The organism is Rhodococcus sp. 114MFTsu3.1, from assembly GCF_000383555.1.
In the GTDB taxonomy this organism is placed as follows: Bacteria; Actinomycetota; Actinomycetes; order Mycobacteriales; family Mycobacteriaceae; genus Rhodococcoides; species Rhodococcoides fascians_E.
In genome coordinates this window covers 1-57178 of the sequence record NZ_KB911548.1, presented here as the reverse complement: position 1 = coordinate 57178, position 57178 = coordinate 1, and the positions used below count along the sequence as shown (strand labels likewise).

55 protein-coding genes, 2 tRNA genes and 1 pseudogene (1 of these 58 cut by a window edge) are annotated in these 57178 nt (G+C 64.3%); 31 read left to right on the top strand and 27 right to left on the bottom strand.

The genetic code is table 11. From position 1 onward, the window contains the following. The 3 genes from H292_RS0110475 to rsmA all read left to right on the top strand — a co-directional run. Positions 1-487, top strand: partial view of a TatD family hydrolase gene (locus H292_RS0110475; protein ID WP_027498739.1) — the 3' portion only. It extends 344 nt beyond the left edge of the window; 487 of the gene's 831 nt are visible here — the last part of the coding sequence; its start codon lies off the left edge, out of view; the stop codon is at positions 485-487. 201 nt (positions 488-688) lie between these two features. Continuing rightward, positions 689-1816: a resuscitation-promoting factor gene (locus H292_RS0110470; protein ID WP_020111394.1), complete on the top strand. Its 1128-nt coding sequence runs from the start codon at positions 689-691 to the stop codon at positions 1814-1816. A 36-nt stretch (positions 1817-1852) separates the two neighbouring features. Continuing rightward, entirely contained in the window at positions 1853-2728 is an 876-nt protein-coding gene (gene rsmA, locus H292_RS0110465; protein WP_019664538.1) for a 16S rRNA (adenine(1518)-N(6)/adenine(1519)-N(6))-dimethyltransferase RsmA, read from the top strand. Between the two features lie 11 nt (positions 2729-2739). On the opposite strand, the gene H292_RS0110460 is transcribed toward rsmA, so the two are convergent. Beyond that, the gene (locus H292_RS0110460) at positions 2740-3726 is read right to left on the bottom strand and encodes a helix-turn-helix transcriptional regulator (protein ID WP_020111393.1); all 987 of its coding nucleotides are present in this window, start codon (positions 3724-3726) and stop codon (positions 2740-2742) included. 70 nt (positions 3727-3796) lie between these two features. Here H292_RS0110460 and H292_RS0110455 point away from each other — a divergent pair, with 70 nt between their 5' ends. The 4 genes from H292_RS0110455 (at position 3797) to H292_RS0110440 (ending at position 7758) form a co-directional block, all read left to right on the top strand. Then, positions 3797-4732, top strand: coding sequence for a 4-(cytidine 5'-diphospho)-2-C-methyl-D-erythritol kinase (locus H292_RS0110455; RefSeq protein WP_027498738.1), 936 nt, complete (start codon positions 3797-3799; stop codon positions 4730-4732). Beyond that, complete coding sequence (locus H292_RS0110450; RefSeq protein ID WP_020111391.1) at positions 4732-6528, top strand: ABC-F family ATP-binding cassette domain-containing protein; 1797 nt, start codon at positions 4732-4734, stop codon at positions 6526-6528. Before H292_RS0110455 ends, H292_RS0110450 begins: the two co-directional genes overlap by 1 nt. Positions 6529-6619: 91 nt before the next feature. Continuing rightward, the gene (locus tag H292_RS0110445) at positions 6620-7084 is read left to right on the top strand and encodes a GNAT family N-acetyltransferase (RefSeq protein WP_020111390.1); all 465 of its coding nucleotides are present in this window, start codon (positions 6620-6622) and stop codon (positions 7082-7084) included. After that, positions 7081-7758, top strand: a complete 678-nt coding sequence (locus H292_RS0110440) for a DUF4166 domain-containing protein (protein ID WP_020111389.1) — start codon at positions 7081-7083, stop codon at positions 7756-7758. The genes H292_RS0110445 and H292_RS0110440 overlap by 4 nt, the downstream gene beginning before the upstream one ends. 9 nt (positions 7759-7767) lie before the next feature. Here H292_RS0110440 and H292_RS0110435 read toward each other — a convergent pair whose 3' ends face one another. The 3 genes from H292_RS0110435 to H292_RS0110425 form a co-directional block, all read right to left on the bottom strand. Beyond that, positions 7768-8379 (bottom strand): hypothetical protein, encoded by a 612-nt coding sequence (locus H292_RS0110435; protein WP_020111388.1) that lies wholly within the window; start codon positions 8377-8379, stop codon positions 7768-7770. A 92-nt stretch (positions 8380-8471) separates the two neighbouring features. Beyond that, the gene (gene pnuC, locus H292_RS0110430) at positions 8472-9125 is read right to left on the bottom strand and encodes a nicotinamide riboside transporter PnuC (RefSeq protein ID WP_020111387.1); all 654 of its coding nucleotides are present in this window, start codon (positions 9123-9125) and stop codon (positions 8472-8474) included. Further along, entirely contained in the window at positions 9125-10786 is a 1662-nt protein-coding gene (locus H292_RS0110425; protein ID WP_020111386.1) for a peptide chain release factor 3, read from the bottom strand. The genes pnuC and H292_RS0110425 overlap by 1 nt, the downstream gene beginning before the upstream one ends. A 145-nt stretch (positions 10787-10931) precedes the next feature. Between H292_RS0110425 and H292_RS0110420 the strand changes: the two genes are divergently transcribed. Further along, entirely contained in the window at positions 10932-12566 is a 1635-nt protein-coding gene (locus H292_RS0110420) for a fatty acyl-AMP ligase (RefSeq protein ID WP_019664547.1), read from the top strand. An 87-nt stretch (positions 12567-12653) separates the two neighbouring features. Here the strand turns inward: H292_RS0110420 and pth are convergent, their stop codons facing one another. From pth to H292_RS27075, 3 genes are all read right to left on the bottom strand, one after another. Beyond that, positions 12654-13232 (bottom strand): aminoacyl-tRNA hydrolase, encoded by a 579-nt coding sequence (pth, locus tag H292_RS0110415; RefSeq protein ID WP_020111385.1) that lies wholly within the window; start codon positions 13230-13232, stop codon positions 12654-12656. Between the two features lie 89 nt (positions 13233-13321). Continuing rightward, positions 13322-13963, bottom strand: a complete 642-nt coding sequence (locus H292_RS0110410) for a 50S ribosomal protein L25/general stress protein Ctc (RefSeq protein ID WP_170945143.1) — start codon at positions 13961-13963, stop codon at positions 13322-13324. A 154-nt stretch (positions 13964-14117) separates the two neighbouring features. Then, positions 14118-14750 carry a TetR/AcrR family transcriptional regulator gene (locus tag H292_RS27075; RefSeq protein ID WP_020111384.1) on the bottom strand — a complete coding sequence of 211 codons (633 nt, stop codon included), beginning with the start codon at positions 14748-14750 and terminating at the stop codon, positions 14118-14120. A 60-nt stretch (positions 14751-14810) separates the two neighbouring features. Between H292_RS27075 and H292_RS27870 the strand changes: the two are divergent. Continuing rightward, positions 14811-15575: pseudogene (locus H292_RS27870) on the top strand (DMT family transporter); the annotation flags it as partial. Positions 15576-15618: 43 nt separating this feature from the next. Here H292_RS27870 and H292_RS0110395 read toward each other — a convergent pair. Next, positions 15619-16797, bottom strand: coding sequence for an aminotransferase class V-fold PLP-dependent enzyme (locus H292_RS0110395; RefSeq protein WP_027498737.1), 1179 nt, complete (start codon positions 16795-16797; stop codon positions 15619-15621). 171 nt (positions 16798-16968) lie between these two features. Here H292_RS0110395 and egtA point away from each other — a divergent pair, with 171 nt between their 5' ends. The 4 genes from egtA to egtD are packed head-to-tail and all read left to right on the top strand — an operon-like array spanning position 16969 to position 21227. After that, positions 16969-18198, top strand: coding sequence for an ergothioneine biosynthesis glutamate--cysteine ligase EgtA (egtA, locus tag H292_RS0110390; protein WP_019664553.1), 1230 nt, complete (start codon positions 16969-16971; stop codon positions 18196-18198). Continuing rightward, a complete protein-coding gene (gene egtB, locus H292_RS0110385) occupies positions 18195-19493 on the top strand; it encodes an ergothioneine biosynthesis protein EgtB (RefSeq protein ID WP_027498736.1) in 1299 nt (432 codons plus the stop codon). Before egtA ends, egtB begins: the two co-directional genes overlap by 4 nt. Further along, positions 19486-20220 carry an ergothioneine biosynthesis protein EgtC gene (egtC, locus tag H292_RS0110380; RefSeq protein ID WP_020111380.1) on the top strand — a complete coding sequence of 245 codons (735 nt, stop codon included), beginning with the start codon at positions 19486-19488 and terminating at the stop codon, positions 20218-20220. Before egtB ends, egtC begins: the two co-directional genes overlap by 8 nt. Before the next feature lie 11 nt (positions 20221-20231). Further along, positions 20232-21227 carry an L-histidine N(alpha)-methyltransferase gene (gene egtD / locus H292_RS0110375; protein ID WP_020111379.1) on the top strand — a complete coding sequence of 332 codons (996 nt, stop codon included), beginning with the start codon at positions 20232-20234 and terminating at the stop codon, positions 21225-21227. On the opposite strand, the gene H292_RS0110370 is transcribed toward egtD, so the two are convergent. From H292_RS0110370 to H292_RS0110335, 8 genes are all read right to left on the bottom strand, one after another. Beyond that, the gene (locus H292_RS0110370; RefSeq protein WP_020111378.1) at positions 21201-22580 is read right to left on the bottom strand and encodes an ABC transporter permease; all 1380 of its coding nucleotides are present in this window, start codon (positions 22578-22580) and stop codon (positions 21201-21203) included. The two genes, egtD and H292_RS0110370, sit on opposite strands and share 27 nt — an antisense overlap. Further along, a complete protein-coding gene (locus tag H292_RS0110365; protein ID WP_020111377.1) occupies positions 22577-23329 on the bottom strand; it encodes an ABC transporter ATP-binding protein in 753 nt (250 codons plus the stop codon). The genes H292_RS0110370 and H292_RS0110365 overlap by 4 nt, the downstream gene beginning before the upstream one ends. A 98-nt stretch (positions 23330-23427) precedes the next feature. After that, the gene (locus tag H292_RS0110360; protein WP_027498735.1) at positions 23428-24081 is read right to left on the bottom strand and encodes a response regulator; all 654 of its coding nucleotides are present in this window, start codon (positions 24079-24081) and stop codon (positions 23428-23430) included. Then, entirely contained in the window at positions 24078-25262 is a 1185-nt protein-coding gene (locus H292_RS0110355) for a sensor histidine kinase (RefSeq protein ID WP_019664560.1), read from the bottom strand. The genes H292_RS0110360 and H292_RS0110355 overlap by 4 nt, the downstream gene beginning before the upstream one ends. Before the next feature lie 26 nt (positions 25263-25288). Next, positions 25289-25867, bottom strand: a complete 579-nt coding sequence (locus H292_RS0110350; protein ID WP_020111375.1) for a hypothetical protein — start codon at positions 25865-25867, stop codon at positions 25289-25291. Between the two features lie 340 nt (positions 25868-26207). Next, on the bottom strand, positions 26208-27191 hold the full coding sequence (locus H292_RS0110345) for a ribose-phosphate diphosphokinase (RefSeq protein ID WP_019664562.1): 984 nt from the start codon (positions 27189-27191) through the stop codon (positions 26208-26210). Continuing rightward, a complete protein-coding gene (glmU, locus tag H292_RS0110340; RefSeq protein ID WP_027498734.1) occupies positions 27188-28672 on the bottom strand; it encodes a bifunctional UDP-N-acetylglucosamine diphosphorylase/glucosamine-1-phosphate N-acetyltransferase GlmU in 1485 nt (494 codons plus the stop codon). The genes H292_RS0110345 and glmU overlap by 4 nt, the downstream gene beginning before the upstream one ends. 54 nt (positions 28673-28726) lie before the next feature. Then, a tRNA-Gln gene (locus H292_RS0110335) sits at positions 28727-28797 on the bottom strand. Between the two features lie 223 nt (positions 28798-29020). Here H292_RS0110335 and H292_RS0110330 point away from each other — a divergent pair. From H292_RS0110330 to H292_RS0110315, 4 genes are all read left to right on the top strand, one after another. Beyond that, positions 29021-29647 (top strand): TetR/AcrR family transcriptional regulator, encoded by a 627-nt coding sequence (locus H292_RS0110330; protein WP_019664564.1) that lies wholly within the window; start codon positions 29021-29023, stop codon positions 29645-29647. Positions 29648-29837: 190 nt separating this feature from the next. After that, positions 29838-30476: a ScbR family autoregulator-binding transcription factor gene (locus H292_RS0110325; RefSeq protein ID WP_019664565.1), complete on the top strand. Its 639-nt coding sequence runs from the start codon at positions 29838-29840 to the stop codon at positions 30474-30476. 95 nt (positions 30477-30571) lie between these two features. Further along, on the top strand, positions 30572-34210 hold the full coding sequence (mfd, locus tag H292_RS0110320) for a transcription-repair coupling factor (protein ID WP_020111373.1): 3639 nt from the start codon (positions 30572-30574) through the stop codon (positions 34208-34210). Beyond that, entirely contained in the window at positions 34210-35121 is a 912-nt protein-coding gene (locus H292_RS0110315) for a MazG family protein (protein ID WP_020111372.1), read from the top strand. The genes mfd and H292_RS0110315 overlap by 1 nt, the downstream gene beginning before the upstream one ends. Positions 35122-35352: 231 nt before the next feature. On the opposite strand, the gene H292_RS0110310 is transcribed toward H292_RS0110315, so the two are convergent. From H292_RS0110310 to efeU, 6 genes are all read right to left on the bottom strand, one after another. Continuing rightward, positions 35353-35994, bottom strand: coding sequence for a dihydrofolate reductase family protein (locus H292_RS0110310; RefSeq protein WP_020111371.1), 642 nt, complete (start codon positions 35992-35994; stop codon positions 35353-35355). A 64-nt stretch (positions 35995-36058) separates the two neighbouring features. After that, positions 36059-36328, bottom strand: coding sequence for a hypothetical protein (locus H292_RS0110305; RefSeq protein ID WP_020111370.1), 270 nt, complete (start codon positions 36326-36328; stop codon positions 36059-36061). A gap of 113 nt (positions 36329-36441) precedes the next feature. Beyond that, positions 36442-36969 (bottom strand): DUF3558 domain-containing protein, encoded by a 528-nt coding sequence (locus H292_RS0110300; protein WP_020111369.1) that lies wholly within the window; start codon positions 36967-36969, stop codon positions 36442-36444. A gap of 90 nt (positions 36970-37059) precedes the next feature. After that, the gene (efeB, locus tag H292_RS0110295) at positions 37060-38304 is read right to left on the bottom strand and encodes an iron uptake transporter deferrochelatase/peroxidase subunit (protein WP_027498732.1); all 1245 of its coding nucleotides are present in this window, start codon (positions 38302-38304) and stop codon (positions 37060-37062) included. After that, on the bottom strand, positions 38285-39451 hold the full coding sequence (gene efeO / locus H292_RS0110290) for an iron uptake system protein EfeO (protein ID WP_020111367.1): 1167 nt from the start codon (positions 39449-39451) through the stop codon (positions 38285-38287). The genes efeB and efeO overlap by 20 nt, the downstream gene beginning before the upstream one ends. Next, positions 39448-40305 carry an iron uptake transporter permease EfeU gene (gene efeU / locus H292_RS0110285; RefSeq protein WP_020111366.1) on the bottom strand — a complete coding sequence of 286 codons (858 nt, stop codon included), beginning with the start codon at positions 40303-40305 and terminating at the stop codon, positions 39448-39450. The genes efeO and efeU overlap by 4 nt, the downstream gene beginning before the upstream one ends. A gap of 151 nt (positions 40306-40456) precedes the next feature. Between efeU and H292_RS0110280 the strand changes: the two genes are divergently transcribed. The 8 genes from H292_RS0110280 (at position 40457) to H292_RS0110245 (ending at position 48071) form a co-directional block, all read left to right on the top strand. Then, positions 40457-41182: a lytic murein transglycosylase gene (locus tag H292_RS0110280; RefSeq protein ID WP_020111365.1), complete on the top strand. Its 726-nt coding sequence runs from the start codon at positions 40457-40459 to the stop codon at positions 41180-41182. A gap of 135 nt (positions 41183-41317) precedes the next feature. Continuing rightward, positions 41318-42604, top strand: coding sequence for a phosphopyruvate hydratase (gene eno / locus H292_RS0110275; RefSeq protein WP_020111364.1), 1287 nt, complete (start codon positions 41318-41320; stop codon positions 42602-42604). 30 nt (positions 42605-42634) lie between these two features. Then, positions 42635-43315 (top strand): FtsB family cell division protein, encoded by a 681-nt coding sequence (locus H292_RS0110270; RefSeq protein ID WP_230594178.1) that lies wholly within the window; start codon positions 42635-42637, stop codon positions 43313-43315. Further along, entirely contained in the window at positions 43312-43839 is a 528-nt protein-coding gene (locus H292_RS0110265; RefSeq protein WP_020111362.1) for a DUF501 domain-containing protein, read from the top strand. Before H292_RS0110270 ends, H292_RS0110265 begins: the two co-directional genes overlap by 4 nt. Then, positions 43836-44780, top strand: a complete 945-nt coding sequence (locus H292_RS0110260; RefSeq protein ID WP_020111361.1) for a Ppx/GppA phosphatase family protein — start codon at positions 43836-43838, stop codon at positions 44778-44780. The genes H292_RS0110265 and H292_RS0110260 overlap by 4 nt, the downstream gene beginning before the upstream one ends. Positions 44781-44898: 118 nt before the next feature. Then, positions 44899-46326 carry a short-chain fatty acid transporter gene (locus tag H292_RS0110255; RefSeq protein WP_020111360.1) on the top strand — a complete coding sequence of 476 codons (1428 nt, stop codon included), beginning with the start codon at positions 44899-44901 and terminating at the stop codon, positions 46324-46326. Positions 46327-46373: 47 nt separating this feature from the next. Continuing rightward, a tRNA-Leu gene (locus tag H292_RS0110250) sits at positions 46374-46447 on the top strand. A 451-nt stretch (positions 46448-46898) separates the two neighbouring features. Next, positions 46899-48071, top strand: coding sequence for a tyrosine-type recombinase/integrase (locus H292_RS0110245; protein WP_020111359.1), 1173 nt, complete (start codon positions 46899-46901; stop codon positions 48069-48071). A 35-nt stretch (positions 48072-48106) separates the two neighbouring features. On the opposite strand, the gene H292_RS0110240 is transcribed toward H292_RS0110245, so the two are convergent. From H292_RS0110240 to H292_RS0110230, 3 genes are all read right to left on the bottom strand, one after another. After that, on the bottom strand, positions 48107-49204 hold the full coding sequence (locus H292_RS0110240) for a HigA family addiction module antitoxin (protein WP_020111358.1): 1098 nt from the start codon (positions 49202-49204) through the stop codon (positions 48107-48109). Positions 49205-49217: 13 nt separating this feature from the next. Beyond that, positions 49218-49520, bottom strand: coding sequence for a type II toxin-antitoxin system RelE/ParE family toxin (locus H292_RS0110235; RefSeq protein WP_020111357.1), 303 nt, complete (start codon positions 49518-49520; stop codon positions 49218-49220). A gap of 486 nt (positions 49521-50006) precedes the next feature. After that, on the bottom strand, positions 50007-50798 hold the full coding sequence (locus tag H292_RS0110230) for an IclR family transcriptional regulator (RefSeq protein WP_081631862.1): 792 nt from the start codon (positions 50796-50798) through the stop codon (positions 50007-50009). A gap of 128 nt (positions 50799-50926) precedes the next feature. Here H292_RS0110230 and H292_RS27065 point away from each other — a divergent pair, with 128 nt between their 5' ends. From H292_RS27065 to H292_RS27060, 3 genes are read left to right on the top strand one after another with little or no spacing between them, the layout of a single operon-like run. Beyond that, positions 50927-52921, top strand: a complete 1995-nt coding sequence (locus tag H292_RS27065) for an alpha-ketoacid dehydrogenase subunit alpha/beta (protein ID WP_051127749.1) — start codon at positions 50927-50929, stop codon at positions 52919-52921. A 16-nt stretch (positions 52922-52937) separates the two neighbouring features. After that, entirely contained in the window at positions 52938-54245 is a 1308-nt protein-coding gene (locus H292_RS0110220; RefSeq protein ID WP_051127746.1) for an MFS transporter, read from the top strand. Between the two features lie 29 nt (positions 54246-54274). Further along, positions 54275-55030, top strand: coding sequence for an SDR family oxidoreductase (locus H292_RS27060; protein ID WP_231383812.1), 756 nt, complete (start codon positions 54275-54277; stop codon positions 55028-55030). A 118-nt stretch (positions 55031-55148) separates the two neighbouring features. Here the strand turns inward: H292_RS27060 and H292_RS28850 are convergent, their stop codons facing one another. Beyond that, complete coding sequence (locus H292_RS28850) at positions 55149-55400, bottom strand: porin PorA family protein (RefSeq protein WP_081631861.1); 252 nt, start codon at positions 55398-55400, stop codon at positions 55149-55151. 188 nt (positions 55401-55588) lie between these two features. Here H292_RS28850 and H292_RS28115 point away from each other — a divergent pair, with 188 nt between their 5' ends. Beyond that, positions 55589-55726: a hypothetical protein gene (locus H292_RS28115; protein ID WP_020111351.1), complete on the top strand. Its 138-nt coding sequence runs from the start codon at positions 55589-55591 to the stop codon at positions 55724-55726. An 86-nt stretch (positions 55727-55812) separates the two neighbouring features. Here the strand turns inward: H292_RS28115 and H292_RS28110 are convergent, their stop codons facing one another. After that, a complete protein-coding gene (locus tag H292_RS28110) occupies positions 55813-56193 on the bottom strand; it encodes a DNA/RNA non-specific endonuclease (RefSeq protein WP_231383811.1) in 381 nt (126 codons plus the stop codon). A 78-nt stretch (positions 56194-56271) separates the two neighbouring features. Between H292_RS28110 and H292_RS27050 the strand changes: the two genes are divergently transcribed. Then, positions 56272-56652, top strand: coding sequence for a hypothetical protein (locus H292_RS27050; protein ID WP_196806163.1), 381 nt, complete (start codon positions 56272-56274; stop codon positions 56650-56652). A 326-nt stretch (positions 56653-56978) separates the two neighbouring features. Next, the coding region (locus H292_RS0110195) for a transposase (RefSeq protein WP_027498729.1) at positions 56979-57178 on the top strand (200 nt) is incomplete at its 3' end.

Sequence of the window (57178 nt, the reverse complement as noted above, 5' to 3'; positions counted from 1 at the left end):
CTGGCCGGGCAAGCTCGACGGGTGCGCGACCGTCCCCGAGCAGCAGGACGGTTTCCGTTGGCACATCGACCTGGCAAAGCGGCTCGGTAAGCCGTTGATGATCCACAACCGCGAGGCCGACGACGACCTGCTGTCCGTGTTGACGGACGAGGGCGCGCCGGAGACGGTGATCTTCCATTGCTTCTCTTCGGGTCCGGAGACCGCGCGAGCGTGCATCGACGCCGGCTACGTGCTCAGCCTCTCCGGCACGGTCAGCTTCAAGAACGCCCATGCACTGCGCGAAGCGGCCGTGCTGATTCCGGACGGCCAACTGCTCGTCGAGACCGACGCGCCGTTCCTGACGCCGCATCCCTTCCGCGGTGCACCGAACGAGTCGTACTGCCTTCCGTACACAGTGCGCGCATTGGCGGACATCCGCGGTGCCGATCCGGTCGAGCTCGCGTCGCACGTCACCGCCAACGCCGAGCGGGTGTACGGCCTCTCCTGACGCCTACTTTCGCTCACCTTCCAGTCATCCGCTCGTGTTGCAACCTGTGCGAGTGACTGAAAGATGTGCGGCAGCGGCCCCGGGTGATCGAACGTCACGTTCGCTCCGGACCGGGTGAGCAGAGTTGCGGTAGCTGCATCAATTCGTTACCGTACCGTGATCCAGCCGACGGGCTCTGCCCGAAGAACTCAGGAATTGCTTGTGTCCAGTATTGCTCGCCTGAACTCCTCCAGGTCCACGATGTTGTACCTGGTGGTCGCTGCGCTGCTGGCCACTCTGATCGTCGGGGGCGCCACCGCGGTCGCACGTCACAAAACGGTGACGATCGACGTCGATGGCGAAATGATCACGCTCAGCACCATGACGGGAGACGTCAACGGTGCTCTGCAGGCCGCAGGCTACGAAACAGGCGACAAGGACCTGGTAGCACCCTCGGGTGACTCGGAATTGTCGGATGGTGAGACGGTCGTCCTCCGTCGCGCTCGAGAGCTGAGTGTGACGGTGGACGGCCAGCCTCAGCAGATCTGGACGACCGCGCTGACCGTCGACGAGGCGTTGCAGCAGATGGATCTGGCCGAGGATGTGCACGTGTCCGCGTCGCGCGGCGAACGTCTTCCGCTGGAGGGCACCGAACTGGACGTGGCGTTGCCCAAGGCAGTGTCCCTGGTCGACGGCGCCGCACCTGCCGCACCGCTGACCCTGGCTGCGCCCACCGTGCGTGAGTTCCTGGAGGAAGCGGGCAAGCCGCTCGAGCAGGCCGACACCGTGACCCCCGCGCCGGACGAGAAGGTCGAGGACGGCATCGAGATCGTCGTCACCCGTGACCGTACCGAGACCAAGACCGAGACCACCGACGTCGAGCCTCCGGAGCAGCGCATCGAGGACCCGACGATGAACATGTCCAGGACCGTCGTCGAGAACCCGGGTTCGCCGGGCGTCTCCGACATCACCTGGGAGATCAACACCGTCAACGGCCAGGAAGTGGGCCGCGAGAAGGTCGACGAGGACATCCAGGTTCCCGCACAGCCCAAGGTCGTGCGTGTCGGAGCGAAGCCGGGAACCGAGGTCCCGCCCGTCGAGAACGGTGCGATCTGGGATGCGCTCGCGCAGTGCGAGGCAACCGGCAACTGGGCCATCAACACCGGCAACGGCTTCTTCGGCGGCGTGCAGTTCGATCAGAACACCTGGGAACGTCAGGGCGGACTGAAGTACGCCCCCCGCGCGGACCTGGCCACCCGCGAGGAACAGATCGCCATCGCGTCCGTCACGCAGAAGTCCCAGGGCTGGGGCGCCTGGCCCGCGTGCACCTCGCGACTCGGCTATCGGTGACGAACCATCGAGTGACGGGTGCGTAGAGTTTTCACAGTGTCCGAACATGTGAGAGAACCCGCGGCGCTGCTCGGACCCGCGGAAGTACGGTCTCTCGCCGCAGAACTGGATGTCCGTCCCACCAAGCAACTCGGACAGAACTTCGTCCACGACGCCAACACCGTCCGTCGCATCGTCGCCTCGGCGGGTGTCGGGGGAGCGGACACCGTGCTCGAGGTCGGCCCCGGACTCGGCTCGCTGACGCTGGCGCTTCTCGATGTCGCCGACGCTGTGATCGCGGTCGAGATCGATCCCAAGCTCGCCGCACGGTTGCCGCAGACGGCAGCCGAACGAGCGCCGTCACACGCCGACCAGTTGACCGTCGTCGAGTTCGACGCGCTTCGGGTCACTGCTGCGGACATTCCCGGTGACCCGTCCGCTCTGGTCGCGAACCTGCCGTACAACGTGGCGGTTCCGGTTCTGCTGCACCTGTTCTCGCAGTTACCGACGCTGCGCACCGCATTGGTCATGGTGCAGGCCGAGGTTGCGGACAGGCTCGCGGCGGACCCGGGTAGCAAGATCTACGGAATCCCGAGCGTCAAGGCCAACTTCTTCGGCACCGTCAAACGTGCAGGCTCAGTCGGGCGTTCGGTGTTCTGGCCGGTGCCGAAGGTCGAATCAGGACTGGTTCGTATCGATCGGTACGCCGAGCCTCCGTGGCCGATGGACGACGAGCACCGCCGTCGCGTCTTCGCCGTCGTCGACGCAGCATTCGCGCAGCGCCGAAAGACGTTGAGAGCAGCGCTTGCCGGATGGGCGGGTTCGCCGGTAGAAGCCGAGCGGCGGCTGCGTGAAGCCGACATCGACCCCAGTGCCCGCGGGGAAACCATCGACGCCGCGGCATTCGTGCGGTTGGCGGGCACTCGAGCCTGATCCTTCGCCCCTCATCGATCGACTGTCGAGCGCACACTCGCCAGATACCGTTCGCTGAGAAGGCTGTGTCGCTGAGCCACTTTCAGGCACTCGTCGCGCAGTTCGGGAGGGTCGAGGACGGTGAACGGCGTGTCGAAGGCCGAAAGCCATCGTGCAATGGAGGCGAGTGAGTCACCGGACAGGATGAGGGTGCACGCGTCCTCGGAGCCGGATTCGAGGGTGCCCCACTGCTCGTCGACCATCGGTGCGATCGTTTCGATGGATGCCGCCAGTTCGATGCGTGCCTGCACTCGGGTGAAGGTGCGGTCGATTCCGGCGGCGACGAATGCCGCGGCACCGCCGTCGGGAAGTGGTCGCGGGGTGAATCGCGGGCCGGTGGGGATCTTGGGTTCCAGCCTGTCCACGCGGAAGGAACGCCAGTCCTCGCGCAGCAGGTCCCACCCGAGCAGATACCAGCGTGCCCCCGAACGTACGAGGCTGTAGGGCTCGACTTCGCGGCGGGCTTCCGTGCCGTCGTGGCGGCGGTAGTCGAACCTGAGGCGTTCGTGGTTGTGACAGACCCCGGCGACGGTCGACAGCACCGTGGCGTCGACCGCAGACACCGCCGTGCGTTCGACGACGTCGATCCGCAATGCGTCGAGGCGGTGCTGGATGCGCGACGGCATCACCTGGCGCAACTTGGTCAGCGCGCGCAGCGACGCCTCCCCGATGCCCGCTACGGAGCCTCCTGCTGCGGATTGGAGGCCGAAGGCGACGGCGAGGGCTTCGTCGTCGTCCAGGAGCAGCGGTGGCATCTCGGCACCCGCACCGAGTTGGTATCCGCCGCCCACCCCGGCCGTCGCGTTCACGGGGTACCCGATCTCGCGGAGTTTGTCGACGTCGCGGCGGACGGTGCGCGGCGTGACGTTCAGCCTGTCGGCCAGGTCGGCTCCGGCCCAATCACGACGTGTCTGGAGCAGTGACAGCAGCTTGAGCAGTCGTGCAGATGTTTCCCGCATGGGTTCGATGATGGCAGGTATTGCGGACGGATGCTGTCCTCGAACCGATGCTCGATTAGTCTTGAACACCGTGCTCTCAGTTGTCCACAGTCCCGTTGTCGTTCGGGCTCCGTCCAAGGTCAACCTGCATCTGTCCGTGGGTGACCTCCGCGAGGACGGCTACCACGAACTGACGACCGTCTTTCAGGCGCTCTCGCTGTCCGACGAGGTCTCGGTGGTGCCGTCGCAGGGTCTGAAGGTGATCGTCAAGGGCGCCGACGCGAAGAGTGTGCCGACGGACGAGCGGAACCTCGTGTGGAAGGCCGCTGTGCTTCTGGCGGACAAGGTGGGGCGTGAACCTCTCGTCGAGATCACGATCGACAAGGGAATCCCCGTCGCGGGCGGCATGGCCGGTGGTAGTTCCGATGCCGCGGCGACCCTCGTCGCACTCGATTCGCTGTGGAAGCTGGACCTCTCGCGCAGCGAACTCAGTGATCTCGCCGCTCAGCTCGGCAGTGATGTCCCGTTCGTTCTGCACGGCGGAACGGCGGTAGGGACGGGCCGCGGCGAGAAGCTGCTTCCGGTGTTGTCACGCAACAGTTTCCACTGGGTGCTGGCGCTGGCCAAGGGCGGATTGCAGACTCCTGCCGTCTTCGCCGAACTGGACGAGCTGAGGGCGAAAGGCGATCCGCCCCGATTGGGCGATCCGGACGCCCTGATGCAGGCCCTGGTGAGCGGCGACGCCCACGCTCTCGCTCCACTTCTGGGCAACGACCTCCAAGCCGCGGCGGTGTCGCTCCTCCCGCAGCTGCGTCGTACGTTGCGAGCAGGCCTGACCGCAGGTGCTCTGGCCGGGATCGTGTCCGGATCCGGCCCGACCTGCGCATTTCTCTGTGCCGATTCCGATACCGCGGTGTCGGTCGGCGCCGAACTCTCCGGTGCAGGCGTCTGCCGTACCGTGCGTGTCGCGAGCGGACCCGTTCCCGGCGCTCGTGTAGTCACTAGTGAATCGATTGGTTTCCCCTGATGGTCAATCTCGTCAATCTCGAAAACGTCTCCAAGTCCTTCGGTGTCAAACCGCTGCTCGACGGCGTCTCGCTCGGTGTGCAGGAGGGCGAGCGCATCGGCATGGTCGGCCTCAACGGAGGCGGCAAGACAACCACTCTCGAAGTGCTCGCAGGTCTCGAACCCCCGGATTCCGGGCGCGTCAGCCGCGTCGGCGGGCTGCGGATGGCCGTCGTGACGCAGCGCGGGGTTCTGCCGCCGGGATCGACCGTCGGACAGGTCGTTCTGGATCCGCTCGGCATGGCCGAGCACGAGTGGGCCGGTGATTCGCGGGTCCGCAACATCCTGACCGGCATCGGTATCGCGGACCTCGGTCCTGCGGGCAGCTCGGGTCTCGACGCCACCATCGACAACCTGTCCGGCGGCGAGCGTCGCCGTGTCGCGTTGGCGGCAGCCCTGGTTCAGGATCTGGATCTGCTGGTGCTGGACGAGCCGACCAACCACCTCGACGTCGAGGGTGTGCAATGGCTTGCGGCTCACCTGGTGTCGCGGCGCAGTGCGCTCGTCGTCGTGACACACGATCGGTGGTTCCTCGACACCGTCGCCAACCAGACGTGGGAAGTAGTCGGCGGCAAGGTCGAGACGTACGAGGGTGGGTACAACGACTGGATCTTCGCGCGCGCCGAACGTGCCCGCCAGGCCGATGCGTCGGAAGAGCGTCGTCGAAACCTCGCACGTAAGGAGCTCGCCTGGCTGCGGCGCGGTGCTCCGGCTCGAACGTCCAAGCCCAAGTACAGGATCGAAGCCGCCGAGGCCCTCATCGCCGACGTGCCTGCGCCCCGAGATTCCGTGGCATTGGCGTCGTTCGCGAAGCGCAGGCTCGGACGGGTCGTCATCGAACTCGAGGACGCCCGCCTCGAAACTCCCGACGGCCGTGAGCTGGTGAAGGACTTCACGTGGCGTCTGGCGCCGGGTGAACGCGTCGGACTCGTCGGCGTCAACGGTTCCGGCAAGACGACGCTGCTGCGTACCCTCGCGGGCGAGCTGGAACCGGCGACCGGCAAGAGGATTCAAGGTCAGACCGTGGAGATCGGTTGGCTGAGACAGGAATTGGACGATCTGCCGAAGAACCTGCGTGTTCTCGACGCCGTCAAGGAAGTCGCGGAGCGAATCACCCTCGGTGACAAGGAGATCTCCGCCGGTCAATTGGCCGAACGGTTGGGGTTCACGCCTGCGCGGCAACGCACGCCCGTCGGCGATCTGTCCGGCGGCGAGCGTCGCAGGCTTCAGCTGACGCGTGTGCTCATGGCCGAGCCGAACGTGCTGCTGCTCGACGAGCCGACCAACGACCTGGACATCGATACGCTGCAGCAGCTCGAGGACCTGCTCGACGGTTGGGCCGGAACTCTCGTCGTGATCAGCCACGATCGTTACCTGATCGAACGTATCTGTGATTCGACGTGGGCTCTGTTCGGTGACGGCAAGCTCACCAACCTGCCCGGAGGGATCGAGGAGTACCTGCGGCGGCGTGCGGTTCTCGCGGCCGAGGCGACGCCGGATTCCCTGACGACCGGGGGGACGGCGAAGAAGGCGGTGCGCGACGCCGCGTCCGAGCGGGCAGCGCGTAAGGAACTGAGCAAGCTCGAGAAGCTGGTGGTCCGGTTGTCGGATCGCGAGATCGCGCTGCACGCGGAACTCGCGGAAGCGGCCACGGATCCGGGCAAGCTCGTGGAACTCGACACGGAGTTGAAGAAGGTTCTGGCGGACAAGGACGTCGCCGAGGAACGCTGGATGGAACTGGCTGCCGAGCTCGACTGACCTACGTGAGTGGCAACGTGGTGCCTATGGTCACTCCGCGGGCTCCGCTCCTGCCCCTGCCCTACATTTCCGCTCACATAGGGTGGGGTGCATGAACCCGACGCTGGTGCTCATGGACCCCGAGCGAGTCCGGCAATGGCTCGCGGGTACCAGGGAACGGTACGTGGCCGAACGCGTCGCGACGGGAGAGACGCAGGCCGAGGCGGAAGCCAATGCGGAGATTTCCTACCGGCTCACGTTCCCCGGTGGAGTGCCCACGCCGACCCAGCGCATCTTCGACGTGTTCGACGACGACGTACGCGTCGGCTACCTGTGGATCGCTCCGCGAAACGACGCGGAACCGCTGCACTGGTGGGTGTGGGACATCGAGATCGACGAGGAGTTCCGCGGTCGGGGGCTCGGCCGGGCGACGATGCGGCTGGCAGAGGATTCCGCTCGGTCGGAGGGAGCTGTGTCGTTGGGGCTCAACGTCTTCGGTGGCAACGCCGTCGCTCGGCAGTTGTACACCTCGTTGGACTATCGGGAAACGTCGATTCAGATGAGGAAAGACCTATGACATCCGTCGTGCGTACCGCTCTCGGTAGCGAGTTCGAGAAGCTCCATCCGAAGGTGCAGTGGAGGTTCGGTCTCGCATCCGGAGACCACCGATGCCAGCTCGGCGTGGGTGTCATGGAAGAAATGCGGCACTCGACGTTGATTCCGCCGCCGGTGCTGTGGCTCGGCGGAAAACGTGGGCTGTTTCCCGGTGGGCGGGGGACGGACGTGCCGTTCACGATCGAAAACTATGCGTACGTCGACGCTGTCGGCCGCGAGACCATGGCGTTCATTCGTCGGTTCGCGTTCGCCGGATCACCTCAGGGAATGAACTCGGTGATGGTGACGCCCGCTCGCACGACCGGCGCGGACTTCGCGCTGGACTACCTCGGCTTCTCCTCGGACATGATCGTCCAGACGACGTGCTCGGTCGACTCCGCCGGCGGCCTCGTCCTGGAGAGCGGTGCACCGCGGGTACTGGGAATCAGGATTCCGCAGCTGGCGTCGGCTCTGACCTCCGCGCGGGAGTGGTGGGACGAAGACGAACAGAAGCACCGCGTGCAGATCGACGTCACGAGCCCGCTGCTGGGCACGCTGTTCCACTATCACGGCTGGTTCACCGCAGAACAACACGAGTGCGCTCCGGCCGACATTCCGGCCGGAGCACACCCGTCGAAGCTGGTGGAACGGGAGTGACCTAGCGGGTCAGCGGTAACCCTTGGCCGGGTTCAGCAGGTCGAGAACGATGGTCTGGCCGTTGGATCGAACGTGAATCTCGGGGTTCTGCAGACCGCCGGACACCAGGTACTCGCCGAGGAGCTGCAGCAGCTCGTCCGGGCCGACGGACGTGTCCGGGGTGCGGATGTCGCCGGTGCGGCTACCGAGCTCGTTCTGAGTGAGGCGGCCCGCGATGCGCACGGACGCGACGCCCATGGCGGTGCGGCGGTCAGGGGCTCCGCCGCGGCCGGCGGCCGTGGACGTCGAGCCCGACGAGTGGGTGGAACGGCCATTGGTAGGCAGGCCGTGCTCGGAGATCTGATCGCTAGTAGTCACTTCAACCTCGTTCGAATCCTTGGAGGGCTGCTTCGGCGTTGTGCTGTCGGCTTCTTGCTTCGTCTCGGCCTTCGATGCGGAGTTCTCTGTCGACTTCGCGGCTGCTGGGTCCGCAGCCGCACTGTCGGTCGCCGCGTCCGAGGGGGAGTTCGACTTGGACGCCGAGACGCCGCTGGCCAGCTTGGGAGTAGGCGTGCTCAACCGGTGAGCCGGCGCCTGGCCGATCTTGATTCCCGCCAGCGGATAGCTGGATCCCTGCGTCATAGCGAGCCCTGCGTCATATCCAACCCCACATCAGAAGCGTGAAAACCTACTCGAAGTCCGTTCGGACCACCGAAGAATAACACTTCACCCGTTTAAGCGGAGATTTTCGAAGTACCGTTCGCCTTCTGAATGCGCAGCCACACCACGAAACCCCAGGCCACAAAGGCTGCGTACACAAGATACAGAAATGCGGACGGGTAGAAACCGGCACAGAACAGCAGCGGCACACCCACCACGTCGACGCCGATCCAGATCAGCCAGAATTCGGTGATTCCCCGTGCCATGCCGAACGTCGCGAGCAAGGATCCGGTGAAGATCCACGCGTCGGCCCATTTGCCGTAGGACCCGAGGTACCCGAACAGCTGGGCGAAGGCAGCGGTGCCGACGACCATCACCGCGATCATCGCGATGCGTTCCTTCGTCGACGCCCACCGCGGCAACACCGCCGTCTTGCGGGCCCGCGAGGTGCGCAGCCACTGCGACCAGCCGTAGACGCTGACCGCGATGAACAGCAACTGGCGCCCGGCTTGCCCGTACAGATCCAATGCCTGCGGCGTGTGAAAGGCGCCGCCGAGGAACACGGTGAACAGCAAGGCGTTGCCGATGATCCCCACCGGCCAGGCCCACACCACTCGCCGCATTCCCCCGATCGCCGACGCCAGGCCGAAGCCGTTGCCGACGATCTCGCGCCACAGGATGGGGTGTCCCGCGATGGAGACCTGCGCGTCGAGCAGCCCGAGGAGCACTATTCGCCCGCGGCGACGAGAGGCTCCAGCGTCAGTTCGGGCATTTCCTTCTCGAGGTACTGCAGACGCCACTTGTCGCTGACGAGTGCCAGCAACGCGCCGTCGGTGCGAGTGAAGACCTCGACGCCACGCTGGCGGCCGAGTTCGACGGCGGATTCGGTGTCGGTGCGGCGTGCGACGGAGTAGCCGAGCGGTTCGAGCCGGGCGTCGACGCCGAACTCGGACTTCATGCGGGCGGTGACCACCTCGAACTGCATCGGCCCGACGGCGGCGAGGACAGGGGAGGCGTCGCCGCGAATATCGTTGCGCAACACCTGAACCACGCCTTCGGAGTCCATCTGTTCCACGGCGCGACGGAACTTCTTGTACTTGTCCGCGCTGTCGACCCGCAGGGCAGCGAAGTGTTCGGGCGCGAAGGACGGGATGGGTGGAAACTCCACCTTCTTGTCGGTGAACAGGGTGTGACCCGGTGCCAGCGCGGTGGCGTTGACCAAGCCGACGACGTCGCCGGGGTAGGCGTTCTCCACGGTGGTGCGTTCGCGGCCGAACACCGTCAGTGCGTACTTCGTCGTGAACGGTTTGCCGGTCTGTGCGTGGGTGACCACCATGCCGCGCTCGAACACGCCGGACACGACGCGCATGAACGCCAACCGGTCGCGGTGCGCGGTGTCCATTCCCGCCTGGACCTTGAAGACGACGGCGCTGAAGGGATCGGTGACGTCTCGGACACCGCCCTTGACGTCGTCGCGCGGGCCGGGTGCGGGCGCGAGAGCGACCAGCGTGTCGAGGATCTGGCGGACACCGAAGTTCAGCATCGCGGAACCGAAGATCACCGGCGACGTCTGCCCCGCCAGGAACAGCTCCTGGTCGTGCGCCTGCCCGCTCGAGACCAGCAACTCGCTCTCCTCGAGAGCCGTCTCCCATTCGTCACCCTCGCGGGCGGCCGCGGCGTCGGCGTCGAGCAATTCCTCGGGGGCGATGGTCGCGCCGCCCGCGGTTCGGGTGAACCGGATGTAGTTGCCTGCGCGGACGTCGAGCAGACCGCGGAAGTCGCCCGCGATACCGACGGGCCAGTACAGGGGCGTCGGCGTCAGGCCGATCCGCTGCTCGATCTCGTCGAGAAGTTCCAGCGGCGACTGGCCGGGGCGGTCCCACTTGTTGATGACGGTGATGACCGGGATGCCGAACTGTCGGCACACCTGGAAGAGCTTGAGGGTCTGCGGTTCGAGGCCTTTGGCAGCGTCGATGAGCATGACCGCGGCGTCGACGGCCGTCAGGACGCGGTAGGTGTCCTCGGAGAAGTCGGCGTGACCAGGGGTGTCCACGAGGTTGATGACGTTGGTGTCGTCGACGGCGGCGTCGACCTGGTAGTTGAACTGCAAGGCCGTCGAACTGACCGAGATGCCTCGCGCCTTCTCCATCTCCATCCAGTCGGAGACGGTGGAGCGCCTGCCTGCCTTGCCGTGGATCGCGCCTGCCTCGGAAATGACACGAGCGTGCAGCGCCAGAGCCTCGGTGAGCGTCGACTTACCGGCATCGGGATGGGAGATGACGGCGAACGTCCGGCGCCTGGACACCTCGGCGGGAAGTTCCTTGTGAGCGTTCTTGGGGGCCGACTCGGTGGGCGCAGTGTTGGTCTCGACCGAATCCGGCGTACTCAAGCGAACCTCTTCTATTCACGGGGGCGGTGTTGCCGGTACCAGGGTACTCGTGGTCGTTCGTACGTTTTCTCGGGTAACGGCTCCGCGGGCCTGCGAATTTCAATAGCGTGGGTACAGGTCGGACCGTCGGCACAGGAGATGAGTTTTGAGCAGATTCACCGAGGAGATGTTCTCGACGGCGCGCACGAGCGAGCGGGGGCTCGTCACCGGTGAGCCGGATCAGGCGCTGAGGCAGTCCTGGGGCGAGATTCACCAGGTGGCGCGATCGATGGCGGGCGCACTCGCCGACGCAGGCATCGAACGCGGCGACGCCATCGGTGTCCTCGCCGGCCAACCGGTCGACATCGCGCCTGCGTGCCAGGCGACGTGGATGCGAGGCGGATCGGTGACGATGCTGCACCAGCCGACACCGCGTACCGACCTCGGGGTGTGGGGCACCGACACCGAGACGGTCGTGAAGATGATCGACGCGAAGGCTGTCATCCTGGGCGCCCCGTTCGACATCGCGGCGCCCATCCTCGAAGAACGCGGCATCACCGTGCTGAAGATCGACGACATGCGGGCGGGCCGGGACTGCGATCCCGTCGACACCGACGAGTCGGACATCGCACTGCAGCAGTTGACATCCGGATCCACCGGTTCACCGAAGGCCGTGCGCATCACGCACGAGAACTTCTACGTCAACGCGTACGCCATGATCGACCGCATCAAGTTCGACGTCGACTCCGACGTGATGGTCAGCTGGCTGCCTCTGTTCCACGACATGGGCATGGTCGGGTTCCTGACGGTGCCGATGCAGGTGGGTGCCGAGGTCGTCAGCATCACGCCGCTGGATTTCCTCCGGTCACCGCTCCTGTGGGCCAAGCTGATCCACAAGTACGGCGGAACCGTCACCGCAGCACCCAATTTCGCGTACTCGCTGCTCGCGCGGAGACTGTCGCAAGCCGAGGACGATCTCGATCTCGACCTGAGTTCGCTCCGCTACGCGTGGAACGGCGCCGAGCCCGTGGACCCGGACACGATGGCGGCGCTGGCCGAGGCCGGGGCGCCGTACAACCTCGATCCCCTCGCACTCGCGCCCGTGTACGGCATGGCCGAAACCACACTCGCCGTGTCCATTCCCGACCCGGGCCAAGGACAGGTCCTCGACGTCGTCGACGCCGATCTGCTCGAGGCGATGGGCCGAGCCGTCCCGTCGACCAAGGGCAATCTGCGACGCCTTGCGACACTCGGCAAGATGGTGCCGAACCTCGAAGGCCGTGTCGTGGACAAAGAAGGCCAGGTCCTCACTCCGCGCGGCGTCGGCATCATCGAAGTGCGCGGCAAAGCCGTCACACCGGGGTACATCACCGTCGACGGACCCGTCGCCACACAGGACGAGGACGGGTGGCTCGACACCGGCGATGTCGGCTACTTCACCGAAGAAGGACTGGTCGTCGTCTGCGGCCGCGTCAAGGACGTCATCATCATGGGCGGCCGCAACATCTACCCGACCGACATCGAACGTGCAGCAGGCTCGGTACGCGGGGTGCGACCGGGTAACGCCGTCGCGATCAGGCTCGACGCGGGCGACAAGCGGGAGAGCTTCGCCGTTGCCGTGGAGACCAACGACTTCCAGAATCCCGACGAGGTGAAGCGAATCGAACACGACGTCGTTCACGCCGTGCACTCGGAAGTAGGAGTACGGCCCAGAACCGTTGCCGTCCTCGGTCCCGGATCGATTCCCAAGACGTCCTCCGGCAAACTCCGTCGATCCAACTCGGCGGGTTTGCTGGGCTGAGTGGGACCGAGTCAGCACCTTTTTTGCAGACTTCGCACGCCTTCCAGTGCGAGAGCACGCGTGCCAGCTCGGCAAAAACGGTGCCAGCTACCTCGGATGAACCTGGTTCTGCGCTGCTTCGAGGCCGACGCGCAGGAGTAGTTCGGCGGCGTCGGCGGCTTCTTCCACGATGACGCCGAGGTCCTTGCGTTCGGCCGAGGAGAAGGGTTTGAGGACGTACGAGGCCGGGTCCATTCGGCCGGGAGGACGCCCGACGCCGACGCGCACACGCAGGTAGTCCTTGGTGCTCAGGTGCTGGGAGATGGAGCGAAGCCCGTTGTGGCCGCCTTCGCCGCCGCCGAGTTTGAGGCGGATGGCACCGAAGTCGATGTCGAGTTCGTCGTGGACTACGACGATGTTCGACGGCTCGACGGAGAAGAATCGTGCCAGGCCCGCGACGGGGTGCCCGGACAGGTTCATGAAGGTGCGGGGTTTGGCGACGATCACCGAGCGGTCCGCAAGGCGTGCTTGGACGATGTCGGAGTTCGACTTCTTGTGCGAGGAGAACTTCGCACCGATCCGGGCTGCGAGCGCGTCGGCGACCATGAATCCGACGTTGTGGCGGGTCGTTTCGTACTGTGCGCCGGGGTTACCCAGGCCGACGATCAGGGCCGTATCTGCAGTCACGGTTGATCATGCTCCCATCGAGAAGGGTGAAACGAGAACGCGCCGCTCCCGACGAGGGGAGCGGCGCGTGTCGTGATGCGGGGCTGAGATCAGCTCTCGTCGGAGCTTTCCTCGGATGCCTCTTCTTCGTCGACGACGTCGCCGGTCGGAGCTTCTTCGCCCTCGGCTTCGAGGTCTTCCTCGGTCGGGGCCTCGACGACGTTGACGAGCAGGAGCTCGGGGTCGGAGATCAGGGTGACGCCGGCCGGAAGGGTCAGGCCGCCTGCGAGGATCTGGGTGCCTGCCTCGACGCCCTCGACCGAGACCTCGACGGACTCGGGGATGGACAGTGCGTCGGCCTCGATCTCGACGACGGTCGAGTCGGTGGTGACCAGGGTGCCGGGGGCTGCGTCACCCTCGACGACGACGTTGATCTCGACGGTGACGCGCTCGCCCTTGCGCAGGACGAGGAGGTCGGCGTGCTCGATGCTGCGCTTGATCGGGTGAACGACGACGGACTTGGTCAGGGCGACCTGCTCCTTGCCGTCGATGTCGAGGGTCAGAACAGCGTTGGTGCCGTCCTTACGCAGGACTGCGGCGAATGCGCGGGTGTCGAGGGCGAGGTGCTGCGGGTCGGTGCCGTGTCCGTACAGAACAGCGGGGACCAGGCCGTCGCGGCGTGCGCGGCGTGCAGCGCCCTTGCCGAACTCGGTGCGTACAGCAGCCTTGAGGTTGTTTACTTCGTTCGACATCAGAGAACAGCTCCTTGAGATCACGGTGTGGGCAAGTGCTTCGTCGGGGCAGACACGAACGAGCACGGCCGAGGAGCCGAGCCGCGTCGATCACGGTAGTTCCTGTGCGGAGCTACCCTCGCCGAGACAACCCGGGAGACTCTACACGACCCCCTCACGTGAGTGGAAACGTAGACCTGGGGGAAGGAGCGGAGCCTGCGGAGCGACCGGACTGCAAGGCTCCACTCACGATTCCATTCACAAGGGTGGAGGCGATGGATCGGGCGACGTCGACGGCGTCGGCGCGAGCTCCCGCGGTGCTCATCACGACGGCGCCTTCGTGGATCAGGGACAGTTTCAGGCCGAGCTCGTCGGGTGCAGGCAGGCCCGCGTCCTCGGCGAGCTGGACGAACAGTGCTCGCGTCCAGTCCTTCTCGGATCGGATGACGTCCAGGGCCGGGTGGTCGGTCCCGCCGTATTCGGCGAAGGCGTTGACGAACCCGCAGCCGCGGTGGTTGTCGCGCATCCAGGAGGCCAGTGCGTCGTAGATGCTCAGGACGCGTTCGGGGCCGGTGGGGATCGGTTCGAGGTAGGCGTTGACGAACTCGCGCCATCTCTCGAAGCGTCGCTCGAGGTACCGCATCACCAGTCCGTCCTTGGAGCCGAACCGGTCGTAGAGCGTCTTCTTCGTCGTCCCGGCTTCGTCGGCGATGAGGTCGACGCCGACGGCCCGGATGCCGCGTTCGTAGAACAACGCGCTGGCGACGGTGAGGATGCGCTCGCCCGCGGGTGTCAAAGCCTTGGTCATGGGTGTCTCCGATCACAGGTCCACTGCAAGTATACATACCTGTATGGTTACCTCGTCGGTATGGACAAACTAGCGGCCACCGCTCTGGTGATTCTGTGGAGTTCCGGATTCATCGGCGCGGACCTCGGCACCGCCCACGCGCCCGCACACACCCTGCTGGGATGGCGGTACCTCGTTGCTGTCGCGATCCTCGGTGCCTGGTGCTGGTATCGAGGGCTCCGCACGACCTGGGCGGGGGTTCGCCGGCAGAGTGTGCTCGGCTTCTTCAGCCAGTTCCTCTACCTGGCGTGCGTGTTCGGGGGCGTCGGGCTCGGTGTTCCGGCGGGTACGGCGGCGCTGATCGCGGCCATGCAGCCCCTGGTCGTGGCGGGCCTGGCTGCACGTCTGTTGGGCGAGGGTTTCGGCGTCGGCAAGTTCGTGTCTCTGACCGTGGGATTCGGTGGAGTCGTCGTCGTGGTCGCCGGTGACCTCGGCGGTGAGGGTGCGCCCTGGTTCGTGTACCTGCTGCCGCTGGCGGGCATGGTGTCGCTGGCCGTCGGCACCGTTGTCGAACGCAAGCTGCGCACGACGGAACCGATTCCGCTCGCGATGCTGATCCAGGCGTGCGTCGCGGCCGGACTCTTCATGGGATGGAGCGCGGTTCTCGGCGACGCAACGCCGCCCGTCACGGTCGGCTTCTGGGGCGCGGTCGCGTGGTTGGTCGTGCTGTCGACCTTCGGCGCATACGGCACCTACATGTTCGTCCTGCGCCGCAGCGGGGCCACCCGTGTCAGCGCGCTGCTCTACCTCACACCTGCGACGACGATGGTGTGGGCTCTGCTGATGTTCGGCGACCCCATCACCTGGACGGCTGTGGCCGGGACGGCGATCAGTGCCCTCGCCCTGTGTGCATGGAGGCGACCAGCTCGTCGAGTTGATCGAACGTCACGAAGTAGTGCGGAGATGCGCGAATCACCGAGTCCAACCCTCTCGAGCTCATGTCCACGAGTGTCGAACGTCGATGGCTGACCGTCACGGTGATGCCCTTCGCGGCCAACTCGTCGCGCACGTCGGTTGGATTCCTGCCGTCGACGGTGAAGGACACGATGCCGCTGCGCCGGTCACCGAGGTCGTGGACGGTGACGCCTGCGACGGTGCGAAGGCCGGCGCGTAGGTGTTCGGCGCGGGCGCTGACGGCGTCCTGGACGGCATCGATTCCGATGTCCAGCAGGTAGTCGACGGCCACGCCGAGCCCGAGTCGGGACGCGACGGAGCATTCCCAGAATTCGAACCGCGAGGCGTCGGCCGCGAGTTGGTACTCACGTTCGCCGCTCCACTGCGCACTGTGCAGGTCGAGTGCCGGTGGCTCGAGCGTGTCGGCGAGACCTGGGCGGACGTAGAGGAATCCCGTTCCGCGGGGCCCGCGCAACCACTTTCGGCCCGTCGCGCTGAGTGCGTCCACCCCGAGTTCGCCGACGTCGACGCGCACCTGTCCGATTGATTGGCATGCGTCGAGCAGTACGAGTGCGCCGACTCGGTGGGCGAGTTCGGAGACCTCTCGTGCGGGATTGATCAGTCCACCGTTGGTGGGCGCGTGAACAAGTGAGACAATTCGGACGCGTTCGTCGAGCATGTCCTCGAGTGCGGCGAGGTCGATCTGGCCCGAGGGGTCGCTCGGTACGAACTCCACGGTTGCGCCCGTCGCGGCGGCGCGCTGCAGGGCAGCGATCGCGTTGGACGCGTATTCGACCTGGCAGAGCAGTATCCGATCACCGTGAGTCAGCGGGATGGAGTAGAAGAAGTCGGTCCACGATCGAGTTGCGCTGTCGCTCAGAGCAATGCCCGACGGCGTCGCGCCGATCAACCTGGCAATGGAGGTCTTGACTGCCGCGAGATCGTCCATCCGTTCGTTCGCTGCGCGGTATCCACCGACCGCCGCTTCGCGACGAAGATGTGCGACGGCGGCGTCGACGACGGGGTCGGGCGGCAGTGACGATCCCGCGCTGTCGAGGAAAATCGAGGAGACCGCGGCCGGTGTGTCCCGGCGGATCCGATCGAGATCGAACATGTCGACGCCTTCCTGGTGCACTGCTGGGGAGTCGTGGTTACTGTCGTAAGCGGAGCCCGACGGGTCGATCCGCAGGCTTCACTCCTGCAAGGCTTTCACATGTGCTCGGTTTCGAGCGGAACAGCCTCGGGTAGTCGTGGCAACTCAGCTAGTCGGGACGAACGTGAGGAGATGGCGATGACGTCCACGGTCAAGTCCCGGGGGCTGAGCTCGCGGCCTGCCGCAGCGGCCTACGTCGAACGTGTGTGCTTCAAGCTCGGTCCACCTCGACTCATCGGTGCCGAATTGGAGTGGTTGACACACACGCCGGACGGGGCGAGGCCCGCGTTGGACTCTCTGGCGGCTGCCCTCGGGCAGTACGCCCCGCGAAACATTTCCTCCATCTCGCCTGCCCGTCCGCTCCCCGGCGGGAGCGTCGTGACCATCGAGCCGGGTGGCCAGGTGGAACTGTCCAGTTCGCCGTTCCCGTCGGTTCGGGAGCTCGCTCGATCGGTCGACGCGGACTCCCGTCTTCTCGAGTCGATGCTGAACACCGCACGGATCGGTATGACGTCCGTTCCCGCAGATCGCGACCGGGAACCGCAGCGTCTGCTCGTTCTCCCTCGATACTGCGCGATGGAGGACAGGTTCACGACCATCGGCCCCTTCGGCAAACTGATGATGTGCAACACGGCCGCCGTTCAGGTGAGCGTCGACGCCGGGCGGGACCGCGAGGACGTGGCGCGCCGGTGGACCATGTTGGAGGCCGTCGGGCCCGCACTCGTCGCCGCCTTCGCGTGCTCGCCGACGCTACGCGGTGCACCGGAGGGGAGCTGGGCGTCTCAGCGGATGCGGACGTGGCTCGAATTGGACGGCAGCAGAACCGAAGTGCCCAACACGGGCGATCCGATCGCGGACTATTCGGCTTGGGCGCTCGACGTCCCGCTGCTATGTATCAGGGGCGAGAGCGAGAACTGGACGGCTCCACCGGGAACGACGTTCGCTGACTGGATTGCCGACCACGGCCGTGTCGGGCGACCACCGACCACCGATGATCTCGATTACCACCTCACCACGTTGTTTCCGCACGTTCGCGCGTGTGGGCACTTCGAGATCCGCTACCTCGACGCACAGCCCGACGGCCAGTGGGTCGTTCCCGCAGCCCTGTTCGACGCATTGCTGTCCGGGCCCGACGTGATCGAGCGCGCAACGCAGATCGCGGCGGAGACTGCCGGCCGGTGGGTCGACGCTGCCCGCGACGGTCTCGCCGATTCCGATCTTCGTCGTGCCGCAGAAGCGTTGCTGCACTTGGCTGCCGACAACTCGTCGGACCATCGAACGCTGTTGCTGGACACCGCCGAGCGATGTCGTCTCGCATCGGCACCTATCGCACAGCATTCCACCGGAAAGGAATCGGCATGACGAGCACCGAACAACTGCGCAGCACCGTCGAGCGGGTACTCGCCCGCAGTCGTGCCCGCAGTTCGGCCCTCACCGACGCAGTGGACGACGCGGACCTCACCGCGCAGCATTCGCCGCTGATGAGCCCGCTCGTCTGGGACCTCGCGCACATCGGGAATCAGGAAGAACTCTGGCTTGTCCGCGACGTCGGCGGGCGCGAACCGGTACGGTCCGACATCGACGAACTGTACGACGCTTTCAAGCACTCCCGGTCCAGCCGTCCGTCACTTCCACTGCTGACACCGGACGAGGCACGCGCGTACGTCGGGTCCGTCCGCGACAAGGTGTGGGACGTGCTCTCCGCCAGTCCGCTGGACGGGCGCAGGCTCGAACGCGATGGCTTCGCCTTCGGCATGGTGGCCCAGCACGAGCAGCAGCACGACGAGACGATGCTCGCGACCCACCAATTACGTATCGGTCCAGCGGTTCTCCACGCGCCGCCTCCTCCCGCAGCGCAGATCTCGGCGGCCGGAGAAGTGATCGTCGACGGTGGTGTCTTCACCATGGGCACCACGCTCGACCCGTGGGCACTCGACAACGAACGACCCGCACATTCGACGTACGTCGCCACGTTCGCCCTCGACGTCGCGCCCGTGACCAATCGTCAGTACGAGGAATTCATCGCCGACGGTGGATACTCGCGTCCGGAACTGTGGAGCGAACGCGGCTGGGCACACCGAACCGCCGAAGGGCTCGTTTCCCCACAGTTCTGGGAACGCGACGCCGACGGCAGCTGGTGGCGTCGGGCATTCGGGGTGACGGCACCGATCAAGCCCGACCAGCCCGTCGTACACGTCTGTTTCTTCGAAGCCGAGGCGTACGCGCGGTGGGCAGGCAAAAGGCTGCCGACCGAAGCGGAGTGGGAGAAGGCTGCCCGTTTCGATCCTGCGACCGCGACGGTACGCAAGTACCCGTGGGGAGATGCCGAACCGACCGAGGTGCACGCCAATCTCGGTCAGCGGCACCTCGAACCCGCCGACGTCGGCGCCTATCCGGCCGGGGCGTCGCCGCTCGGAGTGCAGCAGCTGATGGGTGACGTGTGGGAGTGGACGTCGTCGGATTTCGAGCCCTACCCGGGCTTCGAGCCGTTCCCGTACGCCGAGTACTCCGAGGTGTTTCTGCGCGGTGATTACAAGGTCCTGCGCGGCGGATCGTTCGGGACGGACGAGGTCGCGTGCCGCGGCACGTTCCGCAACTGGGACCACCCGATCCGGAGGCAGATCTTCGCCGGCTTCCGGTGCGCCCGAGATGTGTAGGCACCTGGGCTATCTCGGACCGAGACGGTCGGTCGCCGACGTCCTCACCGCCGGCGAGAACTCGTTGTTCGTGCAGTCCTGGGCGCCGAAGGACATGCGGGGCGGCGGCACGATCAACGCCGACGGATTCGGCGCGGCGTGGTGGGACGACGACGGTGCCCGCAGCTACCGCAATGCGATGCCGATCTGGTCGGACCCGGCGGTCGCCGACGTACTCGGTGCGACGTCGGCGACGGCCGTGCTCGGAGCCGTTCGGTCTGCAACCGTCGGGATGCCGGTCGAGCGGAGTGCCTGCGCCCCGTTCACGGACGGGACGTGGGCGTTCAGCCACAACGGTGTCGTGTTCGGGTGGCCCGACGCGTTGGCCGAACTGGCGTCGGAGGTGCCGCCGACCGAGTTGCTGGCACTGCCGGCACCGACGGATTCTGCGGCTCTGTGGGTGATTCTCCGGAACCTGCTGCGGCAGCACGATCCGGAGAAAGCGTTGCGGGTGTTGATCTCCCGCGTGGAACAGTCTTCGCCCGCTCCGCGTCTGAATCTCCTGCTGAGCGACGGTCACACGTTGTACGCGAGCGCGGTGTACCACTCGCTCTCCGTACTGGACACGGGGGACTCCGTCACCGTGGCATCCGAGCCCACCGACGGGGACTCCCGGTGGATGTCGCTTGCGGACCGAACTTTCGTCGTCGCCCGACCGGGGCATGTCGACGTCACAGATCTCGATTGAGGGGAAAGCATATGGCTGATATCGCTCTGGACGTGCACATCTCACCCGAAAGGCTGCTCGACGATCTTCGCTCCGATGTGCGGTTGGGTATGACGGCGGCGCCGAAATGGATTTCCCCCAAATGGTTCTACGACGCGCGTGGGAGCGAGTTGTTCGAGCAGATCACCGAACTGCCGGAGTACTACCCGACGCGCACCGAGCGTGCACTGATCGAGGCACACGCCTACGACGTCGCCGAGCGGACGGACGCCGCGATACTGGTGGAGTTGGGTTCGGGGTCCTCGGAGAAGACACGACTGCTGCTGAATGCGGGCATCAAGCACGGGTCGCTGCGCAAGTACGTACCCCAGGACGTGTCGCCGACGGCACTGGAGGGGGCGATCGAGGTGATCGCCCGCGAGCATCCCGGGCTCGAGATCCAGGGGATCGTCAGCGATTTCACCGATACCCTGCAGAATCTTCCTGCCGACGGCAGCCGAACCATCGCGTTCCTGGGCGGCACTCTGGGCAATCTCATTCCCGAGGAGCGTGCGCTCTTCCTCGCCGACATCGCCCAGGCCCTGATCGCCGGTGAATTCCTGCTGCTGGGAGTGGGATTGGTAGTCGAGGAGAGTGTGGTCGTCCCGGCGTACGACGACGCGGCCGGTGTCACGGCGCAGTTCAACGCGAACGTTCTGTCGGTGTTGAACGAGCGTTTGAACGCGAACTTCGATCCAGGCCAGTTCGAACATGTGGCGCTGTGGAATTCGGACGCCGAGTGGATCGAGATGCGTTTGCGGGCTCGCACGGCGCAGGACATCCGAATCGAGGATCTCGACCTCGACGTCCACTTCGACGAGGGCGAGGAGTTACGCACGGAGATCTCGGCCAAGTTCAGGAAAGAGGGGATAGAAGCAGAACTCGTCGACGCGGGGTTCCGCGTCGACGAGTTCTGGACCGATCCGGAGAGCAGGTTCGCCCTCATCCTCGCCAGTCGGACATCACTCGGACAGCGCGACGACCGGTGAGATGGAGTTCGCTCGGCGCGACGGCATGAGCGAGGCCACCAACGCCAGCACCGCAGCCGACAGGACGGTTCCGGCGATGAGCGCCCATGGCAGCGTCGGCAGGCCGATACCGGATTGCGCGATGGAACCGAGCAGCGATTGCGCGGCCGCCCATCCGTAGACGATGCCGAGGAGAAGGCCGAAACCCATCGACGCGATCACCATCTGCGCGCTCTCGGACACGATCATTCCGCGGACCTGCTTGCGGGTGAAGCCGAGAGCGCGCAACAGGCCGAGTTCGCGGGTGCGCTGCATGACGCTGAGCGAGAGGTTGTTGACCATCCCGACGGCCGCGATGACACCCGAGAAGCCGATCAGTCCGGTCATGATCCCGACGGTCACCGTCAGCACCTGATCGAGCGATTCTTCGCTGAACTCGTGTTGCAGCATCGTTCGGTAGCTGTACATCGCCACGGCGAACGTCACCACCAGCGTGACGCCGATCAGCAGACCCAGCGCTGTGCGCGTGGCACGCTCCGGATACCGCGTTGCGTTCGCTGCGGCCAGGCGCGCCGACGGCGTGCTGCCGAAGAGCCTGCCGACTACTCGCAGGACCCACGGCACGATTCTGTGTGCGCCGACCATGATGCCGGTGAACGACGCGGCGCCGCCGAAGAAGGCGATGAGCACACCGGCAGGGGTCACCGTGCCGACGAGCACCCCGAGTCCCAACAACACTGCGCCACCGGCGATGAGAACGATCGACAACGTCGTGCGTGCGGCTCGCCGCCGCGAATCCTCGGACGCAGCGGTCACGACGACGCCCGTCGCCTGAATCGGCGTCACGTCGAGGACGCGTTTGCTCCCGATGTACGACGCGGCCCACGTGGTTCCCACGACGATGACCACCGGCAGCGCGACGAGTGGCTGCACCGTCGTGTATGCGACGTCGGGTAGCTTGCCTGCACCGACGGCGATCGCTCGGGCGAGGTGACTGGCGGCGACACCCACCACCAAGCCCACTGCGGCACCGAACAGTCCGACGGACAGTCCTTCCCGGGACACGGATCGACGCAGTTCTCGGCCGGATGCACCGAGGAGCCGGAGCAGCGCAATGGTTTTCGTGCGGCCGGCGACGATCGTACCGAACGTGTTCGCGGTGACGACCGACGCGACGTACAGCGCGAGAAGTACGAACACCATCGCGACGCTGTAGAGAGCGACGGCGACAGCGCCTTGTCCGTCGGTACCGAAGATGTCGAGCAGGAACGCCGTTGCCTGGATCAGCACCACACCGAAGAACGATGCGAGCGCTGTGACGAGGATGCTCGCTCCGTGTTCACGACGCGGTGTCGACGCGGTTGCGGCCCTCATGCGACCTTCTCCATCGCAAGCATGTAACCGGAGATCTGCTCGGGCGTCGAACGTCCGCGCTCGTCGACGATTCGCCCGTCCGCCAGGAACACGATCCGGTCTGCATAGCTGGCCGCGACCGGGTCGTGAGTGACCATGACGATCGACTGCCCGTATTCGCGAACCGCGGCCGCCAGGAGCGCGAGAACTTCACGGCCGGTGCGGGAATCGAGGTTTCCCGTCGGTTCGTCCGCGAAGATCAGGTGTGGCCGCGAGCCGAGCGCTCGTGCGATGGCGACCCGCTGCTGCTGCCCACCGGACAACTGATGGGGGCGATGGGACGTGCGTTCGCTCAGGCCCAGTGTGGCGATGAGCTGTTCCACCCATGCTGCTTCCATCTCGGTCGGTGCGTGGCCGTCGAGCTCGAACGGAAGCAGAATGTTGGACCTGACGTCCAGCGTCGGGACCAGATTGAAGGCTTGGAAGATGAAGCCGATCTGGCGTCGGCGAAGCTCGGTGAGTGCATCGTCGCCGAGATCGGTGATGTCGGTGTTCGCGAGCACGACTTGCCCGGACGTCACCGAATCGAGGCCTGCCATCACATGCATGAGGGTCGATTTGCCGGAGCCCGACGGGCCCATGATGGCCGTGAACTCTCCGGAACGGATGTCGAGCGACACGTCGGCGAGCGCGTTCACGTGGTTGGCTGCGTCGCCGTAGCTCTTGTGGACCCGGTGAACCCGGGCTACCGGTGCTGGTGTTGTGGTCATGTCTGTAGAAACTACGAACCACCGGGGTGAAAAGCGTCAGGCTGCAGTCTCTGCTTCGTACATCCAGAGGATGATCTGGGGTCGGTGCATCGGGGAGTTCAGCGCACCAGACCGTGTTCGAAGGCGTACACGACCAACTGGACCCGATCCCGCAGACCGAGCTTCGTGAAGATTCTGCTGATGTGAGTCTTGACGGTTGCTTCGCTCAGGAACTCCTGTGCCGCGATCTCGGAGTTGCTCGCACCCCTCGCCGCCAGGTGAAACAGCTCGCGTTCACGTGCGGTGAGAAGCTCGAACTCCTTGGGCACCTGTGGAGTTGCCGGAGTGTCGGTGAAGTGACCGAGCAACGCCGTCGTAGCCGACGCCGCGATCACCGAGTTACCGGCATGAACGGTGCGGATCGCCGCGAGCAAGAATTCAGGATCGGCGTCCTTGAGAACGAATCCACTCGCGCCGGCCTTGATCGCCTTCGCCGCACTCTCGTCGAGATCGAAGGTCGTCAACACAAGGATCCTCGGCGGCTCGCTCGATGCGGCGACGATCTCCGCTGTCGCCGCAATGCCATCGAGAACCGGCATCCGAATGTCCATCAGCACGACGTCGGGGGAGACCTCGGCCGCCAACTCGACCCCGGCCTTGCCGTCGCCGGCCTCACCGACGAACTCGAGATCGGGTTGCGACGAGATCAGCATCCTGATCCCGGCACGAAAAAGCTGCTGATCGTCGACCAGCGCTACCTTAATCCGGCTCATTCCGCAGGCTCCGTTCCTGTGAGTGCTCCGGGAATGTGCGCGACGAGTGTCCACACACCATGATCGTGGCTGGTCTTCAGGGTGCCACCGGACAGGACCGCGCGTTCGCGCATACCGATGAGGCCGTGCCCGCCCGTGGATTCGGGTGCTTTTCGCACCGAGTTGCGCACGGTGAGCGTCGTGCCGCTGGGTCCGGACTCGACGGCTACCGATACCGGGCGCGACGAGTCCCCGTGCCGCAGAGCGTTGGTCAGTGCCTCCTGCGCTATCCGGTACAGCGTCAGATGACCGCCGGCACCCAGGTTCGCGGAGTCGCCGGTGGAATCGAAGTCGATCCGCAGCCCGGCCGCGCGCATCCGGTCGACCAACGTGGACAGGTCCTGCGATTCCGTGGCCGGAACGTCGTCGGTGTTGTGGCGTAACTGGGCCAGCACGCCGCGGACGTCTCGTAGTGCGTCGCGAGCGGTGCCTGCGATGGTGCCGAGGGCCTCGTCGACAGCCTCGGGATCCGCTTTGCGTGCGTACCGGGCACCGTCGGCCTGCGCGATGACGACGGCGAGCGAGTGCGCGACTATGTCGTGCATGTCGCGGGCGATTCGGTTGCGCTCGTGTTCGACGGCAATGTCCTGCAGTGCCCGTTCCTGTTCGATCTCGGCCAACGCGCGTTGGTGCTTCTCCTCGATGGACATCCGGTTCGCCAGCGCGATGCGACCCAGCGCCCACGACAATCCCAGGACAGCCCAGGAGGCAACCAGCAGGATGATCAGTTGCTGCGCGTAGTCGCCGACGGAGCGGCTGCCGTCCGGTGAGACGTTCGGGTCCCCGACGAGGGTGAGAAAGGTAGCGGCGACTATGCCGCCGACGACGGTGGACACGAGACCGATCTTGCGAACGCGGTCCGAACCGTACGCAGCAGTGGCGAACAGCACGAACAGAATTGCAGTGTCGGCGCCCTGTGTGCCGAGACCACCGGCCATCTGACCGATGGCGAAGACCCAGGAGATCGCCAGCGCCAGAGGAGGCGAGAGACGACGCAGTGCCAGCGCGACGCCGTAGCCGAGCAGGACGACAACGGCGAGCGCACCGTTGTCTGCGGCGGCGGACGGAAACAGCACGGCCGTGAAGACGGCGGCGAATCCGACGTCGATGGCGACCTGATAGCGCGCTAGCGTCCTGAACACCCGTCCAGGGTACGTACCGCCGAGTGTCAGATGCGGCGACGCGCCTTCTCGAGCGCACCGAGGGTGGTGAGCACGGTGGTGCGCTGCTTCTCGAGATCCTTGCGGCGCGCGCGTGCCGGCAGGCTTTCCTGTCCCTCGATCGCGCTGATCTGTGAGTCGACGTCGGTGAGCTGAGCGAGCAACTTCTGCACTCGCGACTCGAGCTCGATCATGTCGATGCCACTGACACCCGCCTGCTGCTTCTTGGGAGCGGCCGACTTGCTCGCAGCAGCAGAGGAAGCAGACGACGAGCTTGCACTGCTCGGTGCCTGGCGAGGAGCAGCAACTGCAGCAGCAGCCCTGGGGCGCAACGCTTTGCGAACCGCAGCCGGATCCGGCAGCTTCTCGAGACGAATGCTGTTCAGCACGGCACGAGCATCACGAGCAGTGACGCGGTACTCGCGCTCCTCCTCGTCGTCGGACGCAAGAGTGCCGCCGAGTGGGCGCAGACCGTACATGCCGATGAAGTGCTTCGCCTCGTCGATGACGGCTTCTTTTTCACGGCACAGGCCGCAACGCGGTTCATTGCGATAAGTTTCGATCGAGTCGGTGCTTCCGCACCACACGCACCCGCCCGGAGTCCACCGGGCGATACGGACGGTAGAAGTTGCTGCAGGGCTGTCCATGGTTTGCGCGTCGATCACGACGAGTCATCTTAGGGTACAACGCAACCCGCCCCGCACACCCCCTCCCTCCCGAACTGCGCTTTCCATCACCGAAGTGACGAAGCTCATTTCCAGGAATCAGGGGTCTGCGGAGCGGGTGTAAAGAAACCGAACGTGACGTTCGGTCACTTGGGTGGACCGTCCGTCTGGAGCGAACGTGGCGTTCGGTCCGTCAGACGGACTGAACGCCACGTTCGCTCCGGAAAGTGCGGAGCTACACCACCGGAGCCTGCGGAACGACCTAGGCCGAGCCGTTGAACAGGCTTGTGACGGACCCGTTTTCGAAGACCTCGCGGATGGTGCGGGCGAGGAGGGGTGCGATGGACAGCTCGGTGAGGGTGTCGAATCGCTTCTCGTCGGTGATGGGGAGGGTGTTGGTGACGACGACTTCCTTGGCTCCGCAGTTGGCGAGGCGTTCGGCGGCGGGGTCGGAGAGGACGCCGTGGGTGGCGGCGATGACGACGTCGCCTGCTCCGGCTTCCTTGAGGACCTTGACGGCGCCGGCGATGGTGCCGCCGGTGTCGATCATGTCGTCGATCAGGATGCAGGTGCGGCCTTCGACGTCACCGACGACGCGGTTGGACTTGACCTGGTTGGGCACCAGTGGATCACGGGTCTTGTGGATGAAGGCGAGGGGTGCGCCGTCGAAGCTGTCGGCCCATTTCTCTGCGACGCGGACTCGGCCGGAGTCGGGGGAGACGACGGTGATGTGTTCGAGGCTGTACTTGTCGCGGATGTGATCGGCGAGTTGGCTGTGTGCGTGCATGTGGTCGACGGGGCCGTCGAAGAAGCCCTGGATCTGGTCGGTGTGGAGGTCGACGGTGATGATCCGGTCGGCGCCTGCGGTCTTGAGCAGGTCGGCGACGAGGCGTGCGGAGATCGGCTCACGTCCGCGGTGCTTCTTGTCCTGGCGGGCGTACGGGTAGAACGGCAGGATCGCGGTGATGCGCTTCGCCGATCCACGCTTGAGCGCGTCGATCATGATGAGCTGTTCCATCAACCAGGTGTTGAGCGGGAAGGGGTGGCTCTGCAGGACGAAGGCGTCCGATCCTCGGACCGACTCCTCGAAGCGAACGAAGATCTCGCCGTTTGCGAAGTCGCGTGCGGTCTGCGGGGTTACCTCGATCCCCAGTTCCTTCGCAACCTGCTGTGCGAGTTCGGGGTGAGCTCGACCCGAGAAGAGCATGAGGTTCTTCTGGTTGTCGATCCAGTTCGGGGTGGTCACTGCTGTTCGCCGTCCTTTGATTTTTGCGCGTTTGCCGATTCGGCCGCCAGAGCGCGTGCTGCAGCGTCTGCTGCGGCAGTGCCTGGACGCTTCTTCTCGACCCAGCCTTCGATGTTGCGCTGGGAACCAGCGGAGACAGCGAGCGTCCCCGGTGGTACATCGTTGCGGAGCACGGTGCCTGCTCCGGTGTACGCGCCGTCGCCCACTCGCACGGGGGCGACGAACATGTTGTCCGAGCCGGTGCGGACGTGGGATCCGACTACGGTGCGGCTCTTGTTGACGCCGTCGTAGTTGACGAACACGCTCGATGCTCCGATGTTGGAGTGTTCGCCGATGGTCGCATCTCCGACGTACGTCAGGTGCGGCACTTTCGAGTGGTTGCCGACGGTCGAGTTCTTGGTCTCGACGAAGGTTCCGATCTTGGCGCTGTCCCCGATGTCCGATCCGGGGCGCAGGTAGGCGAAGGGCCCGACGGTTGCGCCGGACCCGATGGTGGATTTGTCTGCCTGCGTACGTACGACGGATGCGCGTTCGCCGACGACGACGTCGCGCAGAGTCGTGTCGGGTCCGATGACGGCGTCCTCGCCGACGTGGGTGCTGCCGAGCAGCTGGACACCCGGCTCGAGTCGAACGTCGGCACCGACGGTGACGTCGATGTCGATCCAGGTGGTCGCGGGATCGACGACGGTGACTCCCGCGCGCATGTGCTTCTCGACGATGTGGCGGTTGAGGACGGCGGTGACGTGGGCGAGCTGAACGCGGTCGTTGACGCCCATGACCAGGTCGGGGTCGGCGAGCTGGGTTCCGTACACGGGTAGGCCGCTGCTCTTGCTGATCTTGACGACGTCGGTGAGATAGAGCTCGTGCTGCGCGTTGGCCGTACTGAGCTTGCCGAGCGCGACGCGCAACGCGGTCGCGTCGAACGCGTAGACGCCGGAGTTGACCTCGTCGATCAGGACCTGCGCGGGGGTGGCGTCGGCGTGTTCGACGATCTCGGCGACCTGATCGTCGTCGGCGCGGACGATGCGGCCGTACCCGTTGGCGTCGTCGGGCACGAACGTCAGGACCGTCGCTGCTGCGGGAAGCGGCGCGCTCAGGTGCTCGTCGAGCAAGGCTTTGAGGGTGTGTCCGTCGAGGAGGGGGACGTCGGCTGCCGTGACGAGGACGGTTCCCTCGAAATCGTCGGGAAGTGCACCGAGGCCGCACTGCACTGCGTGGCCGGTGCCCAGCTGTTGTTCCTGCACCGTGGTGACGATGGTGCGTCCGAGTTCCTCGCTCAGTTCGAGGACGGATTCGGTGACACGCTCGCGGTCGTGCCCGACGACGGTGACGAGGTGGTCGGGACCGAGGTCGGCGGCGGCGTGCAGAGCGTGCGCGAGCATCGTCCGCCCGGCCAGCGGATGCAGAACCTTCGGGGTCTTGGATCGCATTCGGGTGCCTGCACCTGCTGCGAGAACGACCACGGCGGTATGCAACGGCAACGGGGCTCCTCGGGCGACGATCGCTGAACTGGATCTTCAGGGCAATGTTTCTCGCTCCGCCGCCAGGACTCGAACCTGAACTATCTGAACCAAAATCAGAGGTGCTGCCATTACACCACGGCGGATCATTTCACCAGCGGTTTCTCCGGTCGCCGGTGTCTGCACAAGACAGACTACTGGCCTCGAAGCTCCCGCCGAGCGCAACGAGTCTCGCATGCGGGGTGGCCCGAGGTCGAACCGCTCCCGCCGATCGTCCCATAAGCTCGGGTTTCGACGCTGGGAGACCGGAGCTCCAAGTTTCGACGCCGGGAAACCGGCAGGAGTGACCAGATCACAGGGAGGTGCGTCATGTCCGAGCCCGAGAAGGCGCCGCGTGTCCGGATGACGGGCACGCAGCGTCGCGAACAGTTGATCGAGATCGGCCGCTCCTTGTTCGCCGAGCGGGGGTACGAGGCGACGTCGGTGGAGGAGATCGCGGTCCGCGCGAACGTGTCGAAGCCCGTCGTCTACGAGCATTTCGGCGGCAAGGAAGGTCTCTACGCCGTCATCGTCGACCGCGAGATGTCGACTCTGCTGCACATGGTCACCTCGTCGCTGTCGCAGAACCGATCGCGGGTGAGGGTCGAGCGGGTTGCTCTCGCATTGCTGACGTACGTGGAGGAGCGAACCGACGGGTTCCGCATCCTGGTCCGTGACTCTCCGGTCGCTGCTGCCGACGGCAAGTACTCGTCGTTGCTGAACGATGCGGTGAGCCAGGTCGGGCACATCCTCGCCGGCGACTTCACCCGTCGAGGATTCGACGCCGGGTTCGCGCCGCTCTACGCGCAGGCGCTGGTCGGGATGGTGTCCATGACGGCTCAGTGGTGGCTCGACGTCAGGGAGCCGTCGAAGGAAGTCGTCGCCGCGCACGTCGTCAATCTGTGTTGGAACGGTCTCACCAATTTGGAGGCCGCGCCCCTACTGGCCGGTGAATGAGCCGAGTATTTCCCCACGTGTCGGTGAAAGAGCGGGTAGGGTTTGATTTGCGTCCATGAGACCTACTTCACAGCGACGCATGTATGTTGTTCGGACCATCTGCACGTTGACCAAGGTAAGAATGCCACCGAGTGGTACCGTTCGCTCGTAATTTGCGCAGTGGCAGTCGAGTATTGCGAAGGCGGATCCAATGGTCAGACAGGCACGCGCTGAGATCACGCGCGACACCGTGCTGTCGGGTGCCGCAAATGTTTTTCTGCGGCTCGGCTACGCGAACGCGAGCCTCAGCGAGATCATCTCTCAGTCCCAGGTCACCAAAGGTGCCCTCTACTTCCACTTCGGGTCGAAGGAAGAGTTGGCTCGCGCGGTCATCGACGAGGGCAACGGCCGGCTCATCGCGGCGTGCCAGCAGTTCAACGACGGCCGTATCCCCGCTCTGGAAGCAGCCATCGGCATCTCCTACATCGTCGTCGACATGTCGGTGAGTGACCCGATGGTGTCGGCAATGCTGCGGCTCAGCCACCAGATCGGTGACTACCGGGGCACCCAGGGCAACGTGATGTCCGGCTGGAGCGAGTCGTTCAACGCGCTGGCCGCCAAGGCGATCAAGCAAGGTGACCTCGCCGCTGACGCCGACCCCGCGACCATCGGTGCTCTCGTCCTCGAGATCCTCACCGGCGTGCACATGGTTGCCGTCGCCACAGGCAACACGGAGGAACTTCCGTCACGGATGGAACGTCTCTGGTACTACCTCCTTCCGTCACTCGTGACGGCGGGCAAGGTCGAGTACTTCCGTGAGTTCGCGGCCCGGCGCGTCATCCGGCACTAGTTGCCCGTAGCTGGACGTATGTAAAGGACGCACGACGTCGGCGGTAGGATCGATCGCGATATCCATTGCGCCGATCTCGCTCAGGAGCCCCGCAGTTGTCTTCCGATTCTTCGCTTGCACTGTCGGGCCTCGCGCGCGTCGCACTGTCGGACTCCACGCTCGCCGCCGTGCGCGACGCCGTTGGAGCCGCGGAGCGCACCCTCGTCGCACCCAATTCGGTGCGGCCGTTCGTCGCATCCGCCATCGCCGAGCGAGCGCAGGTCCTTGTCGTCACCGCAACCGGCCGTGAGGCGGACGATCTGACGACGGAGCTGAAGCAGATTCTCGGCGACGCCGTCGCTCAGTTCCCGTCGTGGGAGACACTGCCGCACGAGCGGTTGTCCCCGAGTGCGGACACCGTCGGCCGACGGCTCGAGGTTTTGCGACGCCTGGCCCGGCCGGACGACAAGGACTACGGCCCGACGCTTCAGGTTATCGTCACCACTGTTAGCTCGCTCGTGCAGCCGATGGCGCCGGGGCTGGGGGAGATCGAACCCATCGGCTTGCGCGTCGGCGTCGAGATCGACTTCGACGGGCTCATCCACCGCCTCGTGGAATTGGCCTACACGCGCGTCGACATGGTCGGTAAGCGCGGTGAATTCGCCGTTCGCGGCGGTATTCTCGATATCTTCTCGCCGACGGCCGATCACCCCGTTCGCGTCGAATTCTGGGGCGACGAGGTCACCGAGCTGCGCGCCTTCTCGGTCGCGGACCAGCGATCGCTCCCGGACGTCGACATTCAGTCGGTCATCGCGCCGCCGTGTCGTGAGCTGATTCTCACCGAGACCGTCCGTGACCGTGCGGCGGCGCTCGCTGCGGACAACCAGGCGGACGCAGCGCTGGTCGAGATGCTGGACAAGCTGTCCGCGGGTGTTCCCGTGGAAGGCATGGAGGCCCTGCTACCGCTGCTGCAACCCGGTGAGCTCCAGCTGCTCGCCGACGTATTGCCCGACGGCGCGCATGTCCTGCTGTGTGATCCGGAGCGAATCCGCACGCGTGCAACCGATCTGGTCCGTACCGGCCAAGAGTTCCTGGAAGCGTCGTGGACGGCCGCGTCGGTCGGCGGAGCGGCTCCGCTCGACGCGTCGACGGTCAACACCGACAGTCTCGGCGGAGTGAGCCTGGATCTCGGGGCGTCGGCGTACCGCTCGCTCAGGCAGATTCGTGAATCCGCACAGGCGCTGGGACGGCCGTGGTGGACCATCAGCCCTCTCGCGTCCGGAAGCGAGGACGAGGTCGCACTCGTCGTCGAGTCGGTCCCGGAGGTCCGTGGCTCCGAGGAGTTGCTCGCCGGTGTGTTCGCGATGCTCCGCGCACACGTCTCGACGGGTGGGCGCGCGGTCATCGCCGTCGCCGGTGCAGGCACCGCCAACCGCATCATCGAGCGGCTCGGCGAAGCGGAAGTACCTGCGGCGCATATCGAGTCCGGGTCCGAGCCGTTGCCGGACGTCGTCAGCGTCCTGTGTGGCACGTTGAACGAAGGACTGATTCTGCCCGACGCCCGGCTCGTGGTCGTCACCGAGAGCGACCTCACCGGAAATCGCGTCGCGGCCACCGAGGGGCGAAAGCTACCGGCGAAGAGGCGAAATCAGGTCGATCCGCTCGCTCTCGTGGCCGGCGACAGCGTCGTGCACGATCAGCACGGCATCGGACGATTCGTGGAGATGATCGAGCGCACCGTCGGCGGTGCACGACGCGAATACCTCGTCATCGAGTACGCACCCAGCAAACGCGGTCAGCCCGGCGACCGATTGTTCGTGCCGATGGATTCGCTGGATCAGCTCTCGCGCTATGTCGGTGGCGAATTGCCGTCGCTCAGCAAGCTCGGCGGATCCGACTGGGCGAACACCAAACGCAAGGCGCGCAAGGCGGTTCGTGAGATCGCCGGCGAGCTCGTGCAGTTGTACGCGGCGCGTCAGGCGGCGCCGGGCCACGCGTTCGGTCCGGACACCCCGTGGCAGCGTGAGATGGAAGACGCGTTCGGGTTCACCGAGACCATGGACCAGATGACCGCGATCACCGACGTCAAGGCGGACATGGAGAAGGCGGTTCCGATGGACCGCGTCATCCTCGGCGACGTCGGCTACGGCAAGACGGAAATCGCCGTCCGCGCCGCGTTCAAAGCAGTTCAGGACGGCAAGCAGGTGGCGGTACTCGTGCCGACAACGCTGCTGGCACAGCAACATCTGCAGACGTTCACCGCACGAATGGCCGCGTTCCCCGTGACGGTCAAGGGGCTCTCTCGCTTCACCCACGGCGCCGAGTCGAAAGAGGTCATGGCCGGTCTGGCCGACGGAACCGTCGACGTCGTCGTCGGCACGCACCGCCTGTTGCAGACGGGTGTCGTGTGGAAGGACCTCGGCCTCATCGTCGTCGACGAGGAACAGCGGTTCGGCGTCGAGCACAAGGAGCACATCAAGTCGCTCCGCACCCACGTGGACGTGCTGACGATGTCCGCGACTCCGATCCCTCGTACGTTGGAGATGAGCCTCGCGGGGATTCGTGAGATGTCGACCATCCTCACGCCACCCGAGGAGCGCCATCCGGTTCTGACCTACGTCGGCGCGTACAACGACAAGCAGGTCGCGGCTGCGATTCGACGCGAACTGCTGCGCGACGGTCAAGTGTTCTTCGTGCACAACCGTGTCAGTTCGATCGACAAGGCCGCGAAGCGAATTCGTGATCTCGTTCCGGAAGCGCGCGTCACCACGGCGCACGGCCAGATGAACGAGGAGACCCTCGAACGCACGGTGCAGGGCTTCTGGGAACGCGAAACCGACGTGCTGGTGTGTACCACCATCATCGAGACGGGTCTCGACATCTCCAACGCCAACACGCTGATCGTCGAGCGCAGTGATTCGCTCGGCCTGTCTCAGCTGCACCAGCTGCGTGGACGCGTCGGACGTAGCCGCGAGCGTGGTTACGCGTACTTCCTGTACCCGGCGGAGAAGCCGCTCACCGAAACTGCCTACGACAGGCTGTCCACCATCTCGCAGAACTCCGACCTCGGTGCCGGTATGGCCGTCGCCATGAAAGACCTCGAAATCCGCGGCGCCGGAAACGTTCTGGGCGCCGAACAGTCCGGCCACGTCGCCGGCGTCGGATTCGATCTGTACGTGCGGTTGGTCGGCGAAGCCGTGGAAGCGTACCGGGCAGCCGCCGACGGCAAACCGATCTCCACCGACGAAGCGCCCAAGGAAGTGCGCATCGACCTGCCCGTCGACGCACACATTCCGCCGGACTACGTCACCAGCGACCGGTTGCGGCTCGAAGCGTACCGAAAGCTTGCTGCTGCAACGGATTCCGACTCGATCAACGCGGTGCTGGACGAGCTCGTCGACCGCTACGGCCCGCTTCCCGAGGAAGTGGGGCGCCTGGTGTCCGTCGCCAAGCTTCGTTTGATCGCGAAGGAGTACGGGCTCACGGACGTCAACGTCGCGGGCACCCAGGTCAAGCTGGCGCCGATGGATCTGCCCGATTCCAAGCAGATCCGACTCAAGCGGCTCTACCCCAACGCCGCGTACCGCGCCACCACCGGCGTGGTGCAGACGCCCCTGCCTCGCGTGGAAGGCGGCGGCGTCGGTGCTGCGCGAGTGCGGGACGTCGAGTTGGTCCAGTACATCGCCGACCTCATACTGTCACTCGACGGTAAACCGTCCAGGTCGGTGTTGCTGGAGCAGACTGTGGGGGTGTGATGACGGTAGTGCTGCTGGATCCCGTTCGCCCGACGATGGTCCCGGCCGAGGCCGTGGAATTCCTCAACGGAATCGTCGAGTTCACCGAGGAGGTTCCGGTGCGCACCCGGTGGCTGTTCTCGGGTACCGCGCACGCCGACGGCTCCGCCGAGGTCCTCGTCAGCACCGACCCGTCGAACCCGGATGTGCAGCAGCGCATTCGGCGCGGTGACCGCGTGATCTCGTCGCCTAAGCTGCCTGGTGACGACCTTATCGCTGCCGTACTTCTGATGGACCGCCTTCGGGTCCGCGGTGGGTGGGAAGCTCAGCAGACACACGCGTCGTTGAGCGGTTACCTGCTGGAGGAGACGTACGAGCTCCTCGACGCCATCCACAGCGGCAACCTCGAGGACCTGAAAGAGGAACTCGGCGACATCCTGCTGCAGGTGCTGTTCCATTCTCGGATCGCGCAGGACGCGTCGGAAAATGCATTCGACGTCGACGACGTAGCAGCGGGTCTTGTACGAAAGCTGACTCACCGAACCCCGCACCTCGACGACGGATCGACCGGCCCGATCGACATCGCTGTGCAGGAGAAAGCGTGGGAGGAGAAGAAGGCAGCCGAGAAAGCCCGCGGTTCCTGCCTGGACGGCGTCGCGCTCTCCCAACCCGCACTGGCATTGGCCCAGAAAGTCGTCGCGCGGGCGAGCAAAGCTGGACTTCCCGACGAGCTGATTCCCGACGAACTTCGCGTCGTACACATCGGCCTCGACCACAGTCACGGCGGCGAAAGCGCCGAGGACTTGTTGCGACGCAACGTCTTGCGTTTCGCCGACCGTATCCGCGACGCCGAAAAATCCGCCAAGGTCCACGGCGCAGTCCCCGGCAAACTCACCGCCATCGAATGGATAGAGAACTGGGGTAGGCGGTAGGTCCGCCCCCTTTGGCGCACGAATGGGCCCTGCTAGCTATCGGTTCGTATGAATGTGACATTCAAGCGATGAGGGGCTGGTCGGCCGGTTCCGGAGCGAATGTGACGTTCGGTCAATGCTGCGCGCCTGAAGTACACAGACGCTCACCTGTGTGCTGGACGCACCGCTCAGTGCTAGCACGTGGGTGCGCGTCCGGCACGTAGGTGAGCATCTGCTGAAGGAATCGAGAAGTTACTTACGCCAGAACAGATGATGGGTGACGCCGCTGGGGCTTGGCACTGATTCGTGGTCGAATCGGTCGTCGAGTTCGTCCGGTGAATCCCACAGCTTCAGCCCCGACCCGAATTCGACGGGAGCGACAGTGATGTGGAGAGTGTCCACAAGGTCGGCGTCGAGGAACTGACGGATTGTCGTGACCCCGCCGCCGAGACGTACGTCTTTACCGCCGGCTGCCTGCCTGGCTCTGTCCAACACATCTGCCGGCGAGCTGTCGACGAAGTGAAACGTGCTGTCGGAAAGTTCGATCGAGGGACGCTCGTGGTGCGTGAGTACGAACACCGGGGTGTGGAACGGCGGTTCGTCACCCCACCACCCTTCCCACTCGTGGTCCGTCCACGGCCCGCGTTGAGGTCCGAACTTGTTTCGGCCCATGATCTCGGCACCGATGTTGTTCGAGAAATCGCGGGCGAAGTAGTCGTCCAAGCCCCGGGACCCACTGGAGCCGGCGTTGCCCGGAAAACTTGCCGTGGCGAAGAACCATTTCATCGACGTCAGATGGTCGAGACCGAACGGGTTCTCGAAACTCTGGTCGACGCCTGCGGCGACCCCGTCGGATGAGATGGTGAAATTCTGTACCCGCAGTAGTTGTGCCATGTGTCTCCCCGCATCGAAGGTGCCGTTCCGGAGTGTAGACCTGGCACCTTCGCGAATCTCATCGTCAATTGGGGAACATCTGCGCGACGTCGGATGCAGTAGCCGCATCGGTGTCCGAGTACTGGTCGAAGAACTTCTGAAACACCGCCTGCATTTCTTTCACCACCTGTATGTGGCTGTCGATGACACCGACCATGCTGTTCTGTCCACCCACCGCTTTCTCGGACAGAATTTGTGCAAACTGTTTGCCCATCTCGAAGTCCCCGTAAACCTGGACTTTCGCGAGGCCGAAGGCAGACTTCCGGTGTTGGTGCAGTCGTTCGATGTAGGCCACACACGATTCATTGCACGCCCTCGCGACCGACTCGTCGAGAAATAGTTGACCTGCGTCGGCGGCCTGGGCGAGGTTTTGCCAATACGTAGTCTCAGATGACACCAAAGTTCCTTTCAGTTCGCCGGGAACGCCATAGCGACGTCACGGACGTGGTTTTCGGCGATGTCGCAGACGTCGCTCCGCGCGATACCCGCTTCGAGGGTGAGCACGGTGAACGTGGCTACTCCGCTTGCCGTGTCGAACGCGACGTCGCAGGTGTCGCTTTCATCCACGATGTCGACTTTGTAGACCACCGCTGTCCTCCCAGCGATCGAAACGTCGGAGAAGTCAATGTTCTGAGGGTTTCCGCGTACGTCCTCGAGTGTGTGTGTTTCCGAGAAGTAGACGGTAAACGAGTACCACGGGTCTCCCGCTGGACCTTCCCAGCCGCAGATGGTCCAGCCCGGGGTGGTGTAGCCCTTGTCTGCCATGGAGTCTTTGGATGCTGGGTCGAGGCCTGCGGCGGTGATGGTGGAGTCGGGGATGGTGCAGGGGTCGAAGGTTTGGTCGGTGGGGGAGTCGGCGGTGGCGTTGCCGGTGATGTCGGTGGAGCAGCCGACGAGCAGTGCGACGCTGATGGCCGTCAGACAGGCCTTACGCATAGTCTCCCCCTCGCAGAAATCACGTCGTCAGGTTAGACGCACGCGAGGTCGGATCGGTTCCACGCTGTCCGGTCGTGAGAATGGAACCATTCAAGCGAAGAGGGTAGACCCCCAGAATTCCGATTCACCCAATCCTGGCGGGCAGGCGAAGACGGCGGAGCCGACGTGTTGGATGTATTCGTTCAGTAGGTCTTTGCGTGCCAGGGCCAGCTGCATGGGCACGAACTGCTCGAGTGGGTCTCGGCAGTACGCAATGAAGAACAGTCCTGCGTCCAGGTGACCGAAGCCGTCGGAACCGTCGGTGAAGTTGTAACCACGCCTGAGGATCTGGATGCCGTCGAGGTTCTCCTTCGAGGCGAGACGCACGTGGGCGTCGGAGTCGATCAGCAATCCTTCAGGACCCTTGGAATCGAGGTCGAGTGCGTCGAACTCGTCTTTCAATCCTAGGGGCGCGCCGGTTCCTTTGCTGCGCCCGATGACGCGCTCTTGTTCCTTCAGGGTGGTCCGATCCCAGGATTCGATCAGCATGCGGATTCGACGCGCAACCAGGTACGAGCCTCCGGCCATCCATGGTTGGTCGTCGTCTTCCCCGACCCAGATGTAATCGTCGAGAAGCTCGGGATCCTCGGCTTTGAGGTTGGCCGTTCCGTCTTTGAATCCGAACAGATTTCGTGGTGTCGCCTGGGTGGTCGACGTCGACGACGTGCGCCCGAATCCGAGTTGGGACCACTTGACGGACACGGTGCCGAATCCGACGCGTGCGAGGTTGCGGATGGCGTGGACTGCGACCTGCGGGTCGTTGGCGCAGGCCTGGATGCAGAGGTCGCCGCCGGAGCGGCGTTCGTCGAGATTGTCGGCGGGAAAGTGCTGCAAGTCGGCCAGGGACGACGGCTTGAGGTCCGCAAGCCCGAAACGGGTGAACAGTCCGGGCCCGAACCCGATCGTCAGCGTCAACGACGACGCGGACAATCCCAATGCCTCACCGGTGTCCGACGGCGGGCGGTACTCACCTCCGCCGACGGCGCCACCGTCGAATGTTTCTTCGCCCCGGGTGAGCCGCTCCGCCATGAGCGTCCACTTCTGGAGCAGCGCAACGAATTCGTCGCGTGACTCGGTGGTGATGTCGAATGCGACGAAGTGCATGCGGTCCTGTGCCGGAGTGACGATGCCGGCCTGGTGCGCTCCGCGAAATTCCACGATGTCCGACGCTTGGTCCTCGTCCGACTCCGCGCATGCGGCAACGGCTCCCGTCCCGACGAGGGCCGCGCCCACCCCGACGGCGCCGAACAGGCGCCGCCGAGAGAAGCGAGAAGTATTACTGTCCGGCAACGACACCCTGTACCTGACTTACCTCGGCGGACAGTGCGTCGATCTTGTTGGAGAGTTCCTGACGCTGGGGTTCGGTGACGGTGTCGTAGAAGACGAAGCCGTCGCCCTGGCGGTACTCGGCCAGTTCGGCGTCGAGCTCGGCGAAGCGTGCATCGATGGCTGACCCCAGTTCTGCGTCGTTCTGATCGATGATCGGACGCACTGCGGCAACTGCTGCCTGGGAGCCGTCGACGTTCGCCTGGAAGTCCCATAGGTCGGTGTGCGAGAAGAAGTCTTCCTCACCGCTGATCTTGGTCTTGGCGACCTCGTCGAGCAGTCCCTGGGCGCCACCTGCGACCTGAATGGGGTCGATGGTGAAGTCCTCGGCCTTGACCTTCTCGGCGAGTTCTGCGATGTCGGCCTGAAGCTGATCGGCCATCTGGTTCGTGTCGGGCTGCAGCCCCTGCTCCCAGAGATCTTTCTCGATGCGGTGGAAGCCGGTCCAGGTGTCACCGGGCTCGACGTCTGGTTCCCGCAAATCGATGCGCGGGTCGAGGTCGTCGGGGAACGCCTCGGCAACCGGTTCGATTCGCTCGTAGTAGCTGCGGGTGACGGGGAACTGGGCTTTCGCGGACTCGATGTCGCCGGACTTCACGGCGGCGACGAACGATGCCGTGGTCTCCTGGAGGGCATCGACCTGGCTGACGACGTATCGCTTGTAGCCGGTTGCGGCCTCGTCGAGCAGCCCGTTCTCGTCGGCCTGACGGACGGCGTCGCCGGAGACGACGAAATCCGCGCGGATTCCGTCGCCGACCATGCCTGCCTTGCAGGCGGTTTGGTAAGTGCCCGGGTCGGGCAGGGCGACGATGAGCTGACGAGTCAGGCCCGGTCCGATGTTCTCGACCTCGCCCATGACACGGTCGCCTTCGCCGTAGACGTAGAACTCGGTGACCTTGGTTCCGTTGTTGGTGATCTGGAACGTCGAGTTGCCGGTCGTTCCTTCGGACGTCGCGACGTCGCACGTGGTGTCGCTGGCGGCGACGGCGATGTCGCCGGAACCGGAGTCGGATCCGCCGTCGGACGACGATTTCTCGGTGCAGCCGGCGAGAGCGAGCGGCAGAGCCGCGAGTGCGGCCAGCGCGAAGGTGGTACGGCGCAAGGGAGTGCCTTTCATGAGGTGACTGCGGGTTCGGGTACGCGAACCGGCCGAAGGAACAGGTAGAGAACGACAGCGAGGTAGAGCACCCACCCGGTGACCTGCAGGACGGTGGGTTCGGGGCGGAAGTTGAAGATGCCGGCGAGGACGGTGCCGTACCAGCTGGAGGCGTCGAACTGGGCGGTGATGTCGAAGGCCGTCGAACTACCGCCGGGCAGTATTCCGCCGATCTGCAGTGCCCGGATTCCGTAGGCGAGAATGCCTGCCGCGACGACGATCAGGAAGATTCCGGTGTACTTGAAAAACACGGTGAAGTTGATGCGTATGGCTCCGAAGTACAGCAGAACGGTCAATCCTGCAGCGACCACGATGCCCAGCAGCAGCCCCAGTAGCGGCCATGAACTGCCGCCGGTGTTCTCGGCGTAGCCGACCATCAGCAGTGCAGTTTCGACGCCTTCGCGTCCGACGGCGAAGAACGACAACATCAGAACGGCGAGCGGTCCGACGGTCAACGCTCGCTCCATGCCGGATCGCAGTTCGCCGGAGATGTCCTTGGCGGCGGTGCGCATCCAGAGCACCATCGCGGTGACGATGCCGACGGCGACAAGCGACGCGGCTCCGGCGATTATTTCCGCCGTCAATCCGGTGACGGTCGACGTTCCGTAGTGGATGACGAAGAAAATCGCCGCCACCATGGCGACCGCGAGCCCGACTCCCATCCAGACCCATTTCAACGCGTCGCGCCGCTCCGCTTTGACGAGGAAGGCAACCAGGATCATCACGACGATGCCCGTTTCCAAGCCTTCACGTAGGCCGATCAACCCGCTGCCGAACATTTGGGTTGCGATGGGCGGAGCGGCAAGGACGGACACGTTCGGTGCTCCTGAAGCGTTGCGAGAAAGGGTAGGGAACCCTCATGTGGTTGAGAGCAACATACACCCTCGTGCATATTGAAAAACCCCTTTGACCTGCACATATTCGGCGCTTTAGGTTTCTATTACTTTTCGTGTGCAGGATGGACCTGTGAAGAAGCGAGTGGCCTACGTCGTTGCTGTGGTCGCGGTGGGTCTGTTGGCTGCGGCGTGCGGCTCGTCGGAACCGCCGCGGGCGATTCCCGAAGGCATTCCGCCCGGAGCGGGGACGCCTGTGCCGGACATCGACTTCAACGCACCGGGGAGGACGGCGGACCTGCTGCTCGATTGGGCTGAGCCCCAGGCCGACGCCATGAACATCTCGGTACCGGCATTGGCGGCCTACGGCCACGCCGCCGCGATCATGTCGGACACGGCCCCTGATTGCGGCATCGCCTGGACGACGCTCGCCGGTATCGGCTACATCGAAAGTCGCCACGGCACGTACCAGGGCTCGTCCGTCGCCCCCGACGGTCTTGTGTCGCCCGCAATTCGCGGCATCCCATTGGACGGCGGCCCGGGCGTCGCCGAAATTCCCGACACCGACGGCGGCCAACTCGACGGCGATCCGGTGCACGACAGGGCGATGGGCCCGATGCAGTTCATTCCCGAGACCTGGAAGAAGTGGGGCGTCGACGCCAACGGTGACGGTATCGCCGATCCCGACAACCTCGACGACGCAGCTCTGACCGCAGCTCGCTACCTCTGCGCGCGCGGAGGTGATCTGCGCGCCGCGGAAGGGTGGGAGCGCGCGCTCATGGCTTACAACCAGTCCGGTGTCTATCTCCGAGACGTCCGCGACGCTGCAGCCGCCTATTCAGTCGGCACCACTGCGTGACTCCGCAGGCTCCGCTCCTGACTTTCCCTGGTCACTCCGCAGGCTCCGCTCCTGTGCGTCGCGGGGAGGTCAGGCGAGCGGCTAGTCTGACACCCGGCACTTACCCGCCCGCCCCCGTTACAAGGAGAAGCATTCGTGGCCATCATTGAGCAGGTCGGAGCTCGCGAGATTCTCGACTCCCGTGGCAACCCCACGGTCGAGGTCGAGGTCGCACTGGACGACGGAACACTGACCCGCGCAGCGGTTCCTTCCGGAGCGTCCACCGGTGAGCACGAGGCAGTCGAGCTTCGTGACGGCGGCGAGCGTTACGGCGGCAAGGGCGTCGAGAAGGCCGTCAACGCTGTTCTCGACGAGATCGCACCGGCTGTCATCGGCCTCGACGCCATCGAGCAGCGGGCCGTCGACCAGGCTCTTCTCGATCTCGACGGCACCCCGAGCAAGGCGCGTCTCGGCGCGAACTCGCTGCTCGGTGTTTCCCTCGCGGTGGCGAAGGCGGCTGCGGAGTCCGCTGGACTCGAGCTGTTCCGTTACCTCGGCGGACCGAACGCACACATCCTTCCCGTACCGATGATGAACATCATCAACGGTGGCGCGCACGCGGACAGTGGCGTCGACGTCCAGGAGTTCATGATCGCGCCAATCGGTGCGCCGACCTTCAAGGAATCCCTGCGCTGGGGTGCCGAGGTCTATCACTCCCTCAAGTCGGTTCTGAAGGCCAAGGGCCTGTCGACGGGCCTCGGCGACGAGGGCGGCTTCGCGCCCGACCTGGCCGGAACCAAGGAAGCGCTCGACCTCATTCTCGACGCCATCGCCAAAACCGGCCTCAAGCCCGGCCAGGATGTGGCGCTCGCACTCGACGTCGCAGCCACCGAGTTCTACACCGCAGGCACCGGCTACGCCTTCGAGCGCGCTACCAAGTCCGCCGAGGAGCTGTCGGCGTTCTACGGCGAACTCGTCGACGCCTACCCGCTGGTCTCCATCGAGGATCCGCTGGACGAGAACGACTGGGACGGCTGGGTTGCCCTCACCGAGGCCATCGGTGACAAGGTGCAGCTCGTCGGCGACGACCTCTTCGTCACCAACCCGGAGCGTCTCGAGGACGGCATCGTCAAGGGTGCGGCCAACGCGCTGCTGGTGAAGGTCAACCAGATCGGCACGCTCACCGAGACCCTCGACGCCGTCGACCTCGCGCACCGCAACGGCTACAAGACGATGATGAGCCACCGGTCCGGCGAGACCGAGGACACCACCATCGCCGACCTGGCGGTTGCCGTGGGCAGCGGTCAGATCAAGACGGGTGCGCCCGCGCGTTCCGAGCGCGTCGCGAAGTACAACCAGTTGCTGAGAATCGAAGAAGCTCTGGGTGACGCGGCGCGTTACTCGGGTGAGCTGGCTTTCCCCCGGTTCAATTACGAGGGATAGTTTTCAGCTCGATTCGACGAGGGTGATTGCATGGCGGCACGACGAGGAAGATCCGGGACAAGCCCAGGTGGGCGTGATCCCCGGCCTCGTGGTCGCTCTGCATCCCGGGGCCGGACGTCCGGAGCTGCGTCGGGAGACGAGCGCAGCTCCGGTCAACCGGCGCCGGAGCCGTCCGATCAGGCGCGTGACGCCGTGGTCGGCGGCAAAGCAGCTCCCCGACGGGTGGGCGCGCGGGCTTCGTCCGGCGGTGAGCGCACGTTTCTCGGCCTGTCGACGGCCAAGGCAGTGGTCCTCGCTGTCGTCGTGTGCGCGTTGGCGTTGACGCTCGCGATGCCGCTGCGGACCTATTTTTCGCAGCGCGCCGAGCTCGAGCAGGTTCTCGCCGAGCGCACCGGACTCGAGCAGGACGTCAAGGACCTGGAGCTCGAGAAGACGCAACTGAACGACCCGACGCGCATCGCAGCCAATGCGAAGTCCAGGCTCCGCTGGGTGATGCCGGGGGAGACGCCGTACACGGTGCAGTTGCCGGGGGACGTCGGTCCGCCGGTGGACGACGTGGAAACCACCAAGCAATCCGAAGGCCCGTGGTACCGGGACCTGTGGGAGTCCGCGGTGCAACCGCAGGGGCCCGTGGAGGAACAAGAAGTGGTGCCGGATCGGGCTGTTCTGCCCGAGCCTGCACCGGACATCGAAGGAGGACCGGTCGGGTGAGCTCGGCAGTCTCGAAGGAAGATCTCGACGCCGTAGCGGCTCAACTCGGACGCGAACCCCGCGGTGTTCTCGCAATCGCGTATCGATCCCCGGACGGTAGGCCCGGTGTGGTGAAAACTGCCCCCAAGCTGCCCGACGGCACCCCGTTCCCCACCCTGTTCTATCTGACGGATCCGCGCTTGACTGCCGAGGCCAGCCGTCAGGAATCGGCGGGCGTGATGCGAGAGATGACTCTTCGGTTGTCCGAGGACGTGGAATTGGCCGCCGGATATCGCCGCGCGCACGAGTCCTACCTGGCCGAGCGCAACGACATCGAATCTCTCGGAACCGATTTCACCGGCGGAGGTATGCCGGATCGGGTCAAGTGCCTGCACGTGTTGATCGCTCACTCCCTCGCCAAGGGCCCGGGCGTCAACCCACTCGGTGACGAGTCGGTGGCGCTCGCCGCCGAGACCTCGTTGCGCGGCACCGCAATTCCGGCCGACTGGCCGACCATCGCCGAACTTCGCGGAGAGACTTCATGACTCGGGTAGCAGCCATCGATTGCGGCACCAATTCCATTCGCCTCCTCGTTGCGGACATCAAAGACGGTGTTCTGACGGATGTTGCGCGGGAGATGCGCGTCGTGCGCCTCGGCCAAGGCGTCGACGCGACGGGTTCCTTTGCGCCCGAGGCGATCGAACGCACCCGCGTCGCTCTCGAGGAATACGCTGGCATCATTCGCGAAGCCGGTGCGTCGGCGCTGCGCATGGTCGCGACGTCCGCCACCCGCGACGCCGCGAACCGCGACGACTTCTTCGCGATGACGCGGGAGATTCTGGATCCCATCGTGCCCGGTTCGGTCGCCGAGGTCATCACCGGTGACGAGGAAGCACGGCTGTCGTTCGCCGGTGCCGTCGGCGAACTCGACGCCAAGGGTGCACCGTTCGTCGTCGTCGACCTCGGCGGCGGGTCCACCGAACTTGTTCTGGGTGATCGCAAGGGTGTGCGTGCGGCGTTTTCCGCCAACATCGGGTGCGTCCGTCTGACCGAGCGTTTTCTCCACTCCGATCCGCCCACCGCCGACGAGATCGTCGGAGCGCGCGCGTACGCCCGCGAGAAGTTGGAGGAAGCGTTCGAGGACGTCAACATCGGCGAGGCCTCGAGTTGGGTCGGCGTCGCGGGCACCATGACCACCATCGCAGCCATCGCTGCAGGGCTGCAGGAGTACGACGCGGACAAGGTCCACCTGACTCGAGTGTCCTTCGGGGACCTATTCGACGTGTGCGACCGTCTGATCGGGATGACTCGCGCAGACCGAGCGGCGTTGGGGCCCGTGCACCCCGGACGGGTCGACGTCATCGGTGGCGGTGCCATCGTGACCAGTGTTCTGGCCGAGGAGTTCGAGCGTCGCGGCGCCGTCAGCACCCTGGTGGTCAGTGAGCACGACATTCTCGACGGCATCGCCCTGTCCGTGAAGGCGTAGTTCTGCAGATTCGCAGGTAGTACCTGCGGCGATGCTCCTTGCATCGGTGTCCGATTCGGTGAACTCTGTGACGTGCGACACGCACGCGCAGGGGACTACGCCGAAACGAGGATCATCGATGACGACGACGCAGGCACCCGCCGAGAAGGGCTTGGCACGGCTCGCGCAAGGACTGGCCCGAGCAACCGAGAAATGGTTCCCCGACGCCTACATCTTCGCTTTGGTGGGCGTTGTCGTCGTCGCGGTGGCGGCGTTCGCGAACGGGTCGTCGCCGCAGAACGTCGTCGACGCCTTCGGTGGGGGTTTCTGGGATCTGACGGCGTTCACGCTGCAGATGGCGATGGTGGTGCTCACCGGGTACGTCGTTGCGACGTCGCCTCCGGTGGCGCGGCTGATCACCCGTCTGGCGCTACTGCCTCGTTCACCAAGCAGCGCAGTGAGTTTCGTGGCCCTGCTCTCCTGTACGGTGTCGTTTCTGAACTGGGGATTGAGTTTGGTCTTCAGCGGTCTGCTCGCCCGCGCGATCGCACGACGGTCGGACATGCAGGCCGACTATCGGGCTCTCGGCGCCGCGGCATTCATGGGGCTCGGTGCGGTGTGGGCGCTCGGAATGTCCTCGTCCGCGGCACAATTGCAGGCAACTGCGAGTTCCCTGCCCGGGCCGCTGCTGCAGATCACCGGTGTTCTCGATTTCGGCAAGACCATCTTCACATGGCAGTCGTTGGTGACTTGCTTGATCATCACGGTGATCACCGTCGTCATAGCGCATCTGTCCGCTCCGAAGGGCGCGGCGATCAAGACTGCGGAGAGCATGGGCGTCGATCTCGACGACACGATCGACGAGCCGGCTCCGCGGTCGCGTCCCGGCGAGTGGCTCGAGTACAGTCGGGTCCTTCCGTTGCTGATCGGTGCAATGACACTGGGATGGCTTGTGTCGCAACTGCTGACATTGCCCGTGCTGTCGGTGGTGTCGAGCCTGAACGGCTATCTTCTGGTCTTTCTGATCCTCGGTCTCGTTCTGCATGGAACGCCCAGAAGGTTTCTCGACGCAGTGTCCAAAGCAGTGCCGGCCACCGCGGGCATACTCGTTCAATTTCCGCTGTACGCGGCGATGGCTGCCATTCTGGTCGAGGCCGAGGGACGGGGAGGCGTCACGATTTCCGAGCACCTCGCGAACTTCTTCACCGACATCGGCAGCGGCGGCGGCTTTGCTGTGGTCATCGCGATCTACACCGTGATCCTCGGGCTGTTCGTGCCCTCCGGCGGAGGTAAATGGCTGGTCGAAGCCCCCTACGTCATGCAATCGGCTACAGACGTGCAGATGAACCTGGGCTGGACCGTCCAGATCTACAACGTCGCCGAGGCACTGCCGAACCTCATCAACCCGTTCTTCATGCTTCCACTGCTCGCAGTACTGGGCCTGCGGGCCCGTGATCTCATCGGATTCACGTTCCTGCAGTTCATCTTCCACTTCCCAGTCGTCCTGCTGCTGGTGTGGCTCCTGGGCATGACCTTCGACTTCGTGCCACCGGTCATCCCGGGGTAGCAGGGGGCCGATATGATTGCCGTCGCGGTTCTTCGGGGCCGCGGGTGGCCCCTATAGCCCAATTGGCAGAGGCAGCGGACTTAAAATCCGTCAAGTGTCGGTTCGAGTCCGACTGGGGGCACTGGAGTCCACATGGATCCACAATCTCGCTGTCGAGCAGCGTATTTCGTAGGTGGTCGTGGACTGCCGTAGACTGTGCTGTATCTGAATGGACAAGTGAGGCAGCGGATTTTAATCCGCCTCAGGGCTCTCGTGGCCGTGCCTGTGGTTATATTTCTGCAGGTCAGGGCGTTTCGCATCTTGGCTGAAATTCTCGGTGTCACAAGTCTGTCACAACTCGGTACGAACTGCGCCTTGGCGTACAGGGAGTGCAATGAATGTAGTTGCTAGACTGAGTAATTCGAGACTCTTCAGCCGTATTGCAATGTGTCAAATGCTTCGAGCACGCCGCGCCTGGCCACCTGGTCCGATCGGCGTCGTAAATTGTGTTTTCCGCACCGTCTGGCCCAGAACGCCGGGTCAGCACAGTTTTGCTTTGCAGACGTGTCGGTGACCTGCGATAGGCTGCCCTTATGGACTTCCGGCCAGGCCATGCACCTGCGGTGAGCACTGTCGAGAACACCCTGGGCGGCAGATCGTTGGCGGTCGAGCCGGAGATCCCACCCGCCGTCGCGAAGCGGATCGCGGCCGCCGTGCACTCCTCCCAGTCCGATGGAACGCGCAAGACATACGCCGCGGCGTGGAGACGCTTCACCAATTGGTGCGAGACGAATGGTCACGTGACGCTTCCTGCGCACCCGATCACCGTCGCCGCCTATCTCGTCGACGCAGCCGACACCCGAAACGAAACAGGGGAGCGGGCTTACGCCGTCGCTACGTTCAGCACCTGGATCGCCGCGATCAACCACCGACACCGCACCACCGGGCATCTGTCGCCGTCAGCCCATGAACTCGTCACCGCGACTCTGTCCGGCATCCGGCGTGAGTATGCCGCGGCGGGGGACCGACCCCGCACCCCGCGAAACCCGTTGCTGGTCGAGGACATCAAACTCCTCGTCGAGACGGCAAGGCACCGATGCCGAGGCTGGGCCGACGAGGTCCTCGAACGCCGCGACTCCGCAATTCTGCTCCTCGGGTTCGCTGGCGCATTCCGACGCAGCGAACTCTCCGACCTCGTGTGCGGCGACATCATCGTGCACCGGCACGACGGATTGCATGTGCGGCTGCGGAAGTCGAAGACCGACCAAGAGGGCAGGGGAGCGGTGAAGGCCCTGCCGTACACAGACTCCCACGAGACCTGCCCACCGTGCGCGTACGTCCGTTGGGTGCAGGTCGTGGCTGCGTTCGACGCCGGCGGCCGTCCGTCCGTGATCCGCCTACTCCGGAAGCGAGAACCGTTCGACGCTCACGTCTGTCGTGGGGGAGTGCCGCGCACCGCCGCCCGCGCACCGTTGCTCCGGGCAGTTGCCAAGAACGGCAACCTCGGTTCCAGCGCGTTGTCCGGAGCTGCGATCCACCAGGCCATCCGCCGCCGCGCCAAACATGCTGGCTTCGACCCTGCGTCGCTCGCCAAACTCGGCGGGCACTCACTGCGCGCCGGGTTCGTCACCCAAGGCACCCGCAACGGTGCCGACGGCTCCGCCATCGCACGCCAAACCGGCCACGCCAGCCTCGACTCCGTCGAGGTGTATCGACGCGAACATGCGCCCCTCGTCGGCAACGCGGTCACTAATATCGGGTTATGAAGCAGCGACGCATGGCTAGCTCAGGTCTCTTCCTCCTATGCAGTGAAGGTGCCGGCGAGATCGACGCAAAGCCCGTTACCGAATCGGTAATCCAGGAGTCGACGCCGGTGCATCTGGTGCACGGCCACGCCGGGCGCAATGCCGATCCTCGCCGCGGCATCTGCAATCTCGCGATCGCGGGTTAGTCCCTCAAACGGCTTGATGCCGTCCTCGCCAAACAAGATCTTCATCGCGAACGCATTGGCCCCCTTTTCCGCGGCGCTGTTGCGCTTCTTCTGCGTGCTGTATTCGACGTGCATCTCGCCTCTTGGGTCGTTGAGCACATGGCCGAGTTCGTGGAAGAGCGTCCAGATGACAAAGCCATCCTTGCCCCACCGTCCGGTCTGCTGGATAACGGGCACTCGCTTGTCGATCCACCGGGTCATGCCCAGCAACTGGAGCTTTTTGGGCGGCTCAACCACCATGAACACCACACCAACATCGGCGAGCATGTTGACTGTGTCCCGAAGCATCGCTGAGTCAGGTGCGGCAGCTCTCGCGCGCAGTTTGGGCAGAGCCTCCTTGAGCCGAGCGGGGTCGTAATCATAGTGCCGACCCCGTTCGAACGGCTCTGCCAGCTCAGCCGCTCGAAGCCACGTCGTCAGAAGCGTTCGATCGAGCGTTGCACTCGAGTCCTTTAGCGCGGCCAGTGCATAGTCGCCTGTCGAGGCCTCTCGGTGGAGGTGGTCGTACGCGGCCCAAGTGCCGCAGCGGTGGAACGCAAGGAAGTCAGATACCAGCTTGCCGGGAGTGCGTTTGGTCGCCCCGGTCGCGCCGATACTACGCAAGTAAGCGATCGCTGATGGCGCGATCTCGTCGACATGCTCGGCGAGGCCCTCTTCGTCGGCGATACGGGCAAGGTCGGCTCGATACAGTGCCTCATACTTAAGCCAAGTCCTCGCAGGGATGCCGACGACGCGCTCGAGGCGCATGGCAGTGTCGCTAGTGATCGGCGCGCGCCCGTTGACGATCTCGTTAACCTGCTTGCGGCTGGTGCCGAGAAGCTCAGCTACCCGCTGCTGGGACAGGTCTTGATCGTCGATCCACTCCTCCAAGTACTCCCCGGGAGCTACGGCGTAGTTCGTGGCGGTCATGGCCGATCCTTCCTCAGTGGTAGTCCTCGACGTCGATCACGGTGGTCTCTGTAGCGGTCAACGAATTGGGCGACGGTGCGACCAGCAGCCGCCAGTTTCCACTGAGCTCTCCAGCCCAGGTGCCCGCGCGCTTGCCCTTAAGGTCGTGCCAAGCGCCCCCGGGGTCATCAACAGGCAGATCGCCCAGTGTTTCCGAGTTTTCGAGCGCCTTTACACGCAGTCGTAGCTTTTTCTTCAGGTCGGGTCGCTGCTTCTGCATCTCGCGCTCGTCAGTGCACAGCTTTTTGAGCTTGTTGTCCTTGTACTCTACGCGCAATCAGTGTCACCGATCTCGTTACAGTCCAACGCGGCCTATCCGAAAATTATGCCCGAGCGCGCAAAGCAGGCGGGCGCTGCCCCTGGGTGTCATCGGTTTTGAAAAACTCAGCTGGGTGCAGCGACAAAGGCCATGTCGACTCTCGGGCAGTAGCCAATCTGCGAGAGCCCGTTTGAGCGGCAGTTGCTGCGCCTCGGTCAGACGAACGACCGGACCAATCGTCAACATGCCTTGTACACCGGACAGTCCGAAACTCGCTGCAAGAGCTCAGTTATCGAATAGTCTCGAGGTCCCATTCAATACAGGCGCTCTACACCGTCCACGTTCGTTCACAGCGCGGCTCCCACCGCTGCCTGCAACCGCCATCTGGCAGACACCGTAGTGGCGCGACAGCGACCTCGCCTGATGCGGAACACATATAGGACGCTCCAAATGTTCTCGGGCTTCCCGGTTGCGTAAGCGGATTTCGATACATCGCGCACCGCTTCACGACTGTTCAGAGTGGGCAACGAGCTCCGATGCGCGCGCAGCATGCTCGGTGACGCAGGCGATGAGTCGATCCCGCTGAACAGCGAATCTGGTTGACGGGGTCGATAGGTTGATGGTTCCGATGAGCGTGCCTGATGGGCTGAGAATAGGAGCGGAAACCCCGGAGATGTCCTCTTGATAGTCGCCCGGGTCCAATGACCACCCACGCGATCGGGTGTCGGGGAGCTCTTCGTCCAGTGTCGCTTGCGCCGCCCCTCGCTCCATCGCGCTGAGGCGTGCGGTCGAGAGTGTGAACATTGCTTTGCTTGCGTCGGCATCGAGAAGTGCCAGAGCCAATCTGCCTGATGCTCTTAAGTATTCATGTCCTGTCAAACCGATGTAGAGGCCCGTTGCCTTGACTGGTTGAGTCCCCTCCGCCAGTGCTTGAACGACCATCCGGTTGTCGACGACCATAGAGGCCGATGCCGTCTCGTTGGTCAGTGCCGACAGTTCCTGGACCAACTGCACTATGCGGCCGTGCGGGCTGACGGTACGGCGGTAGGCCTGCGCGAGGGCGGAACTTTTCGCGCCGATGTGAAGCGTCGAGTTGGCATCTCGCGTCAAATAGCCAAGATCGACAAGGGTATTGAACAGATGGTAGCTGGTGGTGATGTTCAGCCCGAGTCGCTCGGCCACCTCCTTGACGGTAGGCGGAACCTGCGACGCGGCCACCTCTTCCAAAAAGGCAAGGCCACGAGCCAGAGTCTGAAGCGTAGTGACGGCACGGGCTTTTGGAGGTGGGGTTGACATGTGCCAATCCTACTATTTCATTAAATGAAATGGTATTCAAATATTGACATCCGTTTGTGATGGGGGTCATAGTCGACTTCTAACCAAAGGAGAAACGCGTGCATGACTACATCGAGTACTACCGGCAAATGCGGCGGATCCGATCGATGGAGGACCGCTGCCTTGAGCTCAGCTCCGAGGGCTTCTTCGTAGGCTCTGTGCATACCTGCCACGGCCACGAGGCTGTCGCAATCGGCGTGACAGCGCTGAAGCAACCGCAAGACAAAATCTTGTCCACCTACAGAGGTCACGGTTGGGGTCTCGGGTGCGGGGTACCGCTCGTGGAGTTGATGGGTGAAATTTGTCAACGATCAGGCGGTATCAACGGGGGACGCTCGGGGTCGCTGATGCTCACGGCACCGGAATACGGGTTCGTCGGTGAGAACTCCATTGTGGGCGCGGGCGCCCCAATAGCCGATGGGGTCGCGCTTGCTGCCCAAATCACCGAATCCGGAGGCGTGGCAGTAGCAACAATCGGAGACGGCGCGATGAGCCAAGGTGCACTGCACGAAGGCCTAGTCTTCGCTGCTGTGAAGAATCTTCCGGTCGTGTTCATCTGCGAGAACAACGGTTGGGCTGAGATGACGCCTGCGTCCGAAATGACGCGCGACCCGCAGCTTGCCAATCGTGCAGCTGCGTACGGCTTACCATCACGCTCGGTCGATGGGTGTGACCTCAAAGCAGTGCTCGACGCGTCGACCTGGGCACTCGACGAGGCTCGCGCCGGACGAGGCCCTGTCTTCCTTGAGTTCAAAGTCGTTCGCATGAAAGGTCACTACAACCGCGACATCGAGCACTACCGCCCACGGGCCGACATCGAGGACGCAAAGTCCCGAGATCCGTTGGCTAGGTTGGTCCGCCAACTGATCTCGGATCGAACCGCCACCGCGGAAGAACTCAAGGCAGTCGACGCCGCCGTGCAGTCCGAAGTGGACGCCGCTACGGTCGCGGTACGCAACATGGCAGAGCCGATCATCGCAGATGCCACCACCGACATCTACGCGGCCGAAGCAATCGGACATCGCGGCACGAACAAAGGTCGCGGCGAACCGTCCGGCCCGATGGAATACTGGCGGGCCATCAACACGGCGTTGGCCACCGACCTCTCCGAACGACAGGAAATGGTGGTCTACGGCGAAGATGTCGCCTTTGCCGGCGGCATTTTCGGGGTCACCCGCGGTCTGCAGAAGCGCTTCGGCACTCGACGGGTATTCGACACCCCGATTGCCGAAACCGCAATTCTGGGTTCTGCCGTGGGTGCATCCATCGCAGGTCTGCGCCCTGTAGTCGAGATCATGTGGATGGACTTTCTGATGGTTGCACTCGATCAACTCGTGAACCAGGCAGCAAATGTTCGATACGCGAGTCGAGGTACTCAGTCCGCACCTTTGACCGTGCGACTCCAACAGGGCGCAACCGCGGGGTCGTGCGCCCAACACACTCAAAGCCTCGAGGCACTGTTGGCTCACATTCCCGGGCTTCGAGTAGGCCTGCCTGCGAGCCCGGCAGATGCCTATGCCATGACCCGTGCAGCGATCGCGGACGCGGACCCGGTTGTGTTGATCGAGTCACGCGAATTGTACCAACTCAAGGGCGTCGTCTATCCAGACGCGGACATTGAGGCAGTCCGCGGTTCACGTCTATATCCAGCAGACGAGAATCATGTTGTTGTGATCACGTGGGGGGCCATGGTGCAGCGCGCACTCGCAGCCAAGGCGCAACTACGAAGTGAGGGTATCGAGATCGCTGTGCTCGACTTGCGCTGGCTTGCTCCACTCGACCTGGAGGCGGTGACCGCCGCTGTTCGTCATGCACGAGGCCGCGCGGCCGTGGTGCACGAAGCAAACTTGACCGGAGGCTTCGGCGGGGAAGTGGTTTCTCGCATCCACGAAGGTCTCGGCCGAGAGATGCCGTTGGATATTCGCCGTCTCGCAACACCCGACTCTCGAATCCCGACGCCCGGGAAATTGCAAAAAGCAATCATCCCGGGGACAGACTCCATTATCGAAGTGTGCCGGGAACTGTCCGAGACACGACCGGCACCATCCGAACTTGCTGCGTTGTCCACCCAAACAGCCGGTTAGCGAGGAGAAATTACCCATGACTGTCCCTAGTGAAGTGTCGGCTCGTAACCACCTCGAACTTACGTCTGAAAAACGGTTCAAATCTCTGTTCGCCAGCGGAGTCGGGAATACTCTGGAGTGGTACGACTGGACCGCGTACGCAGTTTTTTCACCATTCATCGCTCAGGCACTTTTCGACAAGTCCGATCCGGTATCCGCCATGCTGGCGACACTCGTCGTCTTCGCCGTAGGTTTCGTATCGCGCCCTTTGGGCGGAATGTTCTTCGGATACCTGGCAGCAAGAGCGGGTCGCCGTACCGTACTGATTGCCACCATGCTCACGATGGCTGCAGCGAGCCTGTTGATCGCCGTCACGCCGGCATATGGTGCCATAGGTGGGCTCGCGTCCGCGCTGCTGCTATTCGCCCGCCTTGTTCAGGGGTTTGCGCATGGAGGTGAATCCACAGCGTCGTACGCTTACGTCGCTGAGATCGCACCTGCTCGCCGCCGAGGTTTATGGTCGAGCACGGTCTACATCAGCGTGGGCCTCGGGACCGTTCTCGCAACAGCGATGGGTGCGGTGCTGACCGCGACAGTTCCGGCCGAATCTGTCGAATCATGGGGATGGCGGGTCCCATTTTTCGTCGGCGGTCTGCTTGCATTGTTCGCTCTGTACCTTCGACGAGGGATGATCGAGAGCGACGTCTACGAGACCCAGGAAAAAGACACACCGGACGATGCGAGGTGGTCACGGAAGCAGTTGTTCCTCTCCGGTTTGAAACTATTCGTATTCACCGGCGGTACTTCGGTCGTGTTCTATACGTTCAACTCTTTCGCTTCCGCTTTTGCGATCTCTCAGCACGGAATGCAATCGTCCGGTGCATTCCGCGCCAGCCTTCTGGCCCAACTCGTCGGGATAGTCGTGCTTCCGATGTGGGGTGCGCTATCGGACAAGATCGGGCGAAAGCCCGTCCTGATCTTCTGGGCCGTGTCGTTCACGGCTCTGATTTTTCCCTTACTCGGTTTGATCGACTCTCGACCATGGACCTTGTTCACGGCGCAAGCTGTCGCTCTCGCTGTCGCAGGTGCAGCTACCTCTATCTACGCCGCCACCATTGCAGAACAGTTACCGACAAACCAGCGAACGAAAGTAATCGGAATTGCCATGTCACTGTCGGTCGCAGTTTTTGGGGGGACTGCCCCGTATTTGAACACAGCCTTGAACTCGATGGGCCTGGGCTGGCTTTTTCAGATCTATTTCGTATTACTATGCGTCGCTTCACTTGTGGTCGTCATCTCTTTCAAAGAGACTCGGGCCATAGACCTCCGGAAAGTTGGGTCCTGATGTCTGAACTATCAGATTCGGTTGCGCTCGTGACCGGCGCTGCGTCCGGTCTCGGCTACGCCACAGCTCGGGCGCTGAGCGAGCATGGTGCCAGTGTCGTCGGCGCGGATCTGTCTCGTCCACCCGACGAGCCGGGTATCGAGTTCGTCGAATGCGATGTGACAAACGAGGACAGTGTGCGCCACGCGCTGACCACGGCCACTGGAACGGGGAAGCACTTTCGTTACGCCGTTAATTGCGCCGGAATTCGGTCATCGACCAGAGTGCTGAACGACGGTGGTCCGCACCCTCTTCAAGAATTTCGCCGGGTACTAGATATCAACCTTGTGGGAACGTTTAACGTGACCAGACTCGCCTCAGCGGAGATTGCCAGGCAGCAACCGTTGTCCGACGGTGCTAGAGGTGCCGTGGTGAATACCTCGTCGATCGCCGCCTACGAAGGCCTACCAGGCCAGGCTGCCTACGCTGCGTCCAAAGCTGCGATCGCAGGTATGACCCTCACCCTGGCCAGAGATCTCGCCGAACACGGCATACGAGTCAATTCCATCGCACCAGGCGTGATGGAAAGTCCCATGATCAACGAGTTGTCGGGCCTGCGCCGCAGGCATCTGAGTGAATCTGTGATCTTCCCTAAACGGCTCGGCGACGCCCACGAATTCGCTGAACTGGCGCTGTTCTTGCTTCGCTCCTCCTACATCAACGGAGAAGTCGTTCGGCTGGATGGTGCGCTCAGGATGGTTCCGCGATATGGCGTGCCCGAGGGCTGCACGAGATCAGTGCCATGACCCGTTTTTGGTGGCGCAACCAGCTGATCAGCAACGACATCGAGACCACGCCCCACCGCTTCGTCTCGGCGCGGCTGTGCCGACCCTGAATGAAAACAAGAGCGTCGCCGACATCTCGTCATCTCGGGTCACACCGGCTCGACATACAGCTCACCGGCAGCGGTAGCGTCCAAAGCCGAGGTGATCGGGCTGGCCAAAGCCGGGGTAGTTCCCCGTCGCTGAACGCAGTGCGTGCGTCGAGAGTAGTAACCGCGTGTGGGTCGTCCACGCTCGGAACAAGCCACCGGTGAGGTTGTTCCTCGACCGCCACTATCGAACCGGATACCGGCTCGACCCACACATCGCGAGTGTTCTCGTAGTGAAGGTTCATCGTCGTAGCCTCTTCGCCACCACCTTCGTGATCGCGGTGGTAGCCGTCGTGTCCTTAGTGTCGAGAAGGCCGTTGATCGAACGGATTCGACGCGACTTGTCAGGCGAAATAAAGGGTTTCGAGGAAACCATGGCACGAAGCCCGCCATTGCGGACCCCGATGCCGATATCGCGGCACTGTGTGCGCAGATGGCGAACGTGGTCGCGCTGATCAGCGACGGCACCTGGACCCCACACGAGACGGCCGAAACAGCCCGAGCCGCAGCCGAACTCAACTGGACCGTCTCGACGAAAGAAATAAGGTCGACCGACGAACACAAGCCTTGATCGGGCCCGAAGGCCGTGTCGCGATCACCGGCGTCCCTGCGCGCGACCACCCTGCCCCATCGGCTCGACGCTACCGAGTCTCGTTGCTACAGCGAAATATCAGCGTACGCAGTCAACTCCGTCCAACGTTCCCCGACCGGTCGCGCAGCGGGCTGGAGGGTGTAGCGATCCGCGCCGATCAGTTGGTCCATCGACAGGCCGGTGTCTGCGGCGATGTCCTCGATCGGCACCTGGAATGTCCGGTACGGGCCAAGTGGGGGAGTGGCGGTCTCGGTGCGGGCGGGCCGGGTGAGGATCGGACCCAACGACGGTGTCTGATCGAGAACGTATCCCGTCGCCGCCAACTCCGAATCTTGCACCCAGGCGGCGATTTTGAAGAACCGGCGTGGGATCGCCACGCCCGCATCCGCATCGACCCCCACGAGGCCACCGGCTTTCAGCCGGTCGACGTGTGGGAGCGCTGGCACACCGTCCTGCAATTCTCCGACCGGTACCCCTCGACGACATTGCTCGCAGAGCATCTGCAGCACAACACGTTTCCCGACATGACCGCGTCACCGCACCGCGGCGGTCCGGTCGCGGTCCCGATCGACCGGTGGGGTCACCTACCGTTGCCTGCCGCTCCGATGACCGCCGCCGAGATCGGATCGGTGATCGCCGCGCACCGCACCGGGCTCTCACCGCTGCACACCCCACGACGCCGTTCGAGTAGACCACACGCGGACGCCGAACAAATCGACGTGATTCGTCCCGAGCCCACACCAGCAGACCTCGATTCCGGGTACTACCGCGCGGGTGTCGACGCGCGGCGCCGCGCGCACACCGCCCTGGCTGATGTCCCGGACATGGTCGACGACGTCGAGGACCGCATCGAAGCGCTGCTGCAACGCACCCTCGACCTGCTCGGCGACGAGGCCGCACCCTGAGAAGGCCACGTGCCACCGACGCCCACAGGGGCGTCAGAAGATCCTGGCGGTTCCACCTGACATAAAAACCGGCTTATCGGCGGGGTCCGACGTCAAATTCTTGACGGTGAAGTATCGCGAAACATCATGCTTGCACCCTTAATAAGCGGTTTTTCGAACTAAGTTTTGGCATCCAGGTCCGAGTCCGTGGTCACGGTGACGGTGACGGTAAGGTCGAGATTGTCGTTTCAGGCTCTGGCACCGGTAGGTGTCGGTTTGATCGGCCCAGGGATTTCGGACAGTGGACCCGCTTAGAATAGGGATCTACTGAAATGAGTCCGACCAGCATGAGCAGATCACGTCGATCCTTCTCGGCAGAGTTCAAGGACGAACTGTGTCGAGAGGTGATCGATTCATCGAAACCGGTCAGTGAAGTCGCCAAGGCCTACGGGGTCGGTGACGACAGTTTGAGGCGGTGGCTGGCCAAGTACCGTGAGACTCACGGCGGCGGCCCGGAGAGCGAACTGACTTCGACCGAGCGTGCCCG

Coding starts and splice junctions, on each gene's coding strand:
- H292_RS0110460 (WP_020111393.1), bottom strand. CDS start 3,726: ATGCGGGAAACATCTGCACGACTGCTCAAGCTGCTGTCACTGCTCCAG.
- egtC (WP_020111380.1), top strand. CDS start 19,486: ATGTGTAGGCACCTGGGCTATCTCGGACCGAGACGGTCGGTCGCCGAC.
- H292_RS0110395 (WP_027498737.1), bottom strand. CDS start 16,797: ATGTTCGATCTCGATCGGATCCGCCGGGACACACCGGCCGCGGTCTCC.
- H292_RS0110260 (WP_020111361.1), top strand. CDS start 43,836: ATGACTCGGGTAGCAGCCATCGATTGCGGCACCAATTCCATTCGCCTC.
- H292_RS0110365 (WP_020111377.1), bottom strand. CDS start 23,329: ATGACCACAACACCAGCACCGGTAGCCCGGGTTCACCGGGTCCACAAG.
- H292_RS0110255 (WP_020111360.1), top strand. CDS start 44,899: ATGACGACGACGCAGGCACCCGCCGAGAAGGGCTTGGCACGGCTCGCG.
- egtD (WP_020111379.1), top strand. CDS start 20,232: ATGGCTGATATCGCTCTGGACGTGCACATCTCACCCGAAAGGCTGCTC.
- H292_RS0110220 (WP_051127746.1), top strand. CDS start 52,938: ATGACTGTCCCTAGTGAAGTGTCGGCTCGTAACCACCTCGAACTTACG.
- H292_RS0110315 (WP_020111372.1), top strand. CDS start 34,210: ATGACGGTAGTGCTGCTGGATCCCGTTCGCCCGACGATGGTCCCGGCC.
- H292_RS0110240 (WP_020111358.1), bottom strand. CDS start 49,204: ATGACCGCCACGAACTACGCCGTAGCTCCCGGGGAGTACTTGGAGGAG.
- H292_RS28850 (WP_081631861.1), bottom strand. CDS start 55,400: ATGAACCTTCACTACGAGAACACTCGCGATGTGTGGGTCGAGCCGGTA.
- egtB (WP_027498736.1), top strand. CDS start 18,195: ATGACGAGCACCGAACAACTGCGCAGCACCGTCGAGCGGGTACTCGCC.
- efeO (WP_020111367.1), bottom strand. CDS start 39,451: ATGAAAGGCACTCCCTTGCGCCGTACCACCTTCGCGCTGGCCGCACTC.
- H292_RS27050 (WP_196806163.1), top strand. CDS start 56,272: ATGACCGCGTCACCGCACCGCGGCGGTCCGGTCGCGGTCCCGATCGAC.
- H292_RS0110270 (WP_230594178.1), top strand. CDS start 42,635: ATGGCGGCACGACGAGGAAGATCCGGGACAAGCCCAGGTGGGCGTGAT.
- H292_RS0110450 (WP_020111391.1), top strand. CDS start 4,732: ATGGTCAATCTCGTCAATCTCGAAAACGTCTCCAAGTCCTTCGGTGTC.
- H292_RS0110440 (WP_020111389.1), top strand. CDS start 7,081: ATGACATCCGTCGTGCGTACCGCTCTCGGTAGCGAGTTCGAGAAGCTC.
- H292_RS0110330 (WP_019664564.1), top strand. CDS start 29,021: ATGTCCGAGCCCGAGAAGGCGCCGCGTGTCCGGATGACGGGCACGCAG.
- H292_RS0110445 (WP_020111390.1), top strand. CDS start 6,620: ATGAACCCGACGCTGGTGCTCATGGACCCCGAGCGAGTCCGGCAATGG.
- H292_RS0110360 (WP_027498735.1), bottom strand. CDS start 24,081: ATGAGCCGGATTAAGGTAGCGCTGGTCGACGATCAGCAGCTTTTTCGT.
- H292_RS0110245 (WP_020111359.1), top strand. CDS start 46,899: ATGGACTTCCGGCCAGGCCATGCACCTGCGGTGAGCACTGTCGAGAAC.
- H292_RS27075 (WP_020111384.1), bottom strand. CDS start 14,750: ATGACCAAGGCTTTGACACCCGCGGGCGAGCGCATCCTCACCGTCGCC.
- egtA (WP_019664553.1), top strand. CDS start 16,969: ATGGCGATGACGTCCACGGTCAAGTCCCGGGGGCTGAGCTCGCGGCCT.
- H292_RS28115 (WP_020111351.1), top strand. CDS start 55,589: ATGGCGAACGTGGTCGCGCTGATCAGCGACGGCACCTGGACCCCACAC.
- H292_RS27065 (WP_051127749.1), top strand. CDS start 50,927: ATGCGGCGGATCCGATCGATGGAGGACCGCTGCCTTGAGCTCAGCTCC.
- H292_RS0110310 (WP_020111371.1), bottom strand. CDS start 35,994: ATGGCACAACTACTGCGGGTACAGAATTTCACCATCTCATCCGACGGG.
- H292_RS0110325 (WP_019664565.1), top strand. CDS start 29,838: ATGGTCAGACAGGCACGCGCTGAGATCACGCGCGACACCGTGCTGTCG.
- H292_RS0110230 (WP_081631862.1), bottom strand. CDS start 50,798: ATGTCAACCCCACCTCCAAAAGCCCGTGCCGTCACTACGCTTCAGACT.
- H292_RS0110410 (WP_170945143.1), bottom strand. CDS start 13,963: ATGTCGAACGAAGTAAACAACCTCAAGGCTGCTGTACGCACCGAGTTC.
- H292_RS0110370 (WP_020111378.1), bottom strand. CDS start 22,580: ATGAGGGCCGCAACCGCGTCGACACCGCGTCGTGAACACGGAGCGAGC.
- H292_RS0110435 (WP_020111388.1), bottom strand. CDS start 8,379: ATGACGCAGGGATCCAGCTATCCGCTGGCGGGAATCAAGATCGGCCAG.
- H292_RS0110300 (WP_020111369.1), bottom strand. CDS start 36,969: ATGCGTAAGGCCTGTCTGACGGCCATCAGCGTCGCACTGCTCGTCGGC.